Genomic DNA, 57,485 nt, shown 5'->3' on the forward strand with positions numbered 1-57,485 from the left:
TGCTGCCGCGGAAGATTCATCGCGCCCGAGGGCGGCGGCGGTACAAAGACCGCACCATCTCCGTTACCGCCAGGCACCGCATCGGCACCACCCGGCGCCCCGCCCGGACTCCCACCTGCAGCCGCCGACAACACGCGCGGCGTCAGCAGAAACAGCCGCTGGAACCGCTGCCCCTGATGTTTGCGATAGCGGAACAGGTTGCCGATCACCGGTATCTTCGAAAGCAGCGGCACCGCCGTTTCAGTGTGATCGTCCTGATCCACCGAATAGCCAGCGATCAGCAGACTGTCGCCTTCCTTGATGAGCGCCTGCGTGTCGATCGTGCTGTTGCTGACCACCGGCAACTGTCCGACTTGCTGATCGGTCAGCCTGCCGTCCTCGATATGCACGTCCATGCGGATCTGTTCGCCATTTCCTGCGCTCACGATCGAGGGCAGCACGCGCAGCGACACCCCGGCTGACACGCTATACAGATCCGCCGACTGGTAACCCGACACCTGCACATAAAACGTCTGCTTGTTGTCCATGAGCGCCTCGACATTGTCGAGCGTCTCGACCTTCGGACTTGCCGTGATGCGCGCCTGGTCGGTCTGCTGCATCGCGCTGATGCGGGTCAGCAGATAGCGTCCTGCGCCGCCAATCACCGCGGTCAGCACACCGCCAGCCGGCGTCGCCAGCACGCCAGCGGTGGTCGTGTCGAGCGGGTTGCCGAATCCCTGCGGATTGAGCGAACCGGGGTTGCCCGTCTGCGATTGCTGGCCGTTGCCGGTTTCGAAATCGACGTGACCGGAATGCAGCCGCCAATCCACTCCCAGCTCCTGCAACGCGTTATCCGTGATCTCGATGATACTCGCGTCGATTTCGAGAATGCCCGGCTGCGTGTCGAGCGATTCGATGAGCGTGCCGAACGCGGCCATGTTCTCGGCACGGTCGCGCACCAGAATCGAATTGCTGCGCGAATCCGCCTCGATGGTCGGCGCACCGCTCGCGGCGGCACTCTCTCTGGCGCGGCCCGCCGTGGACGACACCGAACCCGTGCCATCGCGCTCGGAGCCAGGCCCCATGCCGGCATCCGCGATATTCCCGACGGGCGGCGCCACCGCGCTATCGCCCGAGCCCGCATACGACTGGCTCCCACCGAGGCCAGGCAGCGTCGGTAATGGCGGCGGGCGCGAGCCGCCTTGCGTTCGGATCGCACCCGTCGTCATGCCGTCGTCCTGCATCTCGCGCACGCTCGGCACCCGGTATGCATCGCGCCTTGCCGGCGGTGCGTCGCCGCTGGCGTCGCCGCCGGGAACACCCTGGCCGTACAGTGTGCGCAGCAATGACGCAACGCCTCGCACGGTCACGCCGCGGCCGTTGATCGTGATGGTCCGATCGGTCGCCCATGCGTAATGCAGCGGAAAGCGTTGCACGACGACCTTCGCGCCGGACACGGATTTGTGATCGATCAGATGCGCCACGTCGGTCACCAGTTCGACGAAGCGCGGCGGTCCGGATACCACCGCCGTGCCGGACACGCTGTCGTAGCGCACCGGGAAACGCGGATCGTCGATCTCCAGGCGTCCGAGCGCGCGCCGCAAGTCTTCGGTGCCGGCGTTGGACAGACCTAGCGTCGCGCTGCGGGCTTCGTTGGCGCCGTAGATGCGCAGCACGGAGCCGTCGTAGTACCACAGCACGCCGAACGACTCTGCCATCTGATCCAGAAAACGCTGCGGCGCCGCGTTGAAGCGACCGGACACGGTGCCTTCGACATGCGGCGAGATCCACGTCATCACGTGCTGGCTCGCGCCGAAGTCGCGCAGCACGTCCTTGAGGTCTTTATGATCGGCGACGTATTCGAAGCGCGTGCCCTGCCACGCGACACGTTCTGCATGAGCCGGCAACGGCGACGCCAGCGCGCCGGCTGCGACGAGGGCCGCGCACAGCGTGCGCACACGGACAGCCGCGCCGCGGCGGACGGGAACGATAGCTTTCATGGCGGCTCCGCTTAACGATGCATCGTCTCTGACGGCGATTCCTTGAACTCGCGGCGATAACCCTTCGCGAGCGCGGAACGGCTCTTCACGCCCCAGCGGCTTGCCGTATCGAAGATCGAGCCTTGCATGCGCTCGTCGTTCAACAGGTCGTTACGAATGCCTTCGAGCCGCAGCTTGCGGATCAGCCCGCCCGGCGACATTCCGATCGAACGCTTGAAGGCTATTTGAAGCGCGCGCTCGGTGACGTCGATCTGCGAGGCGATTTCGCGGGTATTCAGATCGGCGCGATCGAGATTCTCGATGATGTAGCGATATGCGCGGCGATACTTCGCGGGCAGGCGCGCCGAAACGTCGTCCGCGGGCAGCGCGCGGCTCGCCGGCGATTGAATCGCGCCGAGGCCAGGCGTCTCGCTGCGCAGGCAGCGCAACGCTTCGGATGCATAGCTGGCGTAAAGCTTGAGCGCCTCGGTTGGGTTGCCGCGCCATACCGCGATCTTGGATACGCAATACAGGTAGTCGAAATTGCAGCGACGCGTGCCGATATCCGCTTCGGAGCGGCTGATCTTGGCAAGCACCGAATCGGCGACATCGTCGAGGCCGCCAGCGAGTCCGGCGAGCACGATGTCCAGCTTCGCGAGGAACGCCTGGCCGGCGCCGCGAAAATGCTGCGGCCGGCTGACCGCGTCGAAGAGCGGCGCGGCGGCAATACGCTCGCCGCGCGCCAGCGCCGCGAGCTGTTCCAGATACTCGTGGCGCTGCGCGAGAAGCGCCGGCATCGGCGACATCAGGACCGTTGTCTCGGTGAGCTTGCGCGTCACGTCGGCGCGGTCGCTCGCACTCTGCGCGCGCGTCACGTGCGCAGAGCTCCAGAACGCGTGGTCGCTCAGCGTAGTCGCCGTGCGAATGCGCAACTGGACGTCGAATTCGCGGGCGAGCAGCGCGATCACGAGCCGCCAGCCGGGTTCCTCATGCATGTCGGCCAGTTCGGCGGCTTGCAGGAGCGCGTCGTCCGCATCGCGTTGACGTCCCACCTGATGTTGCACCATGGCCGAGGCGATCAATGCTTCGAGTACTTCGGCGGGACTCGCCGCCTCGTCCTGGACGATCCGCGCAAAACACTTGGCGGTGGCCGCGTAGCGGTCACGCATCATCAATTGCCAGCCGGTGTTGCGGCACGACATGATGCGCAGGCGATCATCGTCGCCAACGATCGTCTTCTGAGCGCGCCGGTACATCTCTTCGGCATCCTGATCGTATCCGAGTAGAAGCGATGCATCGGCTACCGCGACCAGACGCGAGACGTCCGCGTCATCCAGCTTGTGCGACGGGCGTTCGAGCACGTCGTCGACGAGGCAATAGCCGCGTTCCGATGCGCCGTCGAGCATGGCGGCCGCATACGCCGGCAAACGGTTCTTCTGCGCGAGCCCCGACGACAGCGCGAAATAGATTGTCGAAAACATAATGGTTCCACCTCAGGAGTGACCGATGTGGCGGACCATTCGATCCGCCCTGAGAACCTGTGGTCCCGACAATTCGCCGGGCACGGAAACCATGGTAGAGACATCGTGCTCAACAAAACTCAACAATCCGCAGGAGACTTCACAACAATGTTCAGTGCGCCGGCTTCGACAGCATGCCGTTCGCCAATGCCGCCGACAGACCACCAAGCTGCACATCACCGACAACCTGTGAAGCGAACACCGCGACGAGCGCGATCAGCATCAGCACGCCGATCACGCCGCGCAGCGGTTGACTGAGCGAGCTGGGTTCGAGCTTGTCAGCCGCGCGCGCGACAATGCCGAGGCCGAGATCGACCAGTATCAGCACCAGCATCACCGGCGTGCCGAGCTTGGCGAGCGCCGTCCAGATCGTGTCGGTGCGCTGGATCAGAAACGTCTCCGCCGTATTGGAGAGCGACGGATACAGCACATACGGCGGCCACCATTTGAAGGACTCGAAGAGCGCGCCCAGCACGAACAGCATGCCGCCGCCGATATAGAAGAGCGTCACGACGAGTTGCAGCAGCAGCGTCGAAACCGGCGTGCTCTGATCACCCCGCAGCGGGTTGGTCATCTGCACATTGTTGAAACCCGCGAGGTCGTCGATCAGGGTGCCGAGGGACTGCGCGATCCAGAACACCGGCGCCGCACAATAGCCGAACGCGAAACCGAGAAACGCTTCCTTGCAGGCCAGCACCAGCAGCGCCGCGCTGTTGAGCGAGTCGAACGCCTGCGGAACCTGGCCCGCCGCGACGAACATCGTCAGCACGTACACCACGCCGTTGCGCGCGGTGCCGGGCAACACGGTGTCGCTGGTGGCGGGCAGCAGGATGAACGTCACCATGATGCGAATGCCCGTGAGCATCAGCATGACGATGAAGTTGTGATACGCCTCGAAGAAGCCGAGCAGGGCCTCGGCCCACGCGTGAAAATCATGTGTCATCGGCTACCTCGCGTAACGGCGCGCCAGCAGGTTTTCCGCGGCTTCCTCGTCGGCGGCGAGCTCGACGGCCGTGGCGGCGGCCCGCAGCAAGGTATCGAGCTTGCGGCGACATTCGTCCACCGCGGCTTGCGCGCGTGCGAGCGCCGCCTGCACCTCGGCCACCTTCTGCCGCTGACGATCCAGCGCCGTGCGGCGCTTTTGCTCCGCCGCGCGCGCGGCTTCCAGCGCTTCCTTCAGCGGCGCGCGCCACGCGTCGTGACACAGATAGTCGGACGTCGCGACGCGCGCGTCGCCGTCGAGCAAGGCGACGATGCGCGCTTCGTGCTCCGCGCGCTTTTGCTGCGCCTCGACATGTGCGTGCACGGCGTCGTCGAACTGGGCCTCGCGCTCGGCGAGCGCCTCGTGTTCCCGTGCCAGATCGGCCTCGATGCGCTCGCAGCGCCGGACCTTGGCGGCGACGATGGTGCGCCACTTGCGAATCACAATCGCCCTCATGACTGTGCGAAGCCGGAGACGAACGCGTGGCTGTCCTCACCTTCGGTCAGTTCCTCGGTGCTCTGGCCGAGGAACGATTCGATGGCCTCGTGCTGGGAGATCGCTTCGTCGGAGAGCGGATCGGCGCCCTGCTGATATTCGCCCATCTGCAGCAGCAGTTCGACCTCATCGTAACGGGCGAGCAGCTTGCGCACGTGCCCCGCGCCGCTGCAATGCCCGGGGCTTGCGACCAGCGTCATCACGCGGCTCAGGCTGTGCAATACGTCGATGGCCGGATAGCGGTTGCGCGCCGCGATCGCACGCGACAGCACGAGGTGTCCGTCGAGAATGCCGCGCACTTCCTCGCTGATCGGATCGTTGCCCTCCTCGTCCTCGGCGAGCACGGTGTAGAAAGCGGTAATCGAGCCTTCCTCCCCCATGCCGGCGCGCTCCAGCAGCCGCGGCAGTTCGGCGAAAATCGATGGCGGAAAACCGCGCCGCGTCGGCGGCTCGCCCGCCGACAGACCGATCTCCCGCTGGGCGCGCGCGAAGCGCGTCAGCGAGTCCATCATCAGTAGCACGCGCAAGCCGCAATCGCGGAAGTACTCGGCGATCGCGGTGCCCACATAGGCCGCCTTGGCGCGCTCGATCGACGAGCGGTCGGACGTCGCGCACACTACCACGCTGCGGGCCATGCCTGCCTCCCCCAGAATCAGTTCGATGAACTCACGCACCTCGCGGCCGCGCTCGCCGATCAGCACGATCACGTTGACGTCGCACGCCGCGCCGCGCGCAAGCATGCCGAGCAACGTGCTCTTGCCGACACCCGCCGGCGCGAAGATGCCGACGCGCTGGCCTTCGCCCACCGTCATGAGCCCATCGATGACCCGCACGCCGGTATGCAGCGGCGTGTCGACCATGCGTCGCTTCAGCGGGTCGGGCGCGGCGGCCATCACGGGGCGCGGCGCGTCGCAGTGCAACGGCCCAAGGCCGTCGATCGGTTCGCCAAGGCCATCCAGCACGCGTCCGAGCAGCATCTCGCCGACCGGCACCGACAACGGACGCCCGAGCCCGGTAACGCGCGTCGTGCGCGACAAGCCGGCGACGCTGCCGAACGGCGCGAGCAGCGCGAACTGACGCGTGAAACCGACCACTTCCGCGCGTTGCAGCAGCACGCCGCGCGCGTCGCGCAACTCGCATTGCTCGCCGAGCGTGGCGTCGAGCCCGCCAACCTTCAGCAACGTGCCGACGGCCTCGACCACTTTGCCATGACGCGTCGTCCCGTCGGACATGGCGAGCTCCTGGGTCAGCGCGTCGATGAAAGCGGCGACTTCGTTCATTGCGGCGCTCCGGTGGCCTGGTTGTCGAACTGCGGGGCATCGAAATGCTGACCGTCAAGCGGCGGAGCATCGTCGAGCAGTTCGTCGGCGGTGATGTTCACGGCGGCGGCAGTCTGCTGCTCCGTGTCGGTGCGCGTCACACGGCGAATGGCGCTCGCGATCGCGCGCAACTGCATCGGCAGTCCGGCTTCGATCAGGCCGTGGTCCCATTCGCACACGCAACTGCCGGGCTCCGCCGCGGCGTCGCTCACCACCTCGGGATTCACCGGCCAGCGATGCTCGTCGCACACGCGCCGAAACGCGCGCGCCGCTTCATCGATGTCGCATTCGGCGACGCGTACGGTGAGAAAGGATGTGCCCTCGAGGCTGCGCGACAGCCCCACCGCAATCTGCGCAAACAACGCGTCGCGATCGGCTTCGCCAAGCACCCGCGTGACGGTGCGCATGACGATGTCGGCAATCCGCTCGCGCAACGCCACCAGCAGGTCGCGCTCGGACGCCGCGCCGTGCAGCATCGCTTCATGCGCTTCCCGAATCGCGCGACGGCGTCCGGCCTCGTAACCCAGGCGCGCGGCGTTGTCATATTTCGTCTGGGCGGCACGCAGCGTGCGTTCGGCCTCTGCATCGGCCGTGCGCTGTATCTTTTCAGCCTCTCGCCGCGCGCTCGCGAGCAGTTCTTCGGCACGCCGTTCGAAGTGGCCGGACGCGCGATCCAGTTCGATCAACTGCGCCAGTTCCGCTGCTCGCAAGACATCGCTCTCAATGCCGATGCCGCCCTGCTGGGCTCTTAGCCAAATAACCATGTCAGCTCCGGAAACAACGTGCAGGCTGCGTACAGAAACGCTTCGGATTCGTCCTCTGCTTCGGGCCCGGCATCGGACGCCGCCGCTTCGGGTGGACGAGCACGAGCGGCGGGATCGGTCTCCCCGGCGTCATCGTCCAGCGTCAAGCCGATCAGTCTGCGCGCCGGCGCGAGCGGCCAGGCGTCGGCGCGTTCGAACAGCGTGCGTCCGGCGCGTACCAGCGCATCTACGGACAGATCAGCGGGAAGCGGCGCATTGGCCGTCGATGCGTTCACACCAAACTGCATGAGTGCGGCCAGCGCATGGTCCCCAAGCGCATCGGCGAGCGCGCGCCGCCGAGCGCCCGACACGATCCGGCGCAGCGTTCCGCGTGACGGATAGATCGCGCGCGCAGCCAGCACCGGACGCAGCGACGCGGCGTCGAGCAACGCAAGCCGGTTCGCGCGCGACGCATAGGCGCTGACCGGCATCGGCGTGCCGAGCCATAAGTCGCGCGCCGCATACCAGGCGTCGCGCGCGCTGCCGGTGAACGGCACGCCCCAACGCCGGCATTGCCGCTCGCTGAACCTGGCCGCAGCGTCGGCAATGCGCGCTTCGTACGAATTCAACCACCGGAGCTGGCGCTGCGGGTCCGGCACGTCGGCGCCGCTCGCCATTACCGCCGCCGATGCCTGTGCGTGACCCACGCTCATGTCGCCGCCCCACCCGCGCGTCCACGCAAGCGCGTGCCCACGCCCTTCAGCCTCGCGCCAAACCGGCGTGCGAGATACGCGAGCGCGGCGACCAGCGCGGCGGCCCCGGCGATTCCACCGGCCCACAACCACTCCTGCGGCACACTCGGTGCAACCGGCGGCGGCGGCTCGGGCGCCGCCGTGCCCGGCACCATCGTCACGCTAACGTTGTCGTAGGTCAGCCCTTCGACTGCATGCACGACCAGGTTCTTCAGATTCGGCGTGAGCGTCGACACATCGGTGCCCGGCAGGTATTTGATGAACACCGCGGCCGACGAGGGCTTGACCGTCGCGGCGAGTGGATCGTTATTCGGCAGCACGATCTGAACGTTCGCATACGCCACCCCGTCGATTCGCGACAGCACCTCGGAGAGTTGCTGCGACACGCCGTAGATAAAGCGCACACGCTCCTCCGTCGGCGTGGAGATCAGTCCGTCCTTCTTGAACATGTCTCCCAGATTCTGGAAGCGCTGATGAGGCAAGCCATGCGCGCGCAGCACGTCCATCGCGCGGGCGAACTGGTCGCTTTCGACCGCCACGCTCCAGGTCTTGCCGCCGTCGTCGCTGTGCTTGGAGACGTCCACTCGCGCGTCGAGCAGCACGGCCAGCATGTCGTTCGCGTCGCTCTCCGACAGTTGCGCGAACAGCTGCTTGCTGCAGCCGGTCATCAACGCCGTCACGCAGCACAGCAGCACGACCGTGCGCGCAAGTTTCAAATAGGAAGCCATTTCGTCTGTCCTGTCGTTCGTACGCCAACTACTGGTTCTTCATCAGCGTCTGTACGGAGCCCTTGGTGCCCTGCGCGACCGCCTCACCGACGTACATCTTGCCGACCATCTCGGACACCTGAAGCTGCATCCTGATCGACTGTGCCGCCACTTCCTGCATGGTCATCGTCGGCACCTCGCCGGCAAAGCGGTCCACTTCGCCACGCAAGTTTGCAACCGCCTGGTCTTGCTGCGTCACGACTTCGGACAACGCCGACGGGCCATGCGTGTGCGAGGCGCTCGGCGGTGCGAGACGCGCGGCGTCGAGCTTGCTGCGAAACAGGTCGACGAGGCTCGAGGCAGGCTCGGGCAGCGCGCCGGAGCCCGACGCGCCGCCGGTCCCGGCACGGCCGATGGCTTCGTCGGGCCGCACTGCGGACGCGGCGTCGAGCGGCGGGATGGGTGGGATCGTTACGTTCATCGCGATGCTCCTTGCACTAGGCGCGCAGATGACGATGCTGCATCAGTTTCTGAAACTCGCCGCGGTCGATCTGCACCTCGGCGGCCGGCGCCGCGGCTGCACTCTGCTTGCCCATCAGCGTCATCACGAGCTCGACGGAATCGGGGTCTTCATTGCGGCTCGCAACCTCGTTGGCGTAGACGCGCCACGCTGGATCGTCGAGCCCGCACAGCGACACCGCGAGCAGCGCCGCCACGTAAGGACCGAACGAGCCGCGCAGCGCCTGCTGCTCGAGCGGGCGCAAGAGGCGCACGGCCTCGGCGAAGTCGCGCCGGCGAATCATCATCCACGCGTCGTAGGCATGCAGTTCGACGAAGTTCGGACGCAGCACGTGGAGCGCGGCGAGCAGCCGCTCCGACTGCTCGATATGGCCATGTTTCGCGCCGAACATCAGCGCCTCGATCAATGCCGACACGAGCCGGTTACTGCATTTCGTCAGGGACATGGAGCACTCCTTTGGTGATCAAAACGCCGTATGTCTGCGCGTCTGCCGAGATGGCGGATGACAACGCTGTGGCCGGCGGTGTGCGAACCGTAACGCGAGGCAGCTCCCGTGAACGCGAGTAACGACGAACTGCGAGCGCGCCGAACGAAAAGCGTGCTTCGTCGACGGGCTGCGCATCGACCCGCTTGCGCCCGGTTCGGCGCCGGACCCATCGCTTCGCAGCGCGCGCGGGCCAAGGCGACGCATGCCCATGACAATCCGCCGCAATCCACTGCAATTAGCCGCAATCCACAGAAGGCTTCGCGATGTCTGACGAGAAGACCGAACAGCCCACCGACAAAAAGCTGCTCGACGCGCGCCGCGACGGCGAGACCGTGAAGAGCACGGACCTCCCGTTCGCAGCGATCCTGCTCGCCGCTGCGGTCGGCTTCGGCGTCGGCGGGCCGCGCATGGCTGAGCAACTGCGCCTCGTATTGCGCAGTGGCCTCGACGTGGCCCACTTGCAGACGCCCGATGCGCCGCTGCACGACCTGCTCGTCGAAGCCGGCCTGCACGCGTTGATGCTGATCTTTCCGATTGCGCTCGGCGCGGCTCTCGTCGGCATCGCCGCGATCGCGGCGCAAGTCGGACTGCAGATTTCGCTCAAGCCGCTCGAACCGAAGTTCGACGCGATCAATCCCGCGTCCGGCCTGAAGCGCATTTTCTCGGTGCGCTCGCTGATCGATCTCACCAAGACTGTCATCAAGGCGGTCGTGATCACGGCGGTGTTGTGGAAAACGCTCGTGCTGCTCGTCCCGCTAATGGTCGGCGTGGTGTACGAGCCGATCGGCAGCATCGACAGCATTGCCTGGAGCACGCTGTGCCGGGTGCTCGGCATCTCGGGCGCGCTCTATCTCGTGATCGGTGCCGCGGACTATGGCGTGCAGCATTGGCTGTTCATTCGCGATCACCGCATGAGCAAGGACGAAGTCAAACGCGAGCACAAGAATTCAGAAGGCGATCCGCACATCAAGAACGAGCGCCGCAAGATCGCACGCGAGGCCGCTTCCTCCGATCGGCAGCAGCCGATCAAGAACGCAAATGTGGTCGTGGTGAACCCGACCCACTACGCAGTCGCGCTGCGCTATGACCCCTCCGAATCCGGCTTGCCGCGCGTGATCGCCAAGGGCGTGGACGCGGAAGCACGCGTGATCCGCGAGGCAGCGACCCGCCACGGCATACCAATCGCACGCAATCCGCCGCTGGCGCGGGCGCTTTACCGCGTGGCGCTCGACGACGCGGTTCCCGAGCCGCTGTTCGACGCGGTCGCCGCGGTGCTCGCCTGGGTGGAAGGCATCGGCGGACGGCGCGGCGGCACCGAGGCAACCCCCTGACATCCGATGGAGAAGACCATGTTGAAGACGCTCCGCCTCAATGAGTTCGGCGGCGAGGTGGCGATCGCATCGCTGATCGTCGCTGTGATCTCGCTGATGATCCTGCCGCTACCGCCGTTTCTGATCGACGCGCTGCTCGGGCTCAACATTACGATCAGCGTCGTGCTGCTGATGGTGACGATGTACATACCGTACGCGACGGCGCTGTATTCGTTTCCGTCGCTGCTGCTGTTCACTACGCTGTTCCGGCTGTCGCTGAACATCGCGTCGACCAAGTCGATCCTGCTGCATGCGGAGGCCGGGCACATCATCGAAAGCTTCGGCGAGCTGGTGGTGGGCGGCAATCTCGTGGTCGGCCTGGTGGTGTTCCTGATCATCGCGACGGTGCAATTCATCGTGATTGCGAAGGGTTCGGAGCGAGTGGCCGAAGTCGGCGCGCGCTTTACGCTCGACGCGATGCCGGGCAAGCAGATGAGCATCGACGCCGACGTGCGCGCCGGCAACATGACCGCCGAAGATGCGCAAAAGCGCCGCGGCATGCTGGCGATCGAAAGCCAGTTGCACGGTGGCATGGACGGCGCGATGAAGTTCGTCAAGGGCGACGCGATCGCGGGCCTCGTCATCACGCTCGTCAACATTCTCGCGGGCATCGTGATCGGTGTGAGCTACCACGGCATGACAGCGGGCGAAGCGGCCAACCGCTTCTCCGTGCTGTCGATCGGCGACGCGATGGTCTCGCAGATTCCCTCGCTGCTGATTTCGGTGGCGGCGGGCATTCTAATCACCCGCGTCGCCGACGAGCACAGCAAGCCGAGTTCGCTCGGCACCGAGATCGTGCGCCAGCTTTCCACCAGTTCGCGAGCGCTGTATAGCGCCGCCGCGCTGCTGGGCGGTTTCGCATTGGTGCCGGGCTTTCCCTCTGCGCTGTTCGTCGTGCTCGCTGTCGCACTGTTCGGCGCCGGCCACGTGCTGCGCAAGCAATTGAAGGACAAAGCGCCGCACGCCGGCCCGGAGCTCCCCTCGCTACGCACCGACGGCCACAAGGGACACCCGCCGACCATCGGCGCGCATCCGCCTTCATTCGCCGCGCCGCTCTCGGTGCGCCTCGCGCCACAACTCGCGGCGAAGCTCGACACGGCGGAACTCAATCGCGCATTCGATGCGGCGCGCCGCGCGCTCGTCAATGAACTGGGCCTGCCGTTCCCGCGCACCGCCGTATGGACGGCGGACGCTGTGCCAGACGCCTCCTATCAGCTACTGCTGCACGACGTGCCGCAGCCGCCGGTCGAACTCGCGCCTGCACGCAGCGGCCGCGAACAGGCGCTTGCCGATGCGGTGGGCGACGCGGTGCGCGAACACGCACATCTGTTTCTCGGCTTGCAGGAAACGCAGTGGATTCTCGAACGCGTCGGCACCGAGTATCCGGGGCTCGTCGCCGAGGTGCAGAAGGTGGTGCCGGTGCTGCGCATCGCCGATGTACTCAAGCGGCTGCTCGAAGAACACGTGCCGATCCGCAACTTGCGGGCGATTCTCGAAAGCCTGGTGAACTGGGGCGCCAAGGAAAAAGACCTGCTGCTGCTCACCGAATACGTGCGCGGTGATCTCGGCCGCTTCATTGGGCATCGGGCGACGGGTGGCACCGGGCAGTTGCCGGCGATCGTGCTGGACGTGGAGGTCGAGCAGACCATCCGTCAATCGATCAAGCAAACGCCCGCCGGCAACTTCCTCACGCTCGAACCGCAACAGATCGAACAGTTGCTCGATGCGCTCGAGGAACTGATCGGCACAGAGCCGCAGCCCAACCTCGCGATCGTCACGTCGATGGACATTCGCCGTTACTTCCGCCGTATGATCGAGCAGCGGATGAAGTGGCTACAAGTCTATTCGTTCCAGGAACTGGGCGATGGAGTCGATCTTCAGCCTGTCGGCCGCGTCGCCTTCTGAGCGGAGGCCACGCGATGACACGCATCCGCTCCACGCGCGAAGTCAGCATCACGCCGCCGACTGCGCCGCACACCTCGGGCACGAGCGGCAAAACCAGCGAGAGCGGCGCCGGCGCGCAACGCTTCGAAACCTTATACGAGACCGCGCGGCAGCAGGCCGGCGAGGCCCGGCGCGATGAAAAGCAGGAGCAGGAATCGCCCGGCGAACCCGCGCCTGACGACGATGCGCAGGGCGGCGACGACGACTCCGGCGGCGACGCTCAACACCAGGAAGCAGCCGAGGGCATCAGCGCCACGGATGCGCCTTTGCCCCTGCTGCCCGCCGTGCCTCCGCTGCCGCCGTCGCTTGCGCTGAACGGCGCATTACTTGCCCTTCGCGAGAATCGCCGCGCGTCCACTTCCGCGGCGCACGCACAAGGTCCGGCGCGCAAGGCTGGCGTGCGCGGCGCGCAAGGCAAATCTGTGCATGAAGCCACGCAAGACGCGCAGCAGGCCGTGGCGGAACCATCATTCGGCATGCAGATGATCCGCCGCTGTGCGAGGGCGGCGGAGGGCGATCTTCTCGCCGAGCATCTCGCGGAGCGCGTGGCCGGATTTTGCACTAACCCCGCCGTCGAACGTGCAGGCCAGTGGGACGTCGCCGTCGAACTTGACCCGGCCATTCTGCCGCGCACCGAGCTGCATTTGAGTCTTTCGGGCTGGGGTCTATCTCTTCGTTTCGATAGCCGGGACGCGCGGGCGCGGCAGCTAATCTGTGACAACAGCAACGAGCTCAGGACCCGCCTCGAAGCACGTCTCGGCGGTCGAGTCGCAGTGGAAGTTACAGTTATCTGAAGGGTTCGAGATCATGTCAATGCCTCATGGCTGCACCAGCATCGGCGATCGGTTGCGCTGCTATACACCGGCGCTCGCCGGCGTGTCGCGCGCGCTGTTCGATGCGCGCGGTGGCCTCGGCGTGAAACCGGCAGCGGCGCAATCCTTGTCCTCTCACCGCACGGCGCGCCTGCGCATCGGCAGCGCGCATGGCGAGCTGTGTGTTTGCGTCGATGTGAGCCGTCACGCCGCGCTCGAGGCGATTGCCCTGGAGCCGGACCCGGACCGTCGCGCGGCGCTCGGCAATCTGTGGCTCGCAGCGCCGCTCGACACGCTTGCCGGTCACGGTGTCGCGCAGCCCTCGGTGCTGGACATTTCGCTCGATGCCGAACAGACCGATAGCCAGAACGCCGCCGGCGCGCTCCACTTTGAATACGGACTGGCGGACAACCCCGCCCACGCGGCGGTGCTGCTCGAAGCCCCCGCGTCTCTCGCGGCCGCGCTGGAGCGCCGCATGACCGGCACGCGCGCGGCATCGGTCGCGCTGCCCGACGCGCTTGCCGCCATCGCCGTGCCAACCCGCATCCGCTTGCGTACCCGTCGTTGCACGACGGCGCTGCTGGGCTCGCTGCGCGCGGGCGACGTCCTGCTCGGATGGCCGCGCGCAAGCGGCTATGCACAAAGCGCACCGCTCGAACACGCGACCGTGCTATGGGGCGCAGCGAATGGCCGCGCCGCCTGCGCGCAGGCCCGCATCGACGGCCACCACATGATCCTTGAGACGTTCCCTGAGACGATGAACCACGATCCCGATCTTTCCCTTGAGAGTGCCGCCGGGTCCACCGGCGAGACCGCCGCCGCGGAGCGCACCGTCGATCTGAACGAGGTCGAACTTCCCGTGCATATCGAGGTGGTAACCGTCAATCTGCCGCTCGGGCAAATCGCCGCGCTGCGGCCCGGCTACATCCTGACGCTGCCGCTCAAGCTCGCCGATGCGGAAATCCGTCTCGTCGCGCACGGGCAGACGCTCGCGCTCGGCGAACTCGTCGCGGTCGGGGACAACCTCGGCCTCCTCATCCAGCACATTGCGAACTCCGATGAACGGCACACCTGAAATCGCCTCGCTGCTCGTCGCGGCACTCGCGTTGGCCGTCCTGCCATTCGCCGCGATGGTGGTCACGTCCTACACGAAGATCGTGGTCGTGCTCGGGCTACTGCGCAACGCGCTGGGTCTGCAGCAGGTGCCGCCCACCTCGGTGCTCAACGGCGTCGCCATCATGGTGTCGTGCTTCATCATGGCGCCGGTCGGCATGGAAGCCATGCACCGCGCGCAGCTATCCAGCGATGCAGGCTCGGGCATGCAGGTGATGCCGCTTCTCGACGCCGCGCGCGAACCGTTTCGCGTGTTTCTGAAACGTCATGCGTCGGAGCGCGAGAAGGCCTTCTTCCTGCGCTCGGCCCGCGAAATCTGGCCGCCCGAACGCGCCGCCGAACTCAAGCAGGACGATCTCATCGTGCTCGCGCCCGCCTTCACGCTGAGCGAACTGACCGCGGCCTTCAAGATGGGCTTCCTGCTGTACCTCGCCTTCATCGTGATCGACCTAGTCATCGCCAACGTGCTGATGGCACTCGGGCTGTCGCAGGTCAATCCGACCAATGTGGCCATTCCGTTCAAGCTGCTGCTGTTCGTTTCGATGGACGGCTGGTCGACGCTGATCCACGGTCTCATCTCCACCTACAGGTAACGCCGTGGAATACGACGCGATCACTCATTTCACCACGCAGGCGCTCACCCTGTGCCTGCTCGTGTCGTTGCCGCCGGTGGCGGTGGCGGCCGTGACCGGCCTGCTCATCGCGTTCCTGCAAGCCGTCACGTCACTGCAGGATTCCAGCATTTCGCAGAGCGTGAAACTGGTGGTCGTCACGGTCGTCATCGTGATCGTCGCGCCATGGGGCGCGGCCGCGATCCAGAACTTCGCGCGCAACCTCGTGCAGGTGATGTTCACATGAGCATTCCACGCATAGGCGGCGGCTACACGCCGCCCGCCGATCTTTCTTCGGATGCCGAATCTGTCGCCCAGCAGCAGGCGGCGCTGGCCGTGCCGCATCACCGTCACGGGCATGCGTTGACGCGTGCCAAGCGCCCGTCGCTGAGGAAACGCCGCAGCGCCGAGAGTCCGGACGCGAACGACCCCGCGGCCGAGAGCGAGGAACTGCTGATGATGCTCGACCAGCATCTGCGACGCAGTCAGACCGACGTGATGCGGGTCGATGCGCGCGAGCCGCGCGGCAATCAGCATGGCTTCGGTCAGGACGAGCATTCCGCCGGCGCGGAGCCGAACGGCAAACGGACAGATTCCGACGACACGCACGATCTGCCTGCGCGCGCGCTGCCGATGCGTTTTGCGCAGCGCACGGCGCGCGACGAGACGGCGCTGTTGAAGCACTCACGCGCGGTCAGTCAAGGATCAGCACGCTCGCCTGGCGATCAGGCCGAGGCCGCGCTGATTGGCGTGCAAACCGCGGCGCGCAAGCAGGAACCGTCCGTTGGGGGCAAAGCGCCCGCGCGTGCCAGCCCAACGTATGCCGTCCTTGCGATCGTCCGCGAATTCCTGCAGATGCCGGATGGCGAGCGCACCTCGCGCACTACGCTCGCCCAGATACGCGACCGGCTCGTGTCGGCATCCACGCGCGCCGGACGCGATATGCAAAACAACCCTCAAAGCAACATACAAAGCGGAGTGAGCGGGGCCGCTCAACGCCCGCTCTCCGCCGCGGAGGAATCGATGAATCTGCTGTTGCCCATCGCGCTGCTTAACCTCGGGCGCAGCCGCACCCGCGCGGGCCGCGCGATGGGCATGTCCGCGCTTGCTGCCCTGATCCGCCGCGGACGCGGATGGTGACGGCGGGCGCCATCCCGTCAATCACAATCGAAGAGGTTTCGTTCATGTCCAAAGAAATTCGCATACTGACCGGCTTCCATGCCGGCGCTCAAATAGAGTTGAGTACAACAACGATGTCGATCGGCGCCAAACCTGATGCGGACATCCTGATCAACGACTGGAGCGAGTGCACTATGCAGTTGGCAATCGATGCGCAAGACAACTTGACGATCGCTGTGCCCGGCGAAGCCGGCATCGCGATGGACGACTTCATGCCGCGACGTTTCGGTGAAGTCGTGCTGTGCGCGGGCCCTGCCGACACGCGCTGGCCGTCCGATTTGCAACTGATGGAGTCGATGCTGGCGGCGCAACCCGAAGGGCGCAAATACGACGGCGAAACGAGCGACGGCGTGTTTCCGGCCGGCCCGCCCTCCACACCGATCATTATGCGTTCGCGCCGTTCGCCATGGGTGCATGCCGGCGTCGCCGCCTTGCTGATCGGGTCGATGGGCGCAGCCGCGGTGGTGTTGCCGGCCGGCAAGACGACGCTGGCCGCCGACCGGCCGCAAGCCCGCGCCACGCTTGCCGATGTGCAACAGGCGCTGGCGCAGCTGCATCAGCCGGATCTGGCGGTCGCCCGGCAGGGCGACGGGTTTCTCGTCACGGGCATCGCGGCGAGCACCGCCGAGGCCAGCAGAACGCGCGCCGCGCTTCAGGCATTGGCAGGCAATCGCCTGAACTGGAGCGTCCGGTCCGGTGACGAGATCGCCGGGTCGCTCGCGGAATCGCTGCATGAAGCCAACCTGCACGTGAGTTATGGCGGTGCGGGCCGCCTCGAGGTAACCGGCAGCGCGCGCCATCCCGCCGAAGTGCGCGAGGTGGTCGAACGGTTTCGCGGCGATATGCAGCCGCTCGTCGCGCGTATCGACGTGGACGTGACAAGCACCGACGACCTGAAAGTAGCAGGTGAGATCGATTCGGCCTTGTCGGCGGACGGCGTGAAATACGTGGAATCGAGCGACGGCACGAAGAACTTCGTGGCCGAGCTGCCCAGCAACACCACCCTTCATTGAGGATGACCAGCATGTACGAAGCGATGACCGACAAACTGATCGACGTACTCGACGACTTGCCGCAGGCAGTGGCGCAGACGCATCGTCACGGTGAAGTGCGGGAAGTGGCAGACGCACTCGACGCGATAGCCAACACCGTCGCCTCGCATTCAACGGAGGCGGCAAGCACGGAAGCTCAGGCAGGACGTGTGGTTGTCGATGGATTTCGCGCCGCGGCGCAGTTGTGCCGCGGCGCAATCGAGCAGTAACACTTGCACCGCGACACACACATGAGGTGTGCCGCGATGCAGGCAAACCGTGCGCAATCCGCAAGGGCCGCACATTTTCCCAGCGTTCCGCATGAAGCGGGACACTTTAGCGCAGTACCACTGTTCAATTCTTTTAGGAGATTCAACATGTCGAGCAAGATCCCGACCGACGCAGGCGCAACTGGCAGCTCCATCGCCGACATCTACAAGGCAATGGCTGAAGAAAACGAAATCAACAAGGCCAACACGACCGCGAAGCTTGCGACGATGGGCCCGAAGGCCGCGAAGGACATCGTAGGCTAAGCGCTCCGGCGCGCCATCCGGCCGCGCATGGTGCGCCGGTTGGGAACCGTCCGCGGTTCCCAACCGGTTTTTTTTTGCTCTGCCGCGTGGCCCATCCACCTACAGACCTGTGCTCGTGAAGCGATTCGGCGATAGCGATGAGTATCGAAAGACGTGATGAACTGATCCGCGAGATTTGCGAACTGCGCGACATGCCTGCGCCAGATGCCGTGCTGGAGCGCGGTGTGCTGGAGATCGACGGCTTCGACGCGGCGATCGACCATTTCGAGGAAGACCCCGACGCGCTGTACATGACGTTCCAGTTCGGCATAGTCACGGCGGGGCGCACGTTGCGCGTGTTTCGCCTGTTGCTGGAGGCGAATCTCGCCGTCTATGCGCAGGACCAGGCGCAACTCGGCCTGGAGGCGGATACCGGCGCGATCGTCCTGATCGCGCGCGTGGCCTTGAGCGAGGAAATCACAGGGCAATGGATGCTCGAGCTGATCGAGCACTATGTCGAGCACGGCCGCTACTGGCGGGACAACATCTTCGTCGCTCGCGACGACATGTTCGAAAACCTCGCCCGTGGCGACTACGTATGGATCCGCGCATGAACCTTCTTTTCAATGGAGAATGAAATGACGCAAGTCAGCCATAGTCACAGCACGACCAGCAGTCCCTCGACCCACAAGACGGACGACAAGGACACGAAGAACAAGGACAAGAAAGACGACCAGGGAGGCAGCCCGGCCGATCTGGATGCGGCGATCCAGGCCTTCGGCACACAGGTGATGATGCAGATCTTCCAGGATCAGCAGGAACGCCGGGCTGAGGCACGCGAGGAGGACGAGGACGCCGCCTGAGCGCGTGAGCGCGGGCCGTTCGCGTCATGCGTCGTGACGCGATGGCCCGCCAGCGCCGACTGCCTCGACGGGCGGGTCGCCACGCAAGCGGAGGGCTGCTACGCCACCGTCACGACGAACTGCGCCGATGAATCGCAAGCGCGATCGGACAACGTACCGTCGCCACCGCGCCGCGTAGTGCCCTGCCCCAAGCTCACCGGCGACGTATCGAACCCCGCTCGCGCGTCGGCGTCGAAGCAGGACTGCGCCGCCTGAGCGACATCCAGCTTGTAGCCGAGCGCATACACGGTCTTGAGATTCAACTCGGCGGTGCGCGATAGCTGCAGTTTCTTGCGCAGCTTATAGATGTGCTGCTCCAGCGTGCGCGCGGCGATCTGCTCCGTCGCACCCCAAACGCTGGCAGCGATTTGCGCGCGGCTAAGAAATTTTCCGGGGTTCGAAAAGAACATCCAGGCGATCGAGAACTCGCGCGCTGTCAGCGGAATCTCGACGCCGTCGATCGTCGCGAGACCGAGATCCCGCTGAAGCACGTAACGGCCGATCTGGATCTGATGCGTGACGGTATCGGAAATGCGCCGCTGCAACGCCAGATGGACGCGAAAGCGGATCTGCTCGATGTCGAAGCGATTCACGACGTCGGTCGCCCCCGCGTCGATCCAGCGCAACAGTCCCGACCAGCTCGAATGGTGCGTCAGTACGATCACCGGCGTGCACACGTCGGCGTTGCAGTCGCGCCACGACAGCAACGCACTGGTTGGCGTCGGATCGTTCCTGGCGTCGATCAGCACCAGGTCATAACGGTTCGCACGCATTGCGCGCAGCAAATCGAGTTCACTCGGGAACGGCTCGATGACGACTCCTTCTCCGGTAAAGGTTTCAGAAACAGTCCGTCGAAGCAGCCGGTCGTCGGTTGCAATGGCAAATAACAGGTTATTGTTCACCGCGGTTCGCATCCCCAAAAAGGCATCCACGCTTCTCGATTCCTGCCGTCACCCTTCCAGCGGAGACGGCGGCGTTTCCCCAAGCACAACTTTTTGTCCCCTCGCCCGTCTGGTCGTCGTGGTTTTAGTCAATGGCTGTAGCGGCGTAATTCAAGACCCATTGCATTGCGCCATCAGCATTGATCGTATCGGGCGAGGTCTCTCTCTCCGTTAGTGCATCGGGAGCGCGCGGTGGATGCGTATTGCGTGGATATTTTCATGCGACGAGCCAGAATCCAGTTCGCGAGGCAAAGCATCTTCCGGCAACTCTCGTGAATTGCGCGCCATTCAACGCCATACAGTCGTGAACCAGCTTGCGCGGCGTCATGCGAAAAAATCACGGCCTGTAGAGCGACTGGAAGCATCGTGTCGCGTTTGCAACAGTTGCCATACGACACGCGAGCCACGAATCCACAATGACGGCTGCGCAATGATGGATTCCGCTGCTCGTGCGCGGACACGCTTACTATTCCGGATTGCCAATCGAGTCCGTCCTGGAGACACCGCTGTTCACAAGCAAATGGCGCCGCGTGAGCCAATCGATGTTGTGCCGGCCTGGCTCTGCTGCCGCACGTGCTTGCGGATTCGCGGCGCGTGGCGGCATGGATGTCTTCCCGCCTGCTGCCGCGGCATTTGCCGGACGCTGCGGCAGCAATAGCGCACCGGGCGCGGTCAGGCTGCGCGCAACCGGCCTCGGACTGACGCCTGCCGTCGGCGGCGTGGCCGTGTCCGCGCTGGAACGAGTTGCGGGGAAGAAACGCGAAAGACGGTTGATCGTCATAAGCCCTCGCAATGGAGCGTCGTCTGTTTAAGCGGCGTAGTACGGCCCCGCCGCGTGGCCGCGCGCTGACGGCGACGGTTCGGCGGAGGCGCTCGATGCCGTATTGGACGATTCGCAAGGCACCGCGTCGCAAGCGCCTTGCGAAAAGCTGAACCCTTGCGCGAATGAACGTCACGCGCGGCCTTCATCATCGCTCCTCGCCAACGTCCTTCCTGGCGGCGCAAATACTGGGACATACGTCGGGCCCGCGCGTCCTCGCGCAATATGGTTCGCACGCGACCTCATGTTTTCGCGCCGTCGCTTCGAAATCCAGATGGAGGGCGATCACAATCGCGCCGTTCACTGGTACGCACCGGCACGCATTCGAGGAGACCGTCATGCACCACGCCTTCCGTCATCGTCCGCCGCTTACGCGCCGCGCGCTGGTCGCAATCGCCGTCGACCTTGCGCTCGCGCTCGCCGCGCAGCCCGCATGGGCCGACTGCTTCGACGACGCAGGGGCGTACCAGCGCGTCAATCCAATGGTGCTGCGGGCGATCGCATGGCAGGAGTCGCATAACCGGCCCAACGCGACGCATCTGAACGCAAACGGCTCGCTCGACTACGGCGTCATGCAGATCAACTCCATTCACCTGCGCGACCTGGCGCGCTACCACATCGATCGCGATGCGCTGATGCAGCCGTGCAAGAACGTGTATATCGCGGCCTGGCATTTGCGCGGCAAGATGGACAAATACGGCAACACCTGGGCCGCGATTGGGGCCTACCATTCGGAGACCCCTGCCGAGCGGGACCTGTACGCGCGCCACATCGCCGCGATCCTCGCGGGCTGGCATCAATTGCGGCAGCCGGAGCATATCGCTCAAAAATGATTCCCCCGAACCGGCCGGCGCCGCAGGGCGACGAACCGAATAGGTATGTTCCCCCCCAGCTCGTGGCAGCGCAACCGGTGTAGAAAACGTTCGCCTAACGCCCCCTCGTTTCGGTGCCATGTCAACGCGCCCGATCGCACTGCTTATGATGAACACCCAAGCAGTGCGCCCCTGACATTTCTATCGCGAACGACATGCTCAAACACGACAACCTGCAAGATGTTGACGCCAGTCACGAAGGACGCTGCCCGCCGCTCACCTTTTCGAAGCGGGACGGGCTGCTGTACATGCACAACGGCGACGAGTGGGATTCGACGTTCGGATGTATGGTGCTCGATCATCCAACGTTTCTCTGGATGGAGTATGCGCAAAAGATGATGTCGTGGATGCTCTTCGCCGAACGCTTCTATGAAAAGCCGCGCCTCATCGTGCAACTGGGACTGGGCGCCGGAGCGTTGACCCGCTTCTGTCACGCCCGCTTTCCGCTCGCGCGTGTCGAAGTCGTCGACATCAACCCCGCGGTCATCGACGCGTGCCGCGAGATGTTCTGCATGCCGCCCGAGGGCGAGCGCCTCGCTCTCATCGAAGCGGACGCGATGGACTATGTCAGCGCGCAAGAGCACCGGGCATCGATCGACATCTTGCAGATGGACCTTTATCTAAGCGAACACGATGGGCCGGTGGGGCAAGGCAGCGCATTCTACCGGGCCTGTTTCGACAGCCTCGCGACGGACGGCATGATGACGATCAACATCTTCGGCCCGGACCTGGCGGCGGTGACGCGGCAGAACCTGCAATGGCTGTCCGAGCTATTCGATGCGGTTCTGCGGTTGCCGTGCGAGGACAACAACATTCTCATCTGCTTCAAGCGTGCGCCGGTGATCGATATGCAGCAACTGAAAGTGAAAGCGGCCGCGCTCGAGTCGCTTACTGGAATCCCCGCGTCTTCGTGGGTGTTTTTTCGTCGCGACGGCGAAGCGCTGGATCGCGAGAAGGCCCTGGAACTCGAGGCAGTGGTCTAGGCGAATTGCTCAACGCACGCCAGCGCGTTGCCTGCTTCGCCAATCGACGCAACGCTATCCAGCTTGTAGCCAAGCGCATAAACGGTTTTCAGATTCAGGCCGTTTCCGGGCGACAAACGCAGCTTCTTGCGCAGCTTGTAGATGTGTTGCTCGATGGAGCGCGCCGCCACGTCCTCGCATGAGCCCCACACGCCGCCAGCGATCTGCGCGCGGGTCACGAACTTGCCTGGATTCGAAAAGAACAGCCACGCCATCGTGAATTCGCGCGGCGTGAGCGGAATCTCGACGCCGTTGAGGGTCAGCACGCCGAGATCCCTTCTCAACACATAGCCGCCCAGCGTGACGGTGTCCGCACCCGCCCGATGATTTTCACGCTGAAGCACAACATGCGCGCGCAGACGCACCTGTTCCAGATCGAAGCGATACGCCACGTCCGTGGCGCCCGCGTTGACCCACCCGAGCATGGCGGTCCAGTCCGGAAACGGCGTGAGAACGATCGCGGGCGTGCACGCAGCCGCGTTGCAATGGCGCCACGACAGCAACGAATCGAGCAGCAATGATCCGTTCTTCGCGTCGATCAGCACGAGGTCGTACGTGGAGGCGCGCATTGCACGCACGAGCGGCAACTCGCCGTCAAACGATTCGACGGCAATCGAATCACCGGCAAGACAGCCGGCCAGATCGCGGGTCAATATGGGGTCCTCGGTCACTAGGGCGAATCGCATGTCTTCTCCTGGTCGGCCTGATGTCAATGAATCGTTCATACGGACGGGTTGGATCGTTCTCGGTCCCGGTTCCGGTAAGTGCCTCCGGGAGCGAAACCGGATGCGCTGCCGCGCCGGCGGTCCGACGTCTTGCCCACGCCCCCCGTCGCGTGGCGGGCATGCGCATATCGCTGAACCCTCGCAGCCACGGCGCATCGCGGCGCACGCGTCGGCACACCCTTACAGAACGCTCAGGATGCGCTGACACGAGAATCCGCGCATCCTGACGCGGCTTCTATTGCCCGCGTCGACATGGTTGCGGCGCTCGTATCGCGCATCGTGGCTTGCCGACAAATTTCTTCGGTCGTTCGCAACTTTGCTCACGGTCGACGTCACTTACGGGCATATTTCCAATTTCACTCCGGCAGATCGCGAGCAAATTTGTCCGGTCACGTTTATCGGTTAGGATTGGCACGACCCTCGCAGCGGCGCGGCGCCGCGCCGGGTCGTTCAGATGGCTTGACCACGGTCACAGTCCCCGATCTACCGGAACGTGAACGAACAATATGGAGTTGCAGCGTCCTTCGTCCCCGCGTTGCCGCGTGGCAGCCTGCTTGCCCGGCCTGCTTCGATGCTGCGCTGCGCTCGTCACGCTTGCAGTTTTATCCGCACCCGCCACTGCCACAAGCGACGACTGGCAGTTCGAGGCGGGCATCACCACCAACAAGGTCACCCGCGGCATGGACATCGGAAACGGGCAGCCGTCGGTCAGTGCGGGGGCCAACTGGTATCCGGGCAACGGCTTCTTTGCGGGCGCGTCCGTGGCGTCACTCCGGTCCGCTCGCAGCCCGACCAACGGCGCGGAAGTCGTCGCCAACGGTGGATACGGTTGGCGATTGGCCGGCGACTGGAGCGCCCAGGCCATGCTTTCGCACTACCAGTTCCTACAGGGATCGCAGTCCTCGCGCCTCAACTACGACGAACTGGTGCTAACCGCCGGCTGGCGCGACTCTGTGTTCGCCTCGGTCGCGCTCTCGCCGGACACCGGCTTTGGGCCGACGCCGATTTCGCGCGCTGTCTCATATGACCTGGTGGGTCGCCTGCCGCTCGTGCACGGGTGGACCGCGACGGCCGGCATCGGCTACTACGATCTGCACTCGGTGATCGACCTTGGGTACGTCTACGGCAACGTCGGGCTGACTTATCAGTTTCGCGCGTGGCAATTTGACGTGTCGTACATCGCGACGAACAATGAAGCCAAGACGAAGCTTGGGCCGGGCGCGAACAATCGCTGGATCGCCGATGTCATCTGGCATTTCTGAGCGGCGGCGTAACTTTTCACCCGGCAACGCGCACCTACGGCTATTTACATCATGAATCGAGTTGCCATGACGCCCAAGGACCGCTATGTCCCGCATTTTCCGTTCGGCGCGGGTTCGGCAGTGAACCGCGGCGTCAGTGGCACATGGGCCGCCATGGTGCGGCGCGCGTGCCTTTGCTGGCTGTCCCTGTGCGCCGCCTTCGCGGTGTCCGCGTGCGCGCTCGTGCCCGCGACGCCCGACCCCGCTGTCGCGACGCAGCAGATGAAAGCGCGTCCAGAGCGAATGATCGTGCTGGCTGTCGCCAATCCTCCGGAAACGCTCATGCTGCGAGCCGGCTCGACTGCCGCCGGCTACGGCGCTGCTGGCGGCTATTCGCCGGGCGGCAGCGCGCGGGCTCAGGTCGCCGCGCTCGCGCGGCAATACGGCTTGCACGAGGTGTCGGCGTGGCCGATCCCGTCGCTGAAGGTGCATTGCGCGATGCTGGAAATCGCCGACGGCGCGCGGCGCGATGAAGTGCTCGCGCGGCTCGCTGCCGATCCTCGCGTGCGTCTCGCGCAGCCGTTACAGACCTTCGATCTGCTCGGCGAGGCGCCGCATGGCAGCGGCTATACCGACTTGCAGCAGGGTTTTCGCGAGATCGGCGCGGACGCTGCGCAAAAGGTCACACGCGGCGATTCGGTGCGCGTCGCGGTGATCGACACCGGCGTCGACACCACCCACCCCGATCTGCACGGCCGCATTGCCGGGACCCGCAATTTCGTCGACGAGGACTGGCAGCAATTCAATCGCGACCAGCACGGCACCGCGGTCGCGGGCGTCATCGCGGCGGATCGCGCCGGCGGCCCGGACGGCAGCGCCGGCATCGAAGGCGTCGCGCCGCACGCGAAAGTGATCGCGGTCAAGGCCTGCTGGCAAGCGGACAATCGCAGCGGGACTTCGCGGTGCAATTCGTTCACACTCGCCGAAGCGATCCAGTCGGCGCTCGAGGCGCACGCACAGATCATCAACCTGAGTCTGGGCGGGCCGGCGGACCCGCTGCTGAGTCAACTGATCGAACTGTCGGTGAAAAAAGGTGTGATCGTGGTCGGGGCCGTTCTGCCGGACGGCGACCTCAAGGCGTTTCCGGTCGGCGTGAGGGGCGTGATCGCCGTCGATTCGGCTCACGCTGCGGGCAGCGCGCCAGCCGATGCAGGCTCGAACGTGCTGTATGCGCCGGGCCGTGACATCCTGACGCTCACGCCGGGCGGACATTACGACTTCGTGTCGGGCTCGTCGTTCGCGGCGGCGAACGTGACAGGCACCATTGCGTTGCTGCTCGGGTTGCAGCCGAATCTCGACGCACATTCGATCGAGGTGCTGCTCGACCAGACAAGCGGCCCGAGCCGGCAGCATGGCCGCGTCATCAATGCGTGCCGCGCGATTGCCGCGCTTCATCACCCGTGCGTCGAGGTGGCCCGTTGAACGGGACCGCCGCAATGCAGCGATGACTCCCCCTCGCGCAGGCGCTCTTCACGCAAACGTTCTGAGCGCAGCTGTTCCTCCCTGTGACGTTCGGCGCGCACATCGTCGTCGTGGGTGCTGAATTGCAGCAAGCTCGCGCGGTCGTCAGCCGTTGCACAAGGTTGCGAAAACGCATTCGCAGATGCGAGCAGCAGTGCGCAGGCAACGCCTGCAGCGAGGTTAAATGAACGCGGCAGCAACATTCCGAATCCCCCTCACGTTTGAAAAAAGCCGTCCGTCGTACTGATGACCCGTCCGAGCCGCGCCAATACCGAACCGGGTTGGCGCGAGACGAACCGTTTTTTCACCGCACGAAATCAATCTGCCACACTGCCTCAGTCAAAGCGCCTCGACCAGATCCTTGCGCCGCGTCTGGCAATACGCCGAGCACGCAAGCTGCGCGGCATTTGCGGCCGCGTGAATCATCGGGCTCGCGTTCACCGGCTTGCAAATCGACACGATGATCGGCGGGGGCACGGGTTTGAGCGGCAACTCGACGAATTCGCCGCTTTGCAAGGTCTCCGCGACGAACAGGCCGGGAATGGCGGCGACGCCATAGCCGTCGCGAACCAGTTGAACGATCGCGGCCACCGAGGGCGAACAGGTGATGCGCGTTTGCCCGGCCGGCATGCCGAGTTGCTGCGCGAGCGCATGAACGATGCTCTCGAGCGCGACTTGCGGCGCCGTGCCGCGCCCGAAGGTCAGAACCGGACGCTCCAGCACGCGTAGCGCGAGCCCTTCGGCACGCTTCGACAACAAGCCCCGTTTCGCGATCCAGCGAACCGGATAGCTGGCGATCGCCCTGGAGACAATCTTCGTACTGTCGATGCCCTCAACCCGTATCACGAGGTCGAGCTCGCCGCTCAGCAGCCGCCGTTGCAGCACCGAACTCGAATCGACGGTCAGGTCCACTTCGAGCCGTGGAAAGCTCGCGTTCAGCTGGGTGACGTAGTGCGCGAGCCAGCTGTGCACGACGGTCTCGATGACGCCCAGGCGCAGCTTGCCGCCAACCACGATTTCCTGGCCCGCAGCCTCCCGCAATGTGCGCGTGGCATTGACGACGTTCTTCGCGGGCCCGAGCAGATTCTGGCCCGACGGTGTCAGCCGGAAGCTCGTTGTCGAGCGGTCGACGAGTTCCGTCTTGAGTTCGTCCTCCAGTGAGCGGATACGCAGCGAGATCGTGGCCGGTGTCGCGTGCAGCACACGCGCCGTCGCCCGAAAGCTTTCGAGCTGGGCAAGCGTCACGAAGGTTTCGAGAAAGCGCGTGTTCATAGGTTATGCCTGAAGATTGGGGCGGATTCCTTCATTGTTTCTGTTCGTAGTATGCCTTAACAAAAAACTCCATTTATACGAAACGGAGTGCCTTTATGTCCGTTATGCCGAAACGACGCATGGTATTCGCCACGCATGAACGCAGCTTTGCCACGCCCCCCTGTAAGGCCTGTCGGCAAAGGTTTTCAAGCCACCGACCACGCGCTTCTCCCGATGTGCACCCAACGACCGGCTACGTAAAAACCCGCACAAAACCGTTAAGAAAACCTGAACGCCAGCGGCACGAATAACTCGCTGGCGCAGCAATTTTGTTGGCCCTAATCTGCACGCCATCGCACTCACGAACGGAATCGCCGTCATGCCGCACACCTTTCGCCAGCAAGTTCGCAGCAAGACATTTTCGGGGCCTACGGCCGGCTATTGCGGCGACTTCGCGCAGGCCAACCTCGCCATTCTGCCGAGCGCCTACGCCGAGGATTTCATGCGCTTCTGCCTGCGCAATCCGAAAGCCTGCCCGCTGCTCGGCGTCGGCGAACCGGGACAATTCGATCTGCCGGTGCTGGGCCGCGACCTCGATATCCGCACCGACGTGCCCGGCTACAACGTCTATCGCGACGGCGTGCTGTGCGAGCAGCCTTCCGATATCCGCGAGGTTTGGCGCGACGATCTGGTCGTGTTCGCGATCGGCTGCTCGTTCTCGTTCGAACAGATGCTCGCGCGCGAACGCATTCCGCTGCGCCACGTCGACGAAGGTGTGAACGTGCCGATGTACCGCACCCACATTGCGAACCAGGCGGCGGGACGGTTCGGCGGCCAGCTCGTCGTCTCCATGCGGCCGATGAGCGGCCCCCATGCGATTCGCGCCGTGCAGGTCACGAGCCGGTTTCCCGCGGTGCATGGCGCGCCGGTGCACATCGGCAATCCGGCGGTACTCGGCATCGAAGATCTGTCGAGCCCGGATTTCGGCGATCCGGTATCGATCCATGAACACGAACTGCCGGTCTTCTGGGCCTGCGGCGTGACGCCTCAAAGCGCCATTGAAAGCGCGCGGCTGCCGTTCGCGATCGCGCATCGGCCTGGCCACATGCTGGTCACCGACATCCCCAACGCATCGCTCGCGGTGTTCTGACGCCCGGATTGGCCGCATCACAGGAGAAACACATGAATACGGAAGCGCAATACGCAGGCACGCCCGTCGACGACGCAATGGCGGACACCACCGCGAGCCGCGGCATGTTCGGCTGGTACCGGCACACCAACGCGAGCGAGCGGCGGGCATTCTGGAGCTGCAAAGTCGGCTATGCGCTCGATGCGATGGACACGCAATTCCTTAGCTTCGTGATTCCGACGCTGATCGCCACGTGGAGTCTCAGCAGGGGCGAAGCCGGCCTGATCGGCACGGTGACACTACTGACCTCCGCGCTCGGCGGCTGGGTCGCAGGCATTCTTTCCGACCGCATCGGCCGGGTGAAGACGCTGCAGATCACCATCGTCTGGTTCGCCTTTTTCACGCTGCTCTGCGCGTTCGCGCAGAACTACAGCCAGCTTCTGATCGCGCGCGGTTTGATGGGTTTCGGCTTCGGCGGTGAATGGACCGCGGGCGCGGTGCTGATCGGCGAGGTAATCCGGCCGCGCGATCGCGGCAAGGCGGTCGGCATGGTGCAGGCGGGCTGGGCGATCGGCTGGGCGGCGTCGGCGGGACTCTATACGCTGGTGTTTTCGCTGCTGCCCGGCGATATCGCATGGCGCGCATTGTTCGCGCTCGGCGTGTTGCCCGCGCCGTTCGTGATCTTCATTCGCCGTTTCGTCGAGGAACCGGAAGTTCATCTGCAACAAAAGCAGCGTGACGCCGAAGCCGGCAACACGAGTTCGTTCTTCGAAATCTTCGGCCCCGGCGTCTGGCTGACGACGCTGCGCACCGCGATCCTCGCCACGGGCACGCAAGGCGGCTATTACGCGATCACCACCTGGCTGCCGACGTACCTCAAGACCGAACAGCACCTGAGCGTGGTCGGCACGGGCGGCTATCTCGCGGTCATCATCGCCGGCTCGTATGCGGGCTACCTGTGCGGCGCCTTTCTCAGCGACCGCTTTGGCCGCAAGCTCAATTTCATCGCGTTCTCGATTGCCTCGATGGCGATCGCTCTCGTCTATACCCGCGTGCCGATGAGCAACGCGCTGCTGCTCGTGCTCGGCTTCCCGCTCGGCTTCTTCGCCTCGGGCATCTTCGCCGGGATGGGCGCGTTCATGACCGAACTCTTCCCCACGCGGATTCGCGGCTCGGGCCAGGGCTTCTGCTACAACTTCGGCCGCGCCGTCGGCGCGACCTTCCCGTTTCTGATCGGTTTCGTCGCGCAAAAAATGACGCTCGGCGTCGCGATCGGCACCTTCGCCGCGGCCGCCTACGGCGTCGTGATTCTCGCGGCGCTGACGCTGCCTGAAACGCGCGGCGCGCAACTCGAATCGTGAGCACCCCATCATTCACCGGAGATATCTTCTGATGACACATCAAGCCGACACTCAGCTACCGCGTGATCGCCGCTGGCAATTCTGGATCGACCGCGGAGGCACGTTCACCGACGTCGTCGCGCGCCGCCCCGATGGGCAGATCGTCACGCACAAGGTGCTGTCGGAGAATCCCGAGCGATATCGCGATTCGGCGGTGCAAGGCATTCGCGACCTGCTGGGCGTCGCGGCCCACGAGCCCGTGCCGGCACATCTGATCGATAGCGTACGGATGGGCACGACGGTCGCCACCAACGCACTGCTCGAACGCAAGGGCGCGCCTACCGTGCTCGCGATTACCAGGGGCTTTGCAGACGCGCTGCGGATCGCCTACCAAAGCCGTCCGAAGCTGTTCGTGCGCAACATCGAGTTGCCAACGCTGCTGTACGAGCGCGTGGTGGAAATCGACGAGCGGATCGGCGCGCATGGCGAAGTGGTACGCGAACTCGATACGAGGCAGGCGCAGGCTGCGTTGCGACAGGCCTACGAAAATGGAATCCGTTCATGCGCAATCGTGCTGATGCACGGTTACCGGTACGCCGAACATGAACGCAGGCTCAAGGAAATCGCGCAGGACATCGGCTATACGCAGATCTCGGTGAGTCATGAAGTCAGCCCGCTGATGAAGCTGGTCTCGCGCGGCGACACGACCGTCGTCGACGCGTATCTCTCGCCGATTCTGCGCCACTACGTTCAGCAAGTCGAAGGCGATCTGGGCGCTGTTCCGTTGCAGTTCATGCAGAGCAATGGCGGCCTCACCGACGCGCATCGCTTCCAGGGCAAGGACGCGATCCTGTCCGGCCCCGCAGGCGGCATCGTGGGTGCGGCGCAGGTGTCGAAGCTCGCGGGCTTCGAATCGATCATCGGCTTCGACATGGGCGGCACATCGACCGATGTGACGCACTACGCGGGCGAGTACGAACGCGAGTTCGCCACGGAAGTGGCGGGCGTTCGCATCCGCGCCCCGATGATGAAAATCCATACCGTTGCGGCTGGCGGCGGGTCGATCTGCAGTTTCGACGGCGCGCGCTTGCGCGTAGGCCCCGAGAGCGCGGGGGCGAATCCCGGTCCAGCGTCGTATCGGCGCGGCGGCCCGCTGACCGTCACCGACTGCAACGTGATGACCGGCAAGATCAGCGCGCAGTGGTTTCCCCACGTGTTTGGACCTGAAGGCAACCTGCCGCTGGATGCCGCCGTCGTACATCGCAAGTTCGTGGAGATTGCGGCGCAGGTTGAGGATGCGACAGGCATCGCGCGCTCGCCAGCCGAAATCGCCGAGGGCTTTCTGAAGATTGCCGTCGAGAACATGGCGAATGCGATCAAGCAGATCTCGGTGCAGCGCGGCTACGACGTGACGAAGTACACGCTCGCATGCTTCGGCGGCGCAGGCGGTCAGCATGCGTGCCTCGTCGCGGATGCGCTCGGCATGACGCGTGTGTTCATCCATCCGCTCGCAGGCGTGTTGTCGGCCTACGGCATGGGTCTCGCTGACGTGCGCGCACTGCGCCAACTGGCAGTCGAAACGCGCCTCGACGCGGCATCGCTCGCCGCCTGCGAGGAAACGTTCGCGTCGCTGGGCGCCGCGGCGGAAAGCGAAGTCGCCGAGCAGCGCATCGCAAGGGACCGCATCACGCTGCGCCGCACGCTCCACGTCAAATACGACGGTACCGACACTGCACTGGAGATCGAATTCGGCCGCGACGCACCGGCAATTGTCGCGACGTTCGAGCGTTTGTACCGCGCCCGTTACGGCTTTCTCATGCCGAACAAGGCGCTGGTGATCGAAGCCGTTGCCGTGGAGGCGATCGGCCAGGCGCACGAGGTTGAGGACGAACATTGGCCCGTCGCCGAGAGTGCTTCCGCGAATCCTGAACCGCTCGCTATGACACATGTGTTTTCAGGCGGCGAGTGGCACGACACACCCGTGTTCGACCGCGATACGCTGGCGCCCGGCGCGCGTATCGACGGACCAGCCATCGTCAGCGAAAAGACCGGAACGACCGTGATCGTACCGGGCTGGCAAGTCGAGGTCAGCCGGCACAACCACCTGGTGGTCAACCGCACGGGCGCGCTCGTGAACCGTCACGCGATCGGCACCGAAGCCGATCCGGTCTTGCTCGAAGTGTTCAACAACCTGTTCATGTCGATTGCCGAGCAGATGGGCGTGACGCTCGCGAACACGTCGTACTCGGTCAACATCAAGGAGCGCCTCGACTTCTCGTGCGCGCTTTTCGACGCGGACGGCAACCTGATCGCCAACGCGCCGCACATGCCGGTCCATCTTGGCTCGATGGGCGAGAGCGTGCAGACCATCATCGAGCGACGTGGTGGCACCATGCAGTCTGGCGATGTGTATGTCCTCAACGCGCCCTATGGCGGCGGCACGCATCTGCCGGACGTGACGGTGGTCATGCCGGTCTTCGTCGAGGAGCACGCGGCGCCGACGTTCTATGTCGCGGCGCGCGGCCATCACGCGGATATCGGCGGCATTTCACCGGGTTCGATGCCACCTGACTCGACGCACGTCGATCAGGAAGGCGTCCTGCTCGATAACGTCCAACTTGTCGCGCAGGGCCGCTTTCTCGAAGACGAAATGCGCGAGTTGCTCGCCTCGGGTCGTTATCCGGTTCGAAACGTCGAACAGAACATTGCCGATTTGCGGGCGCAGATCGCCGCGTGCACGAAGGGCGCGCAGGAACTCGACCGCATGTGCAGGCAGTTTGGCCTCGACGTGGTGCAGGCGTACATGCAGCACGTGCAGGACAACGCCGAGGAGGTCGTTCGGCGCACGCTGTCGGTGCTCAGGGACGGACGCTTCGAATACGAGCTCGACGACGGGGCGAAGATCGTCGTCGCCGTGTCGATCGACCGCGAGGCGCGCTCGGCCGTTATCGACTTCGCCGGCACGAGCGAACAGCAACCGAATAACTACAACGCGCCCTCCGCCATCTGCAAGGCGGCCGTGCTGTACGTGTTCCGCACGCTGGTCGACGATGACATTCCGCTCAACGCGGGTTGTCTGAAACCTCTGGACATTCGCATTCCCGCGGGCTCGATGCTCAACCCGCGCTATCCGGCCGCGGTGGTCGCCGGTAACGTCGAGACATCGCAGGTCGTGACCGATGCGCTCTACGGCGCGCTCGGTGTCATGGCGGGCGCCCAGGGCACGATGAACAACTTCACGTTCGGCAACGATCACTACCAGTACTACGAGACCATCTGCGGTGGCGCCGGAGCCAGTGCGTCGTCGGCGGGTTGCAGCGCGGTGCAAACCCACATGACCAACTCGCGGCTCACCGATCCCGAAGTGCTCGAATGGCGCTTCCCGGTTCGCCTTGATGACTTCCGGGTGCGTCACGGCAGCGGCGGCGATGGGCAATGGCGAGGCGGCGACGGTACCGAGCGGCGAGTCCGCTTCCTCGAACCGATGACCGCCGTGATTCTGTCGAACCGACGGCGGGTGGCGCCGTTCGGCATGGCGGGCGGATCGCCGGGCAAGCTCGGCGTCAACTGGGTCGAACGAGCGGGTTCGTCCGCGCAGGAAACCTTCGGCGCGCGTCACCAGGTGCAGATGAATGCCGGCGATGTTTTCGTGATTCAGACGCCGGGTGGCGGTGGGTATGGAGTGGCGTCCGAGGTATGAGTTAGGCCGTCGGCCTGGTGGTGTGCCTCGTCATCCGCGGGTACGCGTACCGCGATCGACGTGTCGCTAACGGGCGCGCTATGCACCACGATCTTGCCGCCCAGCATCAGCGCGCGCTCTCCCATGCCGACGAGCCCAAACGATTTGGCGCAATCATTGCGAGTGTGCCCCGGCCACGGCGCCCTGAGGGCACCCAGCGCCTGGCGCGGCGGCAATCCGGGCGTCGCCGAATGCGCGGTCCGATAATCTTTTCGACCTCAACCGCGATGCACTTCGCTTCTCGAGCGATAACTGCACTACAAAATCTTTTTGCAATGTCGAACGTCCGCTGTAATGGCGCTGCGACCAACTGAATCGTCTGATCAGGGCTCGCCCGCATCCTCCGTTCCGCAACTGCGACGGCTCGTCTGCGACCGTCTTCAGCATATGGACGCTATCCGCACCGGCGGGGAGCCAGAAACATTTTTCGAGCGTCTCGCGGGTAATCGCGCATTCGACCTCGTGCTGATGATCGGAACACGATCACGCGTCTGTACTGCGACACGGCGGCAGCGAGATCAGCAACGTCCATGGGAAACCTCAATAGATTCGTGCCCGCCGGCATCAGTTAATGCCTCGCTGGATCTCGAATCTGCCAGAATCGATCCAGCGAAAACCGGTAACGTTACCGACAAAGCGCCTAGTGACCGACATTCGCTGATGTCCGCTCGCTGTCTGACGTTACCTTCAGGCTGAGGCTTCTAGCACTGACGTGCCCGTCACGCGATCCAGGTTTTGTGTTCAACCCGGAGCAAGCCCGAGGTTGATAGCAGCGAGGATGAGAGGCATCAGAACCGGCTTCACGAAATAGTGATCGAGTCCGGCGCCCATCGATTCGTCCCGTTCTGATTGCGACATGAGGCCGGTTACGGCTACCAGCACCGGTACCGGGGTCTTCCGAACAAGTCGGATCGCTCTTGCTACCTCGCAACCATCGAGACGCGGCATTTCGATATCGAGCAATACTGCGGCCGGATACCACGCACAGTATTCGGTGAGCGCATCGCCACCATTCGTGGCAGTCCGGATGTCAAAACCCCGATTAGAGAAGAACACTGCGTACGCTGCCAGCATTTCTGGATCGTCGTCAGCAATAAGGAGGCGCGCGGCGTTGGTAGAGACCGTCAAATGATATTGACACGTGCTCACATGATTGCGCTAATCTGCCAAGGTACGAATTCCTGCTGTCCGTACCCATGCCGCTCACTACGTGAACGGGTGCCCGAGGCGACATCTAGCAGCAATTTGAAAAGCACCGCGCCAAGTTCCTCAATTGAAGTTTTGCCTTCCAACACCTCTCCGCAGTTCAGGTCCATATCGTCGGATTGCCGTTGCCAAAGTGCTGTGTTAGTTGCAAGTTTGACAGACGGCGCGGGCGCGCAGCCGTAAGCTGAACCACGTCCCGTCGTGAAGCAGATCAGATTTGCACCGCCGGCTACCTGGCCCGTAGCCGACACAGGGTCGTAGCCGGGCGTGTCCATGAACACCAGACCGCGTGCCTTAACGGGCTGAGCGTACTCGTACACCTCGGTGAGGTTTGTCGAGCCTGCCTTTGCGATGCCGCCCAATGATTTCTCGAGGACGGTCGTCAAGCCGCCGGCCTTATTTCCGGCCGACGGATTGTTGTTGATCTGGGCCCCTTGCCGCTGCGCGTACGCTTCCCACCACCTGATGCGATCAAGCAGCTTTTGCCCCACCTCTTGCGTTGCGGCGCGCCGCGTCAGTAGGTGCTCTGCGCCATAGATCTCGGGCGTCTCCGAGAGAATCGCGGTGCCGCCGTGCTGCACCAGCAAATCAACGGCTGCGCCCAGCACCGGATTGGCTGTGATGCCAGAATAACCGTCCGATCCTCCGCATTGGAGACCGATTGTGAGATGACTCGCGCTGACCGCCTCTCGCCTCACGTTATTCGCTTCGGACAACATGCGCTGAACCAGTTCAATACCCTTCGCAATCGTCAATGTCGTGCCACCGCTGTCCTGGATCGTGAACGTTCGCAATCGATCGTGTTCGCGGAGCCCCTGTGTCTCAAGTAGTCGCGAAATCTGGTTCGTTTCACAGCCGAGACCTACGATCAGCACGCTCGCGAAGTTCGGATGGCATGCATAGCCGCCGAGCGTGCGCTGCAAAATCGCGAGACCATCGCCCTCCGAGTCGATTGCGCAACCTGAACTATGTGTTAGAGCGACGACGCCATCAACGTTCGGAAACGCGGCTAGTGCTTCCGGATGAACGTCGGGCCGAAAATGGTCAGCAATGGCTCGTGCAACGGTGGCCGAGCAATTAACAGAGGTGAGAATTCCGACGTAGTTACGCGTGGCGACACTGCCGTCTTCCCGGACAATGCCCTGAAATGTTGCCGGCTCATTCGACGGGACAGTCGGACGCGCGGCCTGACCGAACGCGTAGTCGCGCGTGAAGTCGCCCATCGCGAGATTATGGGTGTGTACATGCTGCCCCGCGCGAATGGGCTGGCTTGCAAAGCCGATTACCTGGCCGTAGCGGAGGACCGCCTCACCCTGACCGATGTCACGTGTCGCCACTTTGTGACCGGGCGGAATCAGTCCCGAAACAGTCAACGCTTCTTTCTCGATCACCGTGCCGGACATAAGCTGTTCAAGTGCGATAACGACATCGTCAGCGGGATTGAGCCGTATCACACGAGCCGACATCGACGCGGTGGATCGGGCGGACGTGTCGGCAATATTCAACGACATGGCATAACTCCTACGTTTTCAGGGCAAAGGCCGGTCGCGCTTAGCCACGTGGGATTCGCGTGAAGGACCATGCACCGCTTAGCCGGCGCTCCAGGGCGTTTTGCAGCGCGTGTACTCAAGTTGATAGAGGGTCGTGTCCGGTGCTATTGCGCCGGCCTGGGGCAATGCCGCGAGTCCCGAAACGAAACGGTCCACCGCTGAACGGACATAGTCTGCCCGGCACCCTTCGACTAACACGATCCATGTCGGTACCTGGGTGCCTTCTGAACGCGCCTTCTTCTCCGCCGTTTCCACCTTGCTGATCTCCTCGTCAGCAAGGCACAGGTGCACGCCCGTGATCCCCGGCAAATCCACGAGCGGCGGCATCACGCGCTGACGCAAACCCTTCACGACCTCTGCCCGGGCATCCGAAGGCACGTCGAAGCGCACGCTCATGAGATAGGCACCCTGCCCAACACCGTCCGAATAGGCGACGTGACAGATTGAGCGCGCGACGCTCCGGAAAGAGGCGACAACCTGCTTGGTCCAGGGCGTCGGCGTATTCAGCCGGGTCAGGTAGTCTTGCGCGCCAAGCACTTCGACGGTGTCGGCCTCGTACAGATTGAAGTACTCGGGCCCTGCGTTCAGGGCAATGAAGCGTCGACCGCGCCTGAACCCGGGGATGCCCGCGCGTTCGGGCATGTGTTCGCGGTTGTGCCACTCGTAAAATTCATCTTTCGCTTCTGGCAGCAAGTCATGCCAGATTGCGACGACGCCCGTTCCAGCAAGGCTCATATCTCCTCCGTTTGACAAATCGAATCGTCTTAAACTGCCGATGGGTATTCGCCGCGGCCCCAAGCTGCGCCGAGCGTGTCCGTGTACTGGACGACCTTCTGTGTCTGCGCGCCGAGGCCGCTGCCACCGAGCGTCATGGTGTCGCCTGCTTTCAGGAAGACAGGCGGCTTTTGACCGAGGCCCACGCCGGGAGGCGTCCCCGTAATGATCACGTCGCCTGCCATCAAAGGCATGAAGCGGCTGAGATACGCCACAATGTGCGCGACGTTGAAGATCATGGTGCGTGTGTTGCCGGTCTGCCGGCGCGTGCCGTTGACGTCGAGCCACAGGTCGAGCACCTGCGGATCGGAAACTTCGTCGCGGGTTACGAGCCACGGGCCAAGCGGAGCGAACGAAAACCCGCTTTTACCTTTGGTCCACTGGCCTTCGCGTTCGAGTTGATACGCGCGTTCGGAGACATCATTCGCAAGGCAGTAGCCCGCCACATGGTCTAGCGCGTCTGCTTCGTCGATCTGCCAGGCGGGTTTGCCGATCACCACGCCGAGTTCGACCTCCCAATCCAGCTTTTGCGCGTCTGCGGGCAAGATGACCGGGTCGTTCGGGCCGCTGATTGAGCCCGTATGCTTGTTGAAGACCACAGGTTCGCGTGGTATCGGCGTGTCGGTTTCAGCAGCATGATCGGAGTAGTTCAGACCAATGCACACGAGATTACGGACATTGCCGACGCACGCGCCGAGACGCGTGCCTGCTTCAACGACGGGCAAACGATCTAAATCGAGTTCGCTCAGCTTTGCAAGCGCGACTGGCGTGATAGCCGTTCCATCAATGTCGTTCACGATGCCAGTCAGATCGCGGATCGCGCCGCTGGAATCGATAATGCCGGGCTGCTCACGACCAGGTTGGCCGAAACGGACGAGACGCATGTAGTACTCCTGTCAAGACAAAAAACTGATGGGCAATGTGCCGAGTTCGCCGAAGCGGATAAGCAACTCACGACCGACTGTCAAGTCGAGAACGCCCGCGTAGGACCCGGTGATCACAGCTTGGCCTGCATACAATCCGAGGCCGCGCGCGCGAAGGAAATTAGCGAGCCACACAATCGGCGCGAGCACGCCCTGATCGGGGTGGCGTCCCGTGAGCGTGACTGCCTCTTCCCCGATGCGGGTCAGACCAAGGTCGAATTCCACAGGAAGGTCAGCCGGCGTGGCGCCATCAAATAAGTTCACGCGGGGTCCAAGGACAAGGCCGGCGTTAAAGAGCCCGTCTGCCAGTAGTTCTGGAAACGTCAGCTTTTCTGGACATGCATAACGGCAGCCCAGCAATTCGAGCGCGAGGTGCGTGTCCCCAAGCGCGTCGAGTACTTCCGCTTCGCCATAGACTCCGCGCCGTGGCGGCAAGTCGCACTTCAGTAGGCAGGCCAGTTCCGGCTCCGCCCTTACAGCGACACCCGCAGACCCGCTCATGCGACAAACATCGCCTCGGTGAATATCAGCGTCGTAGATCGGCGCGGCGATGACTTTGCCCGGCTGCGGAAGCGCGCATTTCCATGCGCCGATTTGCCGGCCTAGTTGTCGGCTGACCTCCTGCTGGATCGCGAAACCGTCGTCCAGACTCGCAGGCAGTAGTTCGACTGGCAGCCGCTCGACGAGCATGCCTGTTTGGCGCGCCGTCACAAGAAGGTTCGCGGCCTGTTCGCGCGGACTGGCGATAGCCTCGGCGGCCTGTGTTACGGCTGTCATCTTCAAGCCGCCTCACTCACGTTCGCCCCAACGCTCTCACGCGGCCATACCGCGCCTAGCTTCGAAGCCGCTTCTTTCAACAACGCGCAGAAGTCGTCATAGCGCTCGGGCTGAACTCGCATGACGGGTCCAGCAATGCTCATCGTGCCGACCACGGTACCGTCGGTCAGCGACTGCACGGGCACCGCTAACGCGGCAACGCCGGGTTCGGCTTCTTCCACGACAAGCCCATAGCCGCGCTGTCTGGTCAGTTCCAACTCGGGAATCAACTGCTCGACGCTGTTGATCGCCTTTGGCCCGCATGCGCGGGACCCAGTTTTTCCGAGTCCGCCACCCAATGCGCATTCGACTGCCCGGTCGTTCGACATCGATGCCAGCCACACCTTCCCGTTTGCCGTTGCATGCAGGGTAATAGGGCTATCCATGGACGGCGAATACATAAGGCCCGGTGCCGCGCCTTGGGAGGACGCCAGCCACGCGAGCGTCCCTTCACTTGCGACGGTCAGCCGAACGAGCTCGCGACAGTGCGCCGCCACGTCATCGAGGATCGGCTGCACCAAGCCCGGCAAGCCAAGTCCATGCAAATACCGCTGACCCAACAGCGAAAGCTTCAGGGTCAGACGGTATTGAGAAGTGTTTTCGTCCTGTTCAGCCCAGCCCTGCTCGCACAGCTGCGCAAGTACCCGATGCGCGGGGCCTTTTTCCAGCTCGAGTTCGGCGGCGATGTCGGACATACGCATCCAGCGCGCCTCGCGTGCGAGCAACTCGATCGCTTGAAGCGAACGGTCAACTGCTCCCTTGACAACTCTCATAATTTGAGTAACATCCTTCCTATTGGAACGGTGTTACAACAATAAACGAGCGGCACCGAAAAGTCAATTACAGGAGACAGGCATGAACGCACGAGCACCCGCTAAGCCCCACGGCAAGCGCCAGTCGAAGATCGCAGCAGCCAGTGGCTGGATCGGCTCAGCGCTCGAGTACTACGATTTTTTCATCTACGCGACGGCTGCGACATTGTTGTTCCCGCAGCTCTTCTTTCCCTCACACAATCCAACGGTAGGCATCGTCGCGTCACTGGCGACGTTCGGCGTCGGCTATGTCGCCAGACCAATAGGGGCTATGGTGCTGGGGCACCTTGGCGATCGTCACGGGCGAAAGACCGTGCTGATCTTCTGCATGTTCCTGATGGGCTTTGCAACGCTGTGTGTTGGGCTCTTGCCGACCTACCAGCAGATCGGCATCTGGGCACCTGTGCTGCTCGTCGTCCTGCGGCTCATTCAGGGATTTGCGGTCGCGGGTGAAATGTCCGGCGCCAGCTCCATGATTCTTGAACACGCGCCTTTCGGACGGCGTGGATATTTTGCCAGCTTTACCCTCCAGGGAGTTCAGGCAGGACAACTCCTCGCGGCAGGCGTTTTTTTGCCGCTCGCGCACTTCATGCCAAAGGATCAGTTTGCTTCGTGGGGTTGGCGCATTCCGTTCCTGCTGAGCATCGTCGTGGTCATTGCGGGTTACATCATTCGCCGCGAGGTCGATGAGACCCCTGCTTTTTCTGAAGAACGGGCCCACGGAGAAATTCCTTTTTCCCCGGTGATCGAGGTCCTGCGCGATAGCTGGGGTGACGTCTTGCGTGTTGTCGGTATGGCGCTTGCCGCGGTCACCGCGCTTCTGGCGACCGTTTTCGGCGCGACCTATGCGGTCCAGCCGGCGTACGGTATTGGCTTTCCTGCCGCCGTCTTTCTGTGGGTGCCGGTCCTTGGCAACCTTTGCTCCGTCATACTGATCCCCCTCGTGGGCAACCTCTCGGACAAGATCGGTCGCAGACCCCCCGTTATCGTCGGCGTTGTGAGCTCCGGAATCTTCGCTTTCGGCTACCTGTACGCCATCAGCATCCACAGTATCTGGCTCTCACTGCTCTTCTCGTTGCTCATGTGGGGCGTCGCTTACCAGGGCTTCAACGGCGTGTTCCCGAGTCTCTTCCCCGAACTGTTCCGCACGCGCGTGCGTGTCACCGGCATGGCGATCGGACAAAACGTAGGGACGACCTTGTGTGCCTTGCTGCCGTCGCTTTTCGTCGCAGTCGCGCCCCCAGGGTCCACCGACATTCCGTTGAAAATTGGCTTTCTCACGTTCGGCATTTGTCTGGTTGCTGCGTTTGCCGCGTTCACCACCCGGGAAACGTACCGAATTCGCCTCGACGATCTCGGCGACCGCAACGCTACTCCTGTACCTACGGCCGAATATGAACGCCTGCGCAGTGAAGCGATGGCCACGACGAGCAAGGATGCCGCCGAGTCGGGGTTCGCCCACAACATGCGGCCTTGAGCTGCCGCCGGCTGCCTGTCGGGCGTGATCGCCGCGTTGGCACGACGCAAATAGGACATCGCATGCAAACCTGCACTTCAGAGCCGTACGCCGGTTCGAATGTGCACGAATTGACCCTCGTTTTACATTAAGACGCAATGCAACCAGATATCTTAGGCAGAACGCGGCTCTGCGGTTTGGTAGGCGACCCGCTGAGCGCGGCGAAGTCGCCACAGTTGCTGAACAGGCTGTTTGTCGAACAGTGCACCGACGCAGTTTGCGTTCCTTTCTGGGTCAAACCAGATAACCTGCCGGCCTTCGTCGCCGGTGCACGAGCGATGGGCAATCTCTCCGGGATGCTCGTCACAGTGCCTCATAAGCAACGGATGCTCGCGTTTGTCGACGAGCTGGATTCGACTGCTCGTCACGTCGGCGCGCTCAACGTCATTCGCTGCGAAGCAGATGGGCGCCGGATCGGAACGATATCCGAAGCCGACTACGACCGGGTGCGCGCCGAGGCTGTGGCCGGACGAATCGGAACAGCCGATGCGCAAAAGGTTGCAAATCTGGCTCTCAAGTAGCTGCTTTGGCCGGTCCCACTGCTCGCTAGTAGTGCGTCGGTGCCACTCGGCTTGAGCCGAACAGGAATCAGGTAACCGCAGCACTAGCGAATATCTTGACGCCGCACAAAGGAAATGCAAATGCACAACGAAGACATACCCCGCTACGACGGCCCACGTGAGCTCGCGCAATCTCTAAGCGCGTTTGCGCGCATCAGCGCGGCCGAGTCGCCCTGGAACCAAGAGGGCCTGCGCGCCGACTCTGAGTATCGCGACCTCGGACTCGCCGCGGTGACCAACGGTCGCATCGGAGCGAAACACATTCGTGCGCTGAAGCCGTTCACCGAGCCTACTGGCTGGCATTGGCACGACATGACCGGGCACTACCTGTATGTGCTGCGCGGATCCGTGACGTTCCATTTCGCCGGTATCGAGGGCGACGTGACGCTTAACGCGGGTGACGGATTGTCACAGCCGGCCGGCGTTCCGCACAACGTCATGTGGCGCTCCGACGATCTCGAGGTCATTGAGATTAACGAGCCCGCTGTGTACGGGACTTGGGATCTGGACGTACCGCCGGCGCCCTGGAAGTAATCGTCTACACCCTGGCCTTTCGAGCGTCATGACACCGCTTGTTCTCGGCGCATACGACAGTCGCAGACAGCTTAAAACGCAATGAACGCGTTGCGTCAAAGAGCTGCGGCATTTGCATCAAAGTGGTTCGGTCGGAGAATGTAAGTGTCCGACACGCGCCTGGTACGCCAAATCCCGGAGCAGTCAGGTAAGACTGCGTCTTCAGCCAACATCGAACACCACGCAGCAATGGATCCACATATCACAGGTAAGACGCGACTCTATGGGTTAGTGGGCGATCCACTGACGGCCGCCAAGTCGCCACAATTGTTGAACCAGCTTTTCACTGAACAGCGCGTGGACGCGGCTTGCGTCCCGTTCTGGGTCAAGGCGGAAAACCTGTCCGAGTTCGTCAGCGGTGCACGAGCGATGGGCAATCTCGCAGGCATGCTTGTCACCATGCCTCATAAGCAACGCATGCTGGAATACGTCGATGAACTGGATCCAACGGCCCGTCAGGTCGGCGCGCTCAACGTCATCCGTTGTGAATCGGATGGACGTTGGGTCGGAGCGATATTTGATGGCGTTGGTTGCGTTCTTGGGATGCAATGGGAAGGCAACCACCCGGCGAATAAGTCCGTGCTTCTCGTCGGCGCCGGAGGCGCAGGGAGCGCCATCGCGTTTGCGGTCGCGTCAGCAGGCGCCAGCAAGCTGACCATATCCGATGTCGACACACATCGGTCTGGCGACCTTGCGGCATCCGTTGCTGCTGAGACCGGCTGCGACGTACGTTCGGGGCCGCCTGACCCGCATGGCTTCGACGTCGTCATCAATGCCACGCCGCTTGGCATGAAAGTGAACGATGCCATGCCGGTCGATCCGGAGCGGCTCGCGCCCGGCGCCATCGTCGTCGACATCATCAATGCGCCAGAGCCAACGCCGCTTCGACGCGCCGCGCATGCGCGCGGGTGCCGTACCCAGGACGGGGGACCGATGCATCAGGGGCAGGCCGTCTACGCACTTAAGTTTCTGGGGTTCGATTACCTCCCCGATGGACGATCAGCACCGGATCACGGCCCGCGGTGAGTAGAGAATTTCAAAGGAGAATACGCATGAGAGTTGCTTTGCTGGAGGTCAGCCATTGGCATGTCCCGCTCTATCTGGATGCGCTGGAAGCGCCCGGGATTGAAGTGGTCGCCGTGTCGGATGCGGAGAAGGTCAAGGGTGAGGCAATCGCCGCACGATTCGGAAGCAGGCTGTACCCGTCGGCCTATGAATTGCTCGAACGTGAGGAAGTCGATTTTGCCTTCGTGTTCGGGCGGCATTCTGAAATGCCGGCGCTTGCCGAGGCCGTGATCGCACGACACATACCCTTCGCGCTGGAGAAACCGTGCGGCGTCAACATGTCGCAGGTCACCCGACTTCGCAAACTGACCGAGGAAGCCAACCTTTATTGCGCAGTGCCATTGATCTTCCGGATGAGCGAGTTGCTCAGATCGCTCGAAGATGCCGAGGGGCGCATACCGTCGGACTTCAATTACATGTCGTTCCGTTTCATTGTGGGACCGCCCAGTCGATACGAAGCGGCCGGTGCCGGCTGGGCACTCGATCCGGTTTATTCCGGAGGCGGATCGACAATCAACGTGGCGACTCACTTCATCGACCTTTTTAGATTGCTCACTGGCAAGGAGATCGCCCGAGTCTCCGCCACGATGAACTCAAGAACGCATCGAGGAGCCGTTGAAGACTATTCGCTGCTGACCATGCAAACCGAAGACGGCGTGATCGGCCTGGTGGAAACGGGATATAGCTTCCCCAGTACACCAGACGAGCAGCGCGAATTTTCGTTCACTCTTGCATCCGATCGTATGTACGCGAAATCCGGGCCCGACCGGATCGAGATTCGGCAAAGAGACAACCTGCCTGCCGGCACGCGAAGCCGCCGCCTCCAGCTCGAGACTGACATTTACTACCCATTGTTCGTCAAGCGCGTGCTCACGGAATGCCGTACTGGAGCACGGCCGATCGCGTCGTTGCGCGACGCAGAGCTCATGATGCAAGTCATGGACGCGGCCTACGCCTCTGCCCAACAGGGCGGAATGTCTATTGGACTGGATCGCGCTTCCTGGTGAGAAATCTGTAGCGAAGGAAAAATGCGAGACAGCCGACATACGTGCGCCGAAGTTTTTTTCAATCGCCACAGCGTGGATCGCTGCTCGCAACCTGATTAATCCATCGCATTAACCAGGAATTTCCGCAAGTCAAGTTGGTCAGTTTCATCTGCAAGTGGCGCGCTTCAGAATTACGTTAGTACAGCGAATTTGATATAACGCGTGAGCCGAAGAATCTAGTTGCACGTAGTCCAACGACACTGACGGTCGATATGAGCGTACTCAAGGCGCTCCTACCCATCCGATAGAGCAAAAGCAATTCACTTGGACATAGAGGAGAATTTAATGAAGAGTCTGTACCCGAACAAGGCCGCCGTTGCTACAGCAACGGCACTCGCGGCAGTCGCGCCGGCGTTCGCTCAAAGCAGCGTGACGCTCTACGGTATCGTCGATGATTCGATCGTCTATCAGAGCAGCCAGACGTCGCTCGGTTCGACGAGCGGTGGGCGCTCAAACGTCAAGATGGCATCGGGCATCTGGGCGGGCAACCGCTTTGGCCTTAAGGGCGCAGAAGATCTGGGCAGCGGCACGAAGGCAATCTTCCAGTTGGAGTCGGGATTCAATCTGAACAACGGCGCGCAGCAATACACGAACGCGATGTTCGGCCGTCAAGCCTGGGTCGGTCTGACGAACCAGACATTCGGTACGCTAACCGTGGGTCGCCAGTACACGTCGTACTACACGCTAATAGCGCCGTACAGCCCCACCACCTGGCTCACGGGCTACTTCGGCGCGCATCCGGGCGATCTGGATGAACTGGACGTGATCTACCGCGCAAACAACTCGATCGTCTATACGTCGCCAAAGCTCTATGGCGTGACGGTCAGCGGCTCGTACTCGCTTGCAGGCGTGCCGGACAGCGTCTATCGCGGCTCAACGTGGTCGGCGGCAATCCAGTATCAGCAAGGCCCCATCGGCGGTACTGTCGCGTTCTCGCGCATCAACAACTCGACCGTCGGCGGTGGCGTCTACGGTGCGGATTCGACGACCAACACGGGTGGCCAGTCGGGTGTGTCGGCGGTAACGAACGGCTATCAGGGTGCGCAGGCGCAGAATCGCTTCGCGGTCGGCCTCGGCTACGTGTTCAACAGCGCGTGGGATATCACGGCGACGTACACTAACGTTCAGTACATCCCGGGCGTGGCGTCGAAGTTCTCGGACGAGCAGGTCTTCAATACCGCTGGCACCGTGCTGCACTGGAAGCCCGCGACGGCATGGGACTTTGCTGCAGGCTACAGCTACACGTGGGCGAGCAAGGCGAACGGTGTCGACGACGCGGCGTCGTACCACCAGTTCAACCTGTCCCAGTACTACGCGTTGTCCAAGCGTACAGGGTTCTACGCACTCGAAGCATTCCAGCGCGCGAACGGCCGAACGCTCGGCACGCCGACGTTCCCGGGTGGCCCGACCAACAGCTCGATCGCCGCAACGGCATCGATCGGCGACGGCTTCCAGTCGACTCCGTCATCGTCGCGCAGCATGTTCGCAGCAGGCGTGGGTATCGTCCACCGCTTCTAGTACAGAGTTTTATCCTGTTGCGACTACGACCGCCAGCACTTTCAATGCACATTGGATCCTTTCATGACCTCATATTCCAGCTACCTTCCTGACGATCTCGACGGTGCCCTGCTCGTTGGCCGCGTGTGGCGCCAAACGAAACACGGCGCGGGACCGTGCGTCGTTGCTGTTCGCGGCGGGGAAGTATTCGATATCTCCCGCTTCGCCGCAACCGTCTCTGATCTTTTCGATCGCCAGGATCTGGTCGAACTCGTCCGGCAGGGTTCCGGCGAACCTCTGGGTCATGTCGGCAATCTGATCGAAGCCACAGTCGACGCACAACGAAAAGCGGATCGCCCCTACCTCCTGGCTCCCTGCGATCTGCAAGCCATCAAAGCCTGCGGCGTGACCTTCGCAGTGAGCCTTCTTGAGCGCGTCATTGAAGAGCAGGCAGGCGGCGACCCTGCGAAGGCTGAGGAGGTGCGCGCCGCGATCACGCGTCTGATCGGCACCGATCTTTCGAAGATCAAGCCAGGCTCCGAAGCTGCCGTCACGCTGAAAGAAGAACTGCAGCGTCGCGGTGCATGGTCGCAGTACATGGAAGTCGGAATCGGTCCCGATGCAGAGGTATTTTCGAAGTCGCAGCCTATGTCTTCAGTGGGACTCGGTGCCGATATCGGCTTGCTGCCTGCTTCGAAGTGGAACAACCCCGAGCCGGAGATCGTCCTCGCAGTCAACAGCAAGGGCGAGGTGGTGGGCGCCACACTGGGTAACGACGTCAATCTGCGCGACATCGAGGGCCGGTCGGCGCTGCTGCTTGGCAAATGCAAGGACAACAACGGCTCATGCGCGATCGGTCCGTTTATCCGCCTGTTCGACGAACGGTTCACGCTGGACACGATCCGAGAAACAAGTGTTTCGTTGCACGTCGAAGGTACCGACGACGGCTTCCTGCTTGAGGGCATCAGCCATATGCGGGAGATCAGCCGTGACCCTCTTGACCTGGTGAGCCAGACATGGGGCAAGCATCATCAGTATCCCGACGGCTTCATGTTGTTCCTCGGCACGATGTTCTCTCCGATCAAGGATCGCGACGCACTGGGTGGCGGCTTCACGCATCACCTCGGGGACCGCGTAACGATCAGCGCTCCTCCACTTGGCGCTCTCGTCAACACCGTGCGGCTGTCGACCGAAATCGCGCCGTGGACATTCGGCGTGCGTGCGCTGTACGCCAACCTCGCCGGGCGCTCGCTGCTGAACCTGGGCTGATCAAACACGTATTTACTCATTGACGGATTTACGATGACGCAATTCAAGAACTTTATTGGCGGCAAATGGGTCGATGGCAACGACTCCGCTCCTAATGTGAACCCTTCGGACACGAGCGACGTGATCGGCCACTTCGCACGAGCCAGCGCAGATCAGACACAGAAAGCAATCGCGTCTGCACGCTCGGCCTTTCGCACGTGGTCGCTCAGCGCCCCGCAACAGCGCTTTGACTTGCTCGACCAGGTCGGCAGCACCATCCTTGCGCGCAAAAACGAACTCGGTAAGCTACTGGCACGCGAGGAAGGGAAAACGCTCGCCGAAGCAGTCGGCGAAGTGGGACGCGCCGGACAGATTTTCAAATTCTTCGCGGGCGAGGCATTGCGGGTCGGCGGTGAGATTGTGCCGTCCGTTCGCCCGGGACTGACCGTAGAAGTCACACGCGAACCGCTGGGCGTCATCGGCCTGATTACGCCGTGGAACTTCCCAATCGCGATTCCCGCCTGGAAGATCGCGCCTGCACTCGCGTATGGAAACTGCGTGGTCGTCAAGCCGGCGGAACTCGTGCCGGGCAGCGTATGGGAACTCGTCAAGATCATCGCCGAAGCCGGCGCCCCAGCGGGGGTCATCAATCTGGTCATGGGTAAGGGGTCGGTCGTCGGCGAAACTCTAGTCAAGTCAGCCGACGTGGATGCCATCAGCTTCACCGGGTCGGTTGGGACCGGCCAGGCGATCGCCGCGCAATGCGTCGCAACCGGAAAGAAGTTCCAGCTCGAGATGGGTGGCAAGAACCCAATGGTCGTCCTTGACGATGCCGATCTGGACGTCGCGGTCGAGGCGTGCATCAACGGCGCCTTCTACTCCACCGGCCAGCGTTGTACCGCATCTAGCCGCCTGATCGTGACGAGCGGCATCCACGACCGTTTTGTCGAGGCCATGCAGGCGCGCATGCGCAGTCTCAAGATTGGTAACGCGCTGGATGAGTCGACGCAGATCGGTCCCGTTGTCGATGCCAAACAGCTGGGTCAGGACGAGCGTTATATAGAACTGGCATGCGCCGAAGGCGGCTCGGTGTTTGGCGGTGGTCGTGTTCCCTCAGCAACCGAAGGATTTTTCCTGGCGCCCGCCCTCGTGACCAACACGACCCCGGCGATGACGATCAACAGGGAGGAAGTGTTCGGTCCTGTCGCTTCCGTCATCCGAGTCACAGACTACAACGAAGCACTTGCCGTAGCCAACGACTCGCCATTCGGCCTTTCTGCCGGCATCTGCACCGCGTCGCTGGCGCATGCGAGCCACTTCAAGCGCCACGTGCAGGCCGGCATGGTGATGGTCAACACCGCGACGGCCGGGGTCGATTATCACGTTCCATTCGGTGGTCGCAAAGGTTCGAGCTATGGTCCGCGGGAACAGGGGACCCATGCGCGCGAGTTTTACACGACCGTGAAAACCACATACATCGCTCCTGGGAACGTTTGAGCAAGCAAGCAGCGAGAACTGGCAGCACGAATTTCTGCCCTACCGCTCGTGGTGGCGTATTGGTCTTTCCGTCGAATCACCAATTTTTCATGGATCTGCTCTGGTGCACCGACAACACGGATCAGGCCATTCGCAATGTGCTGTATCGTCGCCTGAAGAACTCATTGAAATTGTGACGGAAGTCGGTCTGGAGCGCTGTCACGTGTTTCATCTTCGTCTTGCCAATGTCCGTCATGACGAGCACTCCTCCCATGACTGAAGTCATGGGAGGAGTCATCGGCCGCCCGGCAGCCCAATGAAATCGGTACGTCTATGCCGATGGGCAAGTTTGTCAACACGCGTGCTTTTCCTGGTCGCCGCGCGAGGACGAGACTTCGGTGTGGAACGAGGAACTGGTACTTAACACCCGTACGTTGCAACGTCAAACCAGCCTGTTAACGCGGACGAAGTCCCGCCAGGATCGCTTCCTCACATCGGATTTCCGGCTAAGTCAGCGTGACACGGCTTGCGCGGCACTACGTTCCAGAACAACCGCAGCACGTTATCTTGCAGGAGCTCGCGGGCCTGCATTCCTGGAATTCGCAGACCCGGCGCGTGTCGCCGATCTGGCAGTCCATGCATGGGTACTCATGCCTGACGCGATGCAGTTCCTCGTCACGCCTTCATACGAGTGGAGTGTGGCCGTGGCGATGCAGGCGATCAGCCGTCGCTATGTCGGACCTTCAACCGCCGCTATGGACGCCGCGGTACGGTGTGGCGTGGCGAGTACCGGGCAACAGTGATTGAGTCCGAACGGTATTTTCTGCTCGCGAGCCAGGTCATCGATCATGCGCCGGTGCGCAACCGCCTCGTAGCCGAGCCGGGAAACTACCGGTGGTCTATACAACCAGATTCGGGGCACTCAACGCTTACCGAAAACTCTGACTACCGAATTCGTACAGCGCCACCGTCTCATGGCCGTTCTCCAAAACCTACAGGATATCGTCAACCGTGACGCAAAATACCGCGGACGTTTGCATTCACGTCTGCGCGCCGGAGCATCTGAGAATATGGCGGCGCAAACTTCGTGTCCTGTTGCGTCTCGTCGAAAACCAGACGCTTGAACTTCGTCCGGTCCGTCATAGAAGTTGCTAGTTCTAGTCAAGCTTGCTTGGGTCGTTAGAAACGCGTCGGCGTCATTCTTCAGCAAGATTCCCGTCTAACTCACGCGTCACCGGCCGCGTCGTTCCACTCCGCGGTTTCCTCCCTTGAGGCATGTCCAACGCCTGCCCGCATGCGTCATCGTGCGCTCACGCGGCAGCAGACAAGCGCAGGCGTCGAACAAACCTAAACGATGGCAGTTTGCGCGCGAAGTAATCGCGCGAGCGGATTGCCGAAAAATTGTTCTGTGAGGAGATTACCCTCGCTCGATTTTTTGGTATGAACTCCGTCTTCATGAGTAGGGGAGCCGCCGAGCTGGGCTAAGGCACCAGATTTTGATTCCGGCATTCGAAGGTTCGAATCCTTCTTCCCCTTCCATATTTCACTACGAGGTCGCGAGAGCGCTCCTGGGTAGCGATGCGCAGAAATGTCGTAAGCGACAAGTGCCGCTTGCTCACGCGATGCGAAACAATCTGCTTGCTGGCCACAGCCCGTTGGGCACGGATGCATCGCGGAGACCGTTCGCGCTCGAAACGAAAGACGCGTGGGGGCCCGTTGTTGCCGTCGCACGAGCGCGACAACAACCCTTGACAACAGCCCCCAGAAGCGCTTCCTCCCCGCGATCGCGTACGACCTCGGACGAGAGTTGCTGCGGAACCTCCTGGATGGTCGCCTCTGATAGAACGTCGCCGGCTTGCCGAAGATCCGTCAGTCCCCTTGGTCATGAACTGTGCGCTGCCGTATCCAAGGGACCAGTCCGCGTCGTCGTTCTCGACGATCGACACGACGACGTCGTACGGCGAGACAGCGCATGGGGCGCTAAGCGGACCATCAACCTTATCCCGCCAACCTCGTGATCGCGACCTGGCTTCCTGCTTGCTCGCGCAAACGGAACTTCTGGATCTTGCCTGTAGCGGTCTTGGGCAATTCGCCGAAAATTACGCGGCGCGGGCATTTGAAATGCGCCAGTCGCTCCCGGCAGAACAGGATGACATCCTGCTCCGTGATGTTGGAGGCATCCGGCTTCAGTTCGACAAACGCACAAGGCGTCTCGCCCCATTTGTCATCCGGCTGAGCGACCACGGCCGCGTTGAGCACGCCGGACATGCGATAAATGACCTCCTCCACCTCGACGGACGAAATGTTTTCTCCGCCCGAGATGATGACGTCCTTGGAGCGGTCCGTGATCTGGATGTAGCCATCTGGATGAACGACCGCAAGATCTCCAGTATGAAACCAGCCGCCGGCGAAAGCTTTTGCCGTTGCGTCGGCATTCTTGAAATATCCCATCATCACCGTATTCCCCCGGACGAGAACTTCGCCGCAAGACGTGCTATCGGCGGGCACTGGTTCGAGCGTCGCAAGATCGGCGACCGACATGTTCTCGAACGCTGCCGCACGTACACCTTGTCGCGCTTGCAGTTTCCCTTGCTGCTCGGGCGGCAATGTATCCCACTCGTCGTGCCATGCGCAGCTGATGGGCGTGCCGGCGATCTCGGTAATGCCAAAGACATGGTCGACGTCGAAACCCATTGCGCCAACGGCCTCCAGAACCGCTGCCGGCGCCGGCGAGCCGGCGGTAAGGACTCGCACACGACGTGGCAACGGCTGCCGTTCCGACTGGGGTACGCTCGCGATGCCGGCGAGCACAATCGGGGCCGCACAAAAATGATCGACACCGTGTTCGGCGATGGCGGACAAAATATTCGCGGCATTCACCTTGCGCAAACAGACGTGCGTTCCCGCCGCGGCAGTAATCGCCCATGTGAAGCACCAGCCATTCGCGTGGAACATGGGAAGCGTCCACAGGTAAACCGGCGCACGCGGGAGCGGCCAGTTCGTCATCTGCAACAGGCTCATCAGATAGGTGCCGCGGTGGCTCGGAACGACGCCCTTCGGATCCCCGGTCGTCCCGGACGTGTAGTTCAATGCAATGGGCCTCCACTCGTCGAGCGGGCGGCGGCCCGCAAATGCCGGATCACCGCTCGCCAGCAGTGACTCATAATCAGTTTCCCCGATGGTGGGGCCATCGGGCGCTTCGTGATCGTTGATGTCGATCACACGCGGCGGATTGGGGACTGACTGCAATGCTTTCTCGACGAGCGGTGCAAATTCGCGGTCTACGAGCAGGAGCTTGCATTCGCCGTGGCACAGAATGAAGGCGACACCGTCAGCATCGAGTCGGCAATTGATGGCATTGAGAACCGCCCCCGAGAGCGGCACGCCGAAGTGGGCCTCAAGCATGGCCGGGGTGTTCGGCGCAATGATCGACACCGTGTCGCCCGGTTCGATGCCCAACTGAACGAGCGCCGACGCGAAGCGATAGCAACGCTCGCGCGTCTTCGCCCATGTCTGCCGGAAGTCGCCATGAATGATCGCGGTTCGATTCGGATAGACGTCGGCGGTTCGATCAAGGAAGGTCAAGGGCGTCAATGGAACGTGGTTCGCCGCGTTCTTCTCAAGTCCTCGAGAATAGGCCGTTGCACTCATGACTTTGTCTCCATTCATTCTTGGTAGAAAGTAGTGAAATCGCCGACCGCACTGCGCTCCGTGACCAGAGTGTTCTCGATGCAGTTGGGATCCGCATAACCCAGACTCATTCCGCACACCAACATGTGGTTGTCGGGAATGGACAGCTCGTTGGCGATGACACGGTGGAACTTGTTGAAAGCCGCTTGCGGACACGTGTCGAGGCCCCGCGCGCGGGCGGCGATCATGACGCTTTGCAGGAACATGCCCGTGTCCAGCAGACTTCCTTCACGCATGATCCGGTCAACCGTGAAAAACAGGCCCACGGGTGCATCGAAGAAGCTGTAGTTGCGACCGTGCTGGACGTGCATCCGCTCCTTGTCACCCTTCTCGATGCCCAGCAGGCCATACAGGTTCCAACCAACCTCACGCCGGCGGTCCACATACGGTGCGATCCATTCGCGCGGGTAGTAGTCATAGGGCTCGTCCAGGTCGGAGCTGCGAACGGGATCGTCATTGATCTCGTTGATGGCGGCAGACAGGCGGGACTTCATTGCGCCTGTCACGACATGCACATGCCAGGGCTGGATGTTGACGCCGGTTGCGCTGAAGCGAGCCACGTCGAGGATGGACTCGATCTGCTCGCGAGGAACCGGCGTGGGCAGGAAAGCGCGGACGCTGCGCCGCGTGACGAGCGCCCAATCGACGGCTCGGTTCACGTCGGCAAACGAGTTCAAGGGAAGCGGAGATAGACGGTCCATTTCGATGCCGGGATTGAAAGTTGCGCTGCACTGAATCATGTAGCGCTTGTTGAGGGTAACGCCCATATGCGCCGCGTTGTTCGCAAAAATCTCGGCCACGAAGCTGCATATGGCGGAAATGTCAGCGCCCCGCGCCGCCCTGAACCGCGACAACAGGCACGCTGCTTGAGCGATGCGAATCGGCACGTGTCTGGTTGATCAGCGTCACCGCCGCCGCGCCGATGAGGCCAGCGAGGCCGATTGCCATGAAATTCTGTTCCAGCGGCAGCTTCAGGGAGACGAGCCAACCAATGAGCACCGGAGCCACAATCGCGCCGATCCGGCCCACGCCGGAAGCGAAGCCAACACCGGTAGACCGGATCGCATGAGGATAGAAGTCACCCGCATAAGCGTAGGCAAGCAATTGCGTACCGAGCGTCGATGCGCCGACAACGAATACGACGGCAAACAACGATACGGTCGACTTCGTGTAGCCCATCAGCGACAGCGCAACCGCCCCGACGATGTAGAACGCAGTCAGAACCCGCTTGATGTTGACCTTGTCGCTGAGCCAGCCGCCGAAGATCGCACCGGCGATCGCGCCGACGTTGAAGACGATCACGAAGTTCAAAGCTGAACCCAGGCTATACCCAGCCATGGCCATCAGCTTGGTCAACCACGAACTGAGCGCGTAGACCATGAAGAGGCCCGTCATGAACGCGACCCATATCATCGTGGTACTGAAGCCGCGGCCATCCTGGAAGAGTCGTCGCACCGAAGCGTCGCTGGCTTTGTCTGACAGGGAACCTGCAAACTGCTCTCGACCGCTCAGCGGATAGTCGGGCACCAGCCGCTTCATGACTGTGCGCAATTCGTCGTGCCGGCCGCTTTTGAGCAGGAAAATCATCGAATGGGGCATCGTTTTGATGATGAACGGGATCAACAGCACAGGCAGGCCCGCGGCAAAAAAGACCGATTGCCAGCCGTAGCTGTCGATAAGCTGCTTTGCAGTCAGCGCCACCAGAATCCCGCCAATCGAATAGCCTGCGAACACCAGCGTGACCAATCGGGTACGCAACGCATTGGGCGAAAACTCCGCCATCTGCGCGGTGACAATCGGCAAGACTCCGCCGATGCCCAGGCCGGCGACAAAGCGCGTCACGCTGAAACTGATTGGATCGCTCGTCAACCCGGCGGACGCCGTGAAAAGACTGAAAAGGGCCACGCAAACGCACATCATCGTTGGTCGTCCGAAACGGTCCGCCAGCGTGCCAAGGAAAATGGCCCCGAGCATGACCCCAACAAGTGTCGAACCAGCCATGATGCCCGCGCTGGTCGCGCCGATGTGCATGTCTTTCATGATCGATGGCAGCGCCGCGCCGACGACGGCAAGATCGTAGCCATCGAGTATCAACATCAAGACACACCAGAACAGGACAAGGGTATGAAAGCTATTGAATCTGGCCCGGCCGGCGAGTGAATACACGTCTATCTGGTTCATGTCGTCTCCTTGGTTTTAATCTCGTGCGTGAAATCCGCGCGAGCTGTGGGCGCCATCGATGGGGCGCCTTTATCGCGCCCCAATCAACCGCTGCTGTCGTGCTGCCACCAGTGTCAGGCGGACGCAGGTGGCGGTCCATGTCCATCACCTTCAACCTGGATGAGGTCATCGAACACCAGTGTTTCCGGCGTTGCGCCGCCGGCGGTAGCCCAATCTCTGTTAGGCGAGGGCACCGATTTCCAGTTGGAGAAATCGCTTCTCGTGACGACGGATTGACGCAGTCCCTCGGACAAACCATGCCCCCATTGCGACTGTCCGCAGCGCACTGGTTATTCGTCTGAGTACGGGCGTAAAGATGGACGCTGCGGATCAGCTCGGCGGGATAGTCGAGCCGCGCGCTATATAGCGCAGGATCCCCGAGCAGCGGATCGACGCAGAGTTCCTGCGCAACGAAATGCGGTGAGCCCGCTCAGTGTGGCCGCAAGCCGGATGCCGTTGCAGGTCGTTGACGGGGTGGGGCTTTGCATCGGGCCGGAACGTGCGCACCCAGTCGCGTCAGCGCTGGAAATTCCGGGTGGAAAGTGGCCGTCCGGCACGGCCAATGGGTGCGCACGGCGAACTGGACTAATTCGAGCACAAGAAGCTCGCCGCCAGATTCTGGTCGCCACCGATGTATTTGGGCCACTGTGGGTATTCGCACATGGGCCTGGTACGTCCGGCTGTTGTCGGAGTCAGGTCGGTGATAGTCAGATCTTTGGGCTCAATTCCTGTCGTCACCCAGTTGTCCAACGCCGTCAGACCGTCATATGCGCCATTGAATTGTCCGCCGAAACCGTGGGCCGCGCCCGGAACCAGGTAGAACTTCAGAAATTGACTAAGTGGCCCCTGCCCGAATCGGGATACCAGCCGGTTATAGTAATCAATCGACAATTGCGCCGGAATGAACTGGTCTGATTGCCCGTGCTGGAGAATGATCTTGCCGCCGCGGCTCTGGAATTGACTCAAGTCAGTGCTGGTGCTGTCCATGAGTGCGCTCACCGCCTGGACGCGCGAAGTTAATGATCCCGGGTTGGCAGAATTAAAATTCAGAATGCTTGATCCAGCGTCGCGAGCGACCGCAAACCGGAGCATGTCATTTGAAAACGTGTAATAAAATGCGCTCTTGCCGATCACCCCAGGCTCGACAATCGCATCGGCAGCGGAAGTGCCCCAGGCCAAGCTAGTGGACCAAAAATCCGCCCCAGTGAATGCGTTATATGCTGGAAAAGTCTGAACTCCGTTTGCCAGACTAAAGTCAAGGTCAAGCGGTGAGCCAGCGGTTTTCATCGTATCGATTTGCGCGTCCGACAGGCAAGTGTCTCCGGTGTCGCCCCCGCCGGGGCACCGAATCACGGTTGGATCAAACGCGCATGCTGCAGGGTTGCCGATAATGCCGTCGGCGACACCATCCAGAGCGTCGCATTGCTTCATGATGGCGGCAAGAAGGGCCTTGCCTTTAGCAGGCGTGACGTATCCTCCAGGTGCCAGCAGAGAGCGCGAGATCCTGCCCATCTGGAGCCATAGTCCTGTGATTCCTGAAGCAGGATAGGTCGAAATAATACCGTCGTAATCGTTCGGGAATCGTTGCGCCGCGATCAAGGCTTGTCGTCCGCCGCTTGAGCCGCCAATATAGTAACTGTGCACGAAGTCGGAGCCATATCGGGCCTTTGCAACGTAGGCTGAAAAGTCATGTGTTTTCTTGATGTGGTCGCCTGCGTAGTTGGCGAGTGCCTCATCGTTTGTTGCGAAGGAACCGTCTAGGATGGTTCCCTCATGCCCACTGTCGCTCCCGACAGTCACATAACCCCTGCGCAACGGCGTACTGACGCCTGCGGGCTCTGCCCCGGATGAGAACCCGTCAAATGGCGAGCCCTCGGTATTGGGGATGGTGCCGTCAAATCCCCCGCCACCGAAGTGAACGGCTTTTCCGTTGAAGTTAGTCGGAAGGTCCACTTCCACCCGGATATCGGGCGCATTGAAATCGACCGGATGGATAGTTCCGAGCACTTTGCAGTACTCACCATTTCTGTTAGCAGAATCAGTATCAGAAACGAGCGTCGCTGACACGACAGTGGCACCGGTTGTCGGCAACCCGATAGAGCTGGCAGGAACATTCATACCAGCCAACGCACCGCACTTCGCGGCAGGCGTCACGGCCACGACGTTTGCCGGTGCGGCGTCATTGCCGCCGCAGCCAGATACGGCAACGGCTGATGCTGCGAATAGAACACTCACAATAGCCGGGCTTCGGCGAATTCTGAACCGATTTCTCATTCTCGTCTCCATATATTTTTTTGCTACCGCAATGCGCTGCTCATCGAGGGCAATTGTTATTTGCCGCCGCCGATTCGGTGACGTGCTGGCGAGAAAACTGCTGCCCCGATAAGCGATGACGCTTCACTTATTTTGCGGCGGCGATCAAGTGCGGGGCTCTTGCGGAGCCAGCTATGAATACTCTGCGCAACCGGGTGCGAGGCTTGTTCTGATTTGCCGGACGCGACTGTAGTGTCAGCCTGGCTGAGACGCCAATCCATGTCCGCCGACTTCAGTTTGCATGAGGTCTGTGGACACGTCGGGCTTTCGTTGTGCTTCATGCGTTGGCGACCCATCATCCCGAGAATTCACGTGAGGATGAGTGCAATGCCGCTGGGGCGCTGCCCGCCTGTATGCGATTCATCGGTTGCCCGGCTTTACTTTGCCTTGCCTCGGCAGCTATGCTTTTGCGCAGCGCTCGTTCGGAAACGAGGATCAAGCCGTTTCGACAGTTCAGACGTACAAGCAAGTCGAAACGCTCGAATTCTGCTATGACAACGGTATGAGTTCTAACGTTAAGAGTTGGCCTTGCCGTGGCGGTACATTCCCGGGCTGGCCCCCGTCCACTTTCTGAAGGCCCTGTGAAAAGCACTGGTTTCCTGAAAGCCAGTCCGTGCAGCGACTTCGGCGACTGTGAGAGAA

General features: G+C 62.5%; 52 protein-coding genes, 1 tRNA gene and 1 pseudogene (2 of these 54 cut by a window edge). 29 read left to right on the plus strand and 25 right to left on the minus strand.

Annotated features, from left to right (window positions below; genetic code table 11):
- The 10 genes from sctC to KHO33_RS13385 all read right to left on the minus strand — a co-directional run.
- Window positions 1-1,979: the 5' portion of a type III secretion system outer membrane ring subunit SctC gene (sctC, locus tag KHO33_RS13340; protein WP_200565765.1), read on the minus strand. Its footprint begins 106 nt before the window's first position; only the first 1,979 of its 2,085 coding nucleotides appear in the window; it begins with the start codon at window positions 1,977-1,979; the stop codon falls past the left edge of the window.
- Between the two features lie 11 nt (window positions 1,980-1,990).
- Window positions 1,991-3,439: a helix-turn-helix transcriptional regulator gene (locus KHO33_RS13345; RefSeq protein WP_200565766.1), complete on the minus strand. Its 1,449-nt coding sequence runs from the start codon at window positions 3,437-3,439 to the stop codon at window positions 1,991-1,993.
- Window positions 3,440-3,590: 151 nt separating this feature from the next.
- Window positions 3,591-4,421 carry a type III secretion system export apparatus subunit SctT gene (gene sctT / locus KHO33_RS13350; protein WP_054036854.1) on the minus strand — a complete coding sequence of 277 codons (831 nt, stop codon included), beginning with the start codon at window positions 4,419-4,421 and terminating at the stop codon, window positions 3,591-3,593.
- A gap of 3 nt (window positions 4,422-4,424) precedes the next feature.
- A complete protein-coding gene (locus tag KHO33_RS13355; RefSeq protein ID WP_200565767.1) occupies window positions 4,425-4,904 on the minus strand; it encodes a hypothetical protein in 480 nt (159 codons plus the stop codon).
- 8 nt (window positions 4,905-4,912) lie between these two features.
- A complete protein-coding gene (gene sctN / locus KHO33_RS13360) occupies window positions 4,913-6,235 on the minus strand; it encodes a type III secretion system ATPase SctN (RefSeq protein WP_054036860.1) in 1,323 nt (440 codons plus the stop codon).
- On the minus strand, window positions 6,232-7,038 hold the full coding sequence (gene sctL / locus KHO33_RS13365) for a type III secretion system stator protein SctL (protein WP_115776287.1): 807 nt from the start codon (window positions 7,036-7,038) through the stop codon (window positions 6,232-6,234). The genes sctN and sctL overlap by 4 nt, the downstream gene beginning before the upstream one ends.
- The gene (locus tag KHO33_RS13370) at window positions 7,023-7,730 is read right to left on the minus strand and encodes a type III secretion protein HrpB4 (RefSeq protein ID WP_200565768.1); all 708 of its coding nucleotides are present in this window, start codon (window positions 7,728-7,730) and stop codon (window positions 7,023-7,025) included. Before KHO33_RS13370 ends, sctL begins: the two co-directional genes overlap by 16 nt.
- A complete protein-coding gene (gene sctJ / locus KHO33_RS13375; protein ID WP_200565769.1) occupies window positions 7,727-8,497 on the minus strand; it encodes a type III secretion system inner membrane ring lipoprotein SctJ in 771 nt (256 codons plus the stop codon). Before sctJ ends, KHO33_RS13370 begins: the two co-directional genes overlap by 4 nt.
- 28 nt (window positions 8,498-8,525) lie before the next feature.
- Window positions 8,526-8,957 carry a hypothetical protein gene (locus KHO33_RS13380; protein ID WP_054036868.1) on the minus strand — a complete coding sequence of 144 codons (432 nt, stop codon included), beginning with the start codon at window positions 8,955-8,957 and terminating at the stop codon, window positions 8,526-8,528.
- A gap of 16 nt (window positions 8,958-8,973) precedes the next feature.
- Window positions 8,974-9,441 (minus strand): HrpB1 family type III secretion system apparatus protein, encoded by a 468-nt coding sequence (locus KHO33_RS13385; protein ID WP_115776285.1) that lies wholly within the window; start codon window positions 9,439-9,441, stop codon window positions 8,974-8,976.
- A gap of 305 nt (window positions 9,442-9,746) precedes the next feature.
- Here KHO33_RS13385 and sctU point away from each other — a divergent pair, with 305 nt between their 5' ends.
- From sctU to KHO33_RS13445, 12 genes are all read left to right on the plus strand, one after another.
- Window positions 9,747-10,814: a type III secretion system export apparatus subunit SctU gene (sctU, locus tag KHO33_RS13390; RefSeq protein ID WP_115776284.1), complete on the plus strand. Its 1,068-nt coding sequence runs from the start codon at window positions 9,747-9,749 to the stop codon at window positions 10,812-10,814.
- Between the two features lie 18 nt (window positions 10,815-10,832).
- Complete coding sequence (locus tag KHO33_RS13395) at window positions 10,833-12,758, plus strand: FHIPEP family type III secretion protein (protein WP_200565770.1); 1,926 nt, start codon at window positions 10,833-10,835, stop codon at window positions 12,756-12,758.
- Window positions 12,759-12,772: 14 nt separating this feature from the next.
- Window positions 12,773-13,591: a type III secretion system protein SctP gene (sctP, locus tag KHO33_RS13400; protein WP_200565771.1), complete on the plus strand. Its 819-nt coding sequence runs from the start codon at window positions 12,773-12,775 to the stop codon at window positions 13,589-13,591.
- Window positions 13,592-13,604: 13 nt separating this feature from the next.
- Window positions 13,605-14,684 carry a type III secretion system cytoplasmic ring protein SctQ gene (sctQ, locus tag KHO33_RS13405; protein ID WP_200565772.1) on the plus strand — a complete coding sequence of 360 codons (1,080 nt, stop codon included), beginning with the start codon at window positions 13,605-13,607 and terminating at the stop codon, window positions 14,682-14,684.
- Complete coding sequence (gene sctR, locus KHO33_RS13410; RefSeq protein ID WP_054036883.1) at window positions 14,668-15,315, plus strand: type III secretion system export apparatus subunit SctR; 648 nt, start codon at window positions 14,668-14,670, stop codon at window positions 15,313-15,315. The genes sctQ and sctR overlap by 17 nt, the downstream gene beginning before the upstream one ends.
- A gap of 4 nt (window positions 15,316-15,319) precedes the next feature.
- Window positions 15,320-15,580, plus strand: coding sequence for a type III secretion system export apparatus subunit SctS (gene sctS, locus KHO33_RS13415; protein ID WP_200565773.1), 261 nt, complete (start codon window positions 15,320-15,322; stop codon window positions 15,578-15,580).
- Window positions 15,577-16,473: a hypothetical protein gene (locus tag KHO33_RS13420; protein ID WP_054036885.1), complete on the plus strand. Its 897-nt coding sequence runs from the start codon at window positions 15,577-15,579 to the stop codon at window positions 16,471-16,473. The genes sctS and KHO33_RS13420 overlap by 4 nt, the downstream gene beginning before the upstream one ends.
- Window positions 16,474-16,517: 44 nt before the next feature.
- The gene (hrpD5, locus tag KHO33_RS13425) at window positions 16,518-17,525 is read left to right on the plus strand and encodes an HrpD5 family protein (RefSeq protein ID WP_200565774.1); all 1,008 of its coding nucleotides are present in this window, start codon (window positions 16,518-16,520) and stop codon (window positions 17,523-17,525) included.
- Between the two features lie 11 nt (window positions 17,526-17,536).
- Window positions 17,537-17,773 carry a hypothetical protein gene (locus tag KHO33_RS13430; protein ID WP_128576472.1) on the plus strand — a complete coding sequence of 79 codons (237 nt, stop codon included), beginning with the start codon at window positions 17,537-17,539 and terminating at the stop codon, window positions 17,771-17,773.
- A 147-nt stretch (window positions 17,774-17,920) separates the two neighbouring features.
- A complete protein-coding gene (locus tag KHO33_RS13435; RefSeq protein WP_165848098.1) occupies window positions 17,921-18,076 on the plus strand; it encodes a hypothetical protein in 156 nt (51 codons plus the stop codon).
- A gap of 137 nt (window positions 18,077-18,213) precedes the next feature.
- A complete protein-coding gene (locus KHO33_RS13440) occupies window positions 18,214-18,669 on the plus strand; it encodes a CesT family type III secretion system chaperone (RefSeq protein WP_115776278.1) in 456 nt (151 codons plus the stop codon).
- Window positions 18,670-18,693: 24 nt separating this feature from the next.
- Entirely contained in the window at window positions 18,694-18,918 is a 225-nt protein-coding gene (locus tag KHO33_RS13445) for a hypothetical protein (protein ID WP_115776277.1), read from the plus strand.
- Between the two features lie 98 nt (window positions 18,919-19,016).
- Here the strand turns inward: KHO33_RS13445 and KHO33_RS13450 are convergent, their stop codons facing one another.
- Window positions 19,017-19,889 (minus strand): response regulator transcription factor, encoded by an 873-nt coding sequence (locus tag KHO33_RS13450; RefSeq protein ID WP_128576473.1) that lies wholly within the window; start codon window positions 19,887-19,889, stop codon window positions 19,017-19,019.
- A 475-nt stretch (window positions 19,890-20,364) separates the two neighbouring features.
- Entirely contained in the window at window positions 20,365-20,679 is a 315-nt protein-coding gene (locus KHO33_RS13455; protein ID WP_200565775.1) for a hypothetical protein, read from the minus strand.
- Between the two features lie 377 nt (window positions 20,680-21,056).
- On the opposite strand from KHO33_RS13455, the gene KHO33_RS13460 reads away from it, so the two are divergent.
- Window positions 21,057-21,551, plus strand: a complete 495-nt coding sequence (locus KHO33_RS13460) for a lytic transglycosylase domain-containing protein (protein WP_200565776.1) — start codon at window positions 21,057-21,059, stop codon at window positions 21,549-21,551.
- Between the two features lie 194 nt (window positions 21,552-21,745).
- A complete protein-coding gene (locus tag KHO33_RS13465) occupies window positions 21,746-22,573 on the plus strand; it encodes a class I SAM-dependent methyltransferase (protein WP_200565777.1) in 828 nt (275 codons plus the stop codon).
- Here the strand turns inward: KHO33_RS13465 and KHO33_RS13470 are convergent.
- Window positions 22,570-23,298 carry a response regulator transcription factor gene (locus KHO33_RS13470; protein WP_200565778.1) on the minus strand — a complete coding sequence of 243 codons (729 nt, stop codon included), beginning with the start codon at window positions 23,296-23,298 and terminating at the stop codon, window positions 22,570-22,572. The genes KHO33_RS13465 and KHO33_RS13470 overlap by 4 nt on opposite strands.
- A gap of 581 nt (window positions 23,299-23,879) precedes the next feature.
- On the opposite strand from KHO33_RS13470, the gene KHO33_RS13475 reads away from it, so the two are divergent.
- Both KHO33_RS13475 and KHO33_RS13480 read left to right on the plus strand, forming a co-directional pair.
- A complete protein-coding gene (locus KHO33_RS13475; RefSeq protein WP_054036902.1) occupies window positions 23,880-24,599 on the plus strand; it encodes a TorF family putative porin in 720 nt (239 codons plus the stop codon).
- A gap of 51 nt (window positions 24,600-24,650) precedes the next feature.
- Window positions 24,651-26,060: a S8 family peptidase gene (locus KHO33_RS13480; RefSeq protein WP_200565779.1), complete on the plus strand. Its 1,410-nt coding sequence runs from the start codon at window positions 24,651-24,653 to the stop codon at window positions 26,058-26,060.
- Window positions 26,061-26,438: 378 nt separating this feature from the next.
- On the opposite strand, the gene KHO33_RS13485 is transcribed toward KHO33_RS13480, so the two are convergent.
- Window positions 26,439-27,371 carry a LysR family transcriptional regulator gene (locus KHO33_RS13485; RefSeq protein ID WP_054036908.1) on the minus strand — a complete coding sequence of 311 codons (933 nt, stop codon included), beginning with the start codon at window positions 27,369-27,371 and terminating at the stop codon, window positions 26,439-26,441.
- Between the two features lie 358 nt (window positions 27,372-27,729).
- Between KHO33_RS13485 and KHO33_RS13490 the strand changes: the two genes are divergently transcribed.
- From KHO33_RS13490 to KHO33_RS13500, 3 genes are read left to right on the plus strand one after another with little or no spacing between them, the layout of a single operon-like run.
- Complete coding sequence (locus KHO33_RS13490) at window positions 27,730-28,500, plus strand: putative hydro-lyase (protein WP_054036910.1); 771 nt, start codon at window positions 27,730-27,732, stop codon at window positions 28,498-28,500.
- A 32-nt stretch (window positions 28,501-28,532) separates the two neighbouring features.
- Window positions 28,533-29,840, plus strand: a complete 1,308-nt coding sequence (locus tag KHO33_RS13495) for an MFS transporter (RefSeq protein ID WP_115776268.1) — start codon at window positions 28,533-28,535, stop codon at window positions 29,838-29,840.
- A 31-nt stretch (window positions 29,841-29,871) separates the two neighbouring features.
- Entirely contained in the window at window positions 29,872-33,519 is a 3,648-nt protein-coding gene (locus tag KHO33_RS13500; RefSeq protein WP_200565780.1) for a hydantoinase B/oxoprolinase family protein, read from the plus strand.
- Between the two features lie 780 nt (window positions 33,520-34,299).
- On the opposite strand, the gene KHO33_RS13505 is transcribed toward KHO33_RS13500, so the two are convergent.
- The 6 genes from KHO33_RS13505 to KHO33_RS13530 form a co-directional block, all read right to left on the minus strand.
- The gene (locus tag KHO33_RS13505) at window positions 34,300-34,686 is read right to left on the minus strand and encodes a response regulator transcription factor (RefSeq protein ID WP_234477065.1); all 387 of its coding nucleotides are present in this window, start codon (window positions 34,684-34,686) and stop codon (window positions 34,300-34,302) included.
- A gap of 17 nt (window positions 34,687-34,703) precedes the next feature.
- Window positions 34,704-36,275, minus strand: a complete 1,572-nt coding sequence (locus KHO33_RS13510; protein WP_200565781.1) for a UxaA family hydrolase — start codon at window positions 36,273-36,275, stop codon at window positions 34,704-34,706.
- 78 nt (window positions 36,276-36,353) lie between these two features.
- Window positions 36,354-37,049 (minus strand): hypothetical protein, encoded by a 696-nt coding sequence (locus KHO33_RS13515; RefSeq protein WP_054036915.1) that lies wholly within the window; start codon window positions 37,047-37,049, stop codon window positions 36,354-36,356.
- Between the two features lie 29 nt (window positions 37,050-37,078).
- The gene (locus KHO33_RS13520) at window positions 37,079-37,972 is read right to left on the minus strand and encodes a fumarylacetoacetate hydrolase family protein (protein WP_200565782.1); all 894 of its coding nucleotides are present in this window, start codon (window positions 37,970-37,972) and stop codon (window positions 37,079-37,081) included.
- A gap of 12 nt (window positions 37,973-37,984) precedes the next feature.
- Entirely contained in the window at window positions 37,985-38,788 is an 804-nt protein-coding gene (locus KHO33_RS13525) for a 2-keto-4-pentenoate hydratase (RefSeq protein WP_054036918.1), read from the minus strand.
- A gap of 2 nt (window positions 38,789-38,790) precedes the next feature.
- Window positions 38,791-39,600 carry an IclR family transcriptional regulator gene (locus KHO33_RS13530; RefSeq protein ID WP_054036920.1) on the minus strand — a complete coding sequence of 270 codons (810 nt, stop codon included), beginning with the start codon at window positions 39,598-39,600 and terminating at the stop codon, window positions 38,791-38,793.
- Between the two features lie 82 nt (window positions 39,601-39,682).
- Between KHO33_RS13530 and KHO33_RS13535 the strand changes: the two genes are divergently transcribed.
- The 10 genes and pseudogenes from KHO33_RS13535 (at window position 39,683) to KHO33_RS13580 (ending at window position 50,159) form a co-directional block, all read left to right on the plus strand.
- Entirely contained in the window at window positions 39,683-41,116 is a 1,434-nt protein-coding gene (locus KHO33_RS13535) for an MFS transporter (RefSeq protein ID WP_200565783.1), read from the plus strand.
- 137 nt (window positions 41,117-41,253) lie between these two features.
- Window positions 41,254-41,676, plus strand: coding sequence for a shikimate dehydrogenase family protein (locus KHO33_RS13540; protein WP_236074674.1), 423 nt, complete (start codon window positions 41,254-41,256; stop codon window positions 41,674-41,676).
- Window positions 41,677-41,796: 120 nt separating this feature from the next.
- Entirely contained in the window at window positions 41,797-42,249 is a 453-nt protein-coding gene (locus tag KHO33_RS13545; RefSeq protein ID WP_200565784.1) for a cupin domain-containing protein, read from the plus strand.
- 144 nt (window positions 42,250-42,393) lie between these two features.
- Window positions 42,394-43,314 (plus strand): shikimate dehydrogenase family protein, encoded by a 921-nt coding sequence (locus KHO33_RS13550; RefSeq protein WP_236062710.1) that lies wholly within the window; start codon window positions 42,394-42,396, stop codon window positions 43,312-43,314.
- Window positions 43,315-43,340: 26 nt separating this feature from the next.
- Complete coding sequence (locus tag KHO33_RS13555; RefSeq protein ID WP_200565785.1) at window positions 43,341-44,360, plus strand: Gfo/Idh/MocA family protein; 1,020 nt, start codon at window positions 43,341-43,343, stop codon at window positions 44,358-44,360.
- Between the two features lie 324 nt (window positions 44,361-44,684).
- Complete coding sequence (locus tag KHO33_RS13560; protein ID WP_054036928.1) at window positions 44,685-45,917, plus strand: porin; 1,233 nt, start codon at window positions 44,685-44,687, stop codon at window positions 45,915-45,917.
- A gap of 63 nt (window positions 45,918-45,980) precedes the next feature.
- Window positions 45,981-47,165, plus strand: a complete 1,185-nt coding sequence (locus tag KHO33_RS13565; RefSeq protein ID WP_054036929.1) for a fumarylacetoacetate hydrolase family protein — start codon at window positions 45,981-45,983, stop codon at window positions 47,163-47,165.
- Between the two features lie 33 nt (window positions 47,166-47,198).
- On the plus strand, window positions 47,199-48,641 hold the full coding sequence (locus KHO33_RS13570) for an aldehyde dehydrogenase family protein (RefSeq protein WP_054036931.1): 1,443 nt from the start codon (window positions 47,199-47,201) through the stop codon (window positions 48,639-48,641).
- Window positions 48,642-49,136: 495 nt separating this feature from the next.
- Window positions 49,137-49,521, plus strand: a pseudogene (locus tag KHO33_RS13575) (transposase); the annotation flags it as partial.
- Between the two features lie 560 nt (window positions 49,522-50,081).
- Window positions 50,082-50,159: transfer RNA gene (locus KHO33_RS13580), tRNA-Gln, on the plus strand.
- A gap of 459 nt (window positions 50,160-50,618) precedes the next feature.
- Here KHO33_RS13580 and KHO33_RS13585 read toward each other — a convergent pair.
- The 5 genes from KHO33_RS13585 to KHO33_RS13605 form a co-directional block, all read right to left on the minus strand.
- Window positions 50,619-52,271 (minus strand): AMP-binding protein, encoded by a 1,653-nt coding sequence (locus KHO33_RS13585; protein ID WP_054037004.1) that lies wholly within the window; start codon window positions 52,269-52,271, stop codon window positions 50,619-50,621.
- 14 nt (window positions 52,272-52,285) lie between these two features.
- Window positions 52,286-53,050: a nitroreductase gene (locus KHO33_RS13590; protein ID WP_054037006.1), complete on the minus strand. Its 765-nt coding sequence runs from the start codon at window positions 53,048-53,050 to the stop codon at window positions 52,286-52,288.
- A gap of 82 nt (window positions 53,051-53,132) precedes the next feature.
- Window positions 53,133-54,491: an MFS transporter gene (locus tag KHO33_RS13595; RefSeq protein WP_054036935.1), complete on the minus strand. Its 1,359-nt coding sequence runs from the start codon at window positions 54,489-54,491 to the stop codon at window positions 53,133-53,135.
- 624 nt (window positions 54,492-55,115) lie between these two features.
- Window positions 55,116-56,804, minus strand: a complete 1,689-nt coding sequence (locus KHO33_RS13600; RefSeq protein ID WP_200565786.1) for a tannase/feruloyl esterase family alpha/beta hydrolase — start codon at window positions 56,802-56,804, stop codon at window positions 55,116-55,118.
- Between the two features lie 554 nt (window positions 56,805-57,358).
- Window positions 57,359-57,485 carry the final stretch of an AraC family transcriptional regulator gene (locus KHO33_RS13605; RefSeq protein WP_054036937.1) on the minus strand. It continues 890 nt past the right edge of the window, so only the last 127 of its 1,017 coding nucleotides appear in the window; the start codon falls outside the window, past its right edge; the stop codon is at window positions 57,359-57,361.

Source organism: Paraburkholderia nemoris, assembly GCF_905221015.1.
Classification (GTDB): Bacteria; Pseudomonadota; Gammaproteobacteria; order Burkholderiales; family Burkholderiaceae; genus Paraburkholderia; species Paraburkholderia nemoris.

Excerpts from the sequence above, each read along its gene's own strand:
- KHO33_RS13485 (WP_054036908.1), bottom strand. The coding sequence starts at position 27,371 with ATGAACACGCGCTTTCTCGAAACCTTCGTGACGCTTGCCCAGCTCGAA.
- KHO33_RS13515 (WP_054036915.1), bottom strand. The coding sequence starts at position 37,049 with ATGAGCCTTGCTGGAACGGGCGTCGTCGCAATCTGGCATGACTTGCTG.
- sctU (WP_115776284.1), top strand. The coding sequence starts at position 9,747 with ATGTCTGACGAGAAGACCGAACAGCCCACCGACAAAAAGCTGCTCGAC.
- KHO33_RS13500 (WP_200565780.1), top strand. The coding sequence starts at position 29,872 with ATGACACATCAAGCCGACACTCAGCTACCGCGTGATCGCCGCTGGCAA.
- sctN (WP_054036860.1), bottom strand. The coding sequence starts at position 6,235 with ATGAACGAAGTCGCCGCTTTCATCGACGCGCTGACCCAGGAGCTCGCC.
- KHO33_RS13465 (WP_200565777.1), top strand. The coding sequence starts at position 21,746 with ATGCTCAAACACGACAACCTGCAAGATGTTGACGCCAGTCACGAAGGA.
- sctQ (WP_200565772.1), top strand. The coding sequence starts at position 13,605 with ATGTCAATGCCTCATGGCTGCACCAGCATCGGCGATCGGTTGCGCTGC.
- KHO33_RS13570 (WP_054036931.1), top strand. The coding sequence starts at position 47,199 with ATGACGCAATTCAAGAACTTTATTGGCGGCAAATGGGTCGATGGCAAC.
- sctP (WP_200565771.1), top strand. The coding sequence starts at position 12,773 with ATGACACGCATCCGCTCCACGCGCGAAGTCAGCATCACGCCGCCGACT.
- KHO33_RS13480 (WP_200565779.1), top strand. The coding sequence starts at position 24,651 with ATGAATCGAGTTGCCATGACGCCCAAGGACCGCTATGTCCCGCATTTT.
- sctR (WP_054036883.1), top strand. The coding sequence starts at position 14,668 with ATGAACGGCACACCTGAAATCGCCTCGCTGCTCGTCGCGGCACTCGCG.
- KHO33_RS13470 (WP_200565778.1), bottom strand. The coding sequence starts at position 23,298 with ATGCGATTCGCCCTAGTGACCGAGGACCCCATATTGACCCGCGATCTG.
- KHO33_RS13520 (WP_200565782.1), bottom strand. The coding sequence starts at position 37,972 with ATGCGTCTCGTCCGTTTCGGCCAACCTGGTCGTGAGCAGCCCGGCATT.
- KHO33_RS13585 (WP_054037004.1), bottom strand. The coding sequence starts at position 52,271 with ATGAGTGCAACGGCCTATTCTCGAGGACTTGAGAAGAACGCGGCGAAC.
- KHO33_RS13420 (WP_054036885.1), top strand. The coding sequence starts at position 15,577 with ATGAGCATTCCACGCATAGGCGGCGGCTACACGCCGCCCGCCGATCTT.
- KHO33_RS13525 (WP_054036918.1), bottom strand. The coding sequence starts at position 38,788 with ATGACAGCCGTAACACAGGCCGCCGAGGCTATCGCCAGTCCGCGCGAA.
- KHO33_RS13530 (WP_054036920.1), bottom strand. The coding sequence starts at position 39,600 with ATGAGAGTTGTCAAGGGAGCAGTTGACCGTTCGCTTCAAGCGATCGAG.
- KHO33_RS13560 (WP_054036928.1), top strand. The coding sequence starts at position 44,685 with ATGAAGAGTCTGTACCCGAACAAGGCCGCCGTTGCTACAGCAACGGCA.
- KHO33_RS13345 (WP_200565766.1), bottom strand. The coding sequence starts at position 3,439 with ATGTTTTCGACAATCTATTTCGCGCTGTCGTCGGGGCTCGCGCAGAAG.
- KHO33_RS13435 (WP_165848098.1), top strand. The coding sequence starts at position 17,921 with ATGTCGAGCAAGATCCCGACCGACGCAGGCGCAACTGGCAGCTCCATC.
- KHO33_RS13595 (WP_054036935.1), bottom strand. The coding sequence starts at position 54,491 with ATGAACCAGATAGACGTGTATTCACTCGCCGGCCGGGCCAGATTCAAT.
- KHO33_RS13510 (WP_200565781.1), bottom strand. The coding sequence starts at position 36,275 with ATGTCGTTGAATATTGCCGACACGTCCGCCCGATCCACCGCGTCGATG.
- KHO33_RS13460 (WP_200565776.1), top strand. The coding sequence starts at position 21,057 with ATGCACCACGCCTTCCGTCATCGTCCGCCGCTTACGCGCCGCGCGCTG.
- KHO33_RS13495 (WP_115776268.1), top strand. The coding sequence starts at position 28,533 with ATGAATACGGAAGCGCAATACGCAGGCACGCCCGTCGACGACGCAATG.
- KHO33_RS13540 (WP_236074674.1), top strand. The coding sequence starts at position 41,254 with ATGCAACCAGATATCTTAGGCAGAACGCGGCTCTGCGGTTTGGTAGGC.
- KHO33_RS13590 (WP_054037006.1), bottom strand. The coding sequence starts at position 53,050 with ATGATTCAGTGCAGCGCAACTTTCAATCCCGGCATCGAAATGGACCGT.
- KHO33_RS13440 (WP_115776278.1), top strand. The coding sequence starts at position 18,214 with ATGAGTATCGAAAGACGTGATGAACTGATCCGCGAGATTTGCGAACTG.
- KHO33_RS13385 (WP_115776285.1), bottom strand. The coding sequence starts at position 9,441 with ATGTCCCTGACGAAATGCAGTAACCGGCTCGTGTCGGCATTGATCGAG.
- KHO33_RS13455 (WP_200565775.1), bottom strand. The coding sequence starts at position 20,679 with ATGACGATCAACCGTCTTTCGCGTTTCTTCCCCGCAACTCGTTCCAGC.
- KHO33_RS13555 (WP_200565785.1), top strand. The coding sequence starts at position 43,341 with ATGAGAGTTGCTTTGCTGGAGGTCAGCCATTGGCATGTCCCGCTCTAT.
- KHO33_RS13565 (WP_054036929.1), top strand. The coding sequence starts at position 45,981 with ATGACCTCATATTCCAGCTACCTTCCTGACGATCTCGACGGTGCCCTG.
- KHO33_RS13545 (WP_200565784.1), top strand. The coding sequence starts at position 41,797 with ATGCACAACGAAGACATACCCCGCTACGACGGCCCACGTGAGCTCGCG.
- KHO33_RS13380 (WP_054036868.1), bottom strand. The coding sequence starts at position 8,957 with ATGAACGTAACGATCCCACCCATCCCGCCGCTCGACGCCGCGTCCGCA.
- KHO33_RS13430 (WP_128576472.1), top strand. The coding sequence starts at position 17,537 with ATGTACGAAGCGATGACCGACAAACTGATCGACGTACTCGACGACTTG.
- KHO33_RS13370 (WP_200565768.1), bottom strand. The coding sequence starts at position 7,730 with ATGAGCGTGGGTCACGCACAGGCATCGGCGGCGGTAATGGCGAGCGGC.
- KHO33_RS13445 (WP_115776277.1), top strand. The coding sequence starts at position 18,694 with ATGACGCAAGTCAGCCATAGTCACAGCACGACCAGCAGTCCCTCGACC.
- KHO33_RS13535 (WP_200565783.1), top strand. The coding sequence starts at position 39,683 with ATGAACGCACGAGCACCCGCTAAGCCCCACGGCAAGCGCCAGTCGAAG.
- sctJ (WP_200565769.1), bottom strand. The coding sequence starts at position 8,497 with ATGGCTTCCTATTTGAAACTTGCGCGCACGGTCGTGCTGCTGTGCTGC.
- KHO33_RS13490 (WP_054036910.1), top strand. The coding sequence starts at position 27,730 with ATGCCGCACACCTTTCGCCAGCAAGTTCGCAGCAAGACATTTTCGGGG.
- KHO33_RS13600 (WP_200565786.1), bottom strand. The coding sequence starts at position 56,804 with ATGAGAAATCGGTTCAGAATTCGCCGAAGCCCGGCTATTGTGAGTGTT.
- hrpD5 (WP_200565774.1), top strand. The coding sequence starts at position 16,518 with ATGTCCAAAGAAATTCGCATACTGACCGGCTTCCATGCCGGCGCTCAA.
- KHO33_RS13395 (WP_200565770.1), top strand. The coding sequence starts at position 10,833 with ATGTTGAAGACGCTCCGCCTCAATGAGTTCGGCGGCGAGGTGGCGATC.
- sctL (WP_115776287.1), bottom strand. The coding sequence starts at position 7,038 with ATGGTTATTTGGCTAAGAGCCCAGCAGGGCGGCATCGGCATTGAGAGC.
- sctT (WP_054036854.1), bottom strand. The coding sequence starts at position 4,421 with ATGACACATGATTTTCACGCGTGGGCCGAGGCCCTGCTCGGCTTCTTC.